Raw genomic sequence first — 57,295 nt, 5'->3', positions numbered from 1 at the left:
GGTGCTCCAGCGGCACCGGTGACAACGAGGGCGGCGCGAACCTCGGCACGTACCAGAACGCCGTCAGCGCGGTGAAGACGTACAACCACTGCGACGTGCGGCTCTTCGACGGAAATGCGAAGAGCGGCGCGGCGACCGGTTTCATCGACCGCGACAACAACCTCGGCAGCTTCAACGACCGGGCGAACTCGTTCGCGATCTCCTGACCGGGAGAGACACCAGGGAAAGAACTGCGGCCCCGCCCCGGGAAGGGGCGGGGCCGCAGGACGTCACTCCCACTCGATGGTGCCCGGCGGCTTGCTCGTCACGTCGAGCACCACGCGGTTGACCTCACGCACCTCGTTGGTGATGCGCGTCGAGATGACCGACAGCACGTCGTACGGCAGGCGCGTCCAGTCCGCCGTCATGGCGTCCTCGGACGAGACCGGGCGCAGCACGATCGGGTGGCCGTAGGTGCGGCCGTCGCCCTGGACGCCCACCGAGCGGACGTCGGCGAGCAGCACCACGGGGCACTGCCAGATCTCGTTGTCCAGGCCGGCCTTCGTCAGTTCCTCGCGGGCGATCGCGTCGGCGCGGCGCAGGATCTCCAGGCGCTCGGCCGTGATCTCGCCGACGATCCGGATGCCCAGGCCCGGCCCGGGGAACGGCTGGCGCGAGACGATCTCCTCGGGCACGCCGAGCTCGCGGCCCACCGCGCGGACCTCGTCCTTGAACAGGGTGCGCAGGGGCTCGACCAGCTCGAAGTCCAGGTCGTCCGGCAGGCCGCCCACGTTGTGGTGGCTCTTGATGTTGGCCGCGCCCTCGCCGCCGCCCGACTCGACGACGTCGGGGTACAGGGTGCCCTGCACCAGGAACTTGACCTCTTCCCCGTGCGCGCCCGCCTCGGCGACGATGTCCCGCTGCGCGTCCTCGAACACGCGGATGAACTCGCGGCCGATGATCTTGCGCTTGGTCTCCGGGTCGCTGACGCCGGCGAGCGCCGTCAGGAAGCGCTCCTTCTCGTCGCGGACGATCAGGCGGACGCCGGTCGAGGCGACGAAGTCGGTCTCGATCTGCTCGACCTCGCCGGCCCGCATGAGGCCGTGGTCCACGTGCACGCAGGTGAGCTGGTCGCCCACGGCCTGCTGCACGAGCGCGGCGGCGACGGCGGAGTCGACGCCGCCGGACAGCGCGCAGATCACTCGGGCGCTGCCGATCTGGGCCTTGATGGCCGCGACCTGGTCGGCGATGACGTTGCCGGGGGTCCAGTCGGGCTTGAGCCCGGCGCCCTCGTAGAGGAAGTGCTCCAGCACGGTCTGGCCGTGCGCGGAGTGCCGCACCTCGGGGTGCCACTGCACGCCGAACAGGCGGCGGCGGGTGTCCTCGAAGGCGGCGACGGGCGAGCCGTCCGACGTCGCGAGCACCTCGAAACCGACCGGCGCGCGGTGCACGGCGTCGCCGTGGCTCATCCAGGCGGTCTGGTGCTCGGGGGTGTCGGCGAGCAGCACGCCCGAGGCGCACACCTCGACCTCAGTGCCGCCGAACTCGCTCAGCCCGGTCTGCGCGACCTCGCCGCCGAGCGCCTGCGCCATGGCCTGGAAGCCGTAGCAGATGCCCATGACGGGCACGCCGGCCTCGAAGAGCTTGGGGTCCACGAACGGGGCGCCGGCCGCGTACACGGAGGAGGGGCCGCCGGACAGGATGATGGCCGCGGGGTCCTTGGCGAGCATCTGCTCGACCGTGAACGTGTGCGGCACGATCTCCGAGTACACCTTGGCCTCGCGCACGCGGCGCGCGATCAGCTGGGCGTACTGCGCGCCGAAGTCGACGACGATGACCGGGCGGGGGGTCTGCGGCTGGTTCTCAGGGGCAGTGGACGACACCCGGCAAGTCTAAGTGCCCGACGGCGGCCCGGCGCCCCACGGCGGAGTTACGTCCCGCACGTCGGGCGCCGGGCTCTCCGGCGTCGGCGCCGGGCCGACCCGCGCTCACCACTCGGCGAACGACCCGTCGTCGTGCCGCCAGACCGGGTTGCGCCAGCGGTGCCCCTCGGCGGCGCGCTCCCGGACGTAGTCCTCGTTCACCTCGATGCCCAGGCCCGGCCCCTGCGGGATGGCGACGGAGCCGTCCTCGTAGGCGAAGACGCCGGGGTCGACGATGTAGTCGAGCAGGTCGTTCGCCTTGTTGTAGTGGATGCCGAGGCTCTGCTCCTGGATCACCGCGTTGTACGCGACGGCGTCGAGCTGCAGGCACGCGGCCAGCGCGATCGGGCCGAGCGGGCAGTGCGGCGCCACGGCGATGTCGTAGGCCTCGGCCATCGCGGCGATCTTGCGCACCTCGGTGATGCCGCCGGCGTGCGACAGGTCGGGCTGGATGATGTCGACCACGCCCGTGGTGATGACGTTCTTGAAGTCCCACCGGGAGTACAGCCGCTCCCCGAGCGCGATGGGCGTGGTCGAGTTCCGCAGCACGTCGGCGATACCGTCGACGTGCTCGGAGAGCACGGGCTCCTCGACGAACATCAGGTGGTACGGCGCCAGGGCGTCGAGCAGCACACGCGCCATCGGGCGGTGCACGCGCCCGTGGAAGTCGACGCCGATCCCGATGTTCGGCCCGACGGCGTCGCGGACCGCCGCCACGTTGGCGACCACCCGCTCGACCTTGTCGCGGGAGTCGACGTACTGCAGCTCCTCCGGACCGTTCATCTTGACCGCCGAGAAGCCGCGCTCGACGGCGGCCCTGGCCTGGGCCGCCGTCTCGGCGGGCCGGTCGCCGCCGATCCACGAGTAGACCTTGATCCGGTCGCGCAGCCGGCCGCCGAGCAGGTCGTGCACCGGTACGCCGAGCGCCTTGCCCTTGATGTCCCACAGCGCCTGGTCGATGCCGGCCAGCGCGCTCATGTGGATGCCGCCGCCGCGGTAGAACCCGGAGCGGTACAGCACGGTCCAGTGCTCCTCGATCCGTCGGGGGTCCTTGCCGATCAGGTAGTCGGACAGCTCCTCGACGGCGGCGGCGACGCTGGCCGCGCGGCCCTCCAGGACGGGCTCGCCCCAGCCGACGATCCCCTCGTCGGTCTCGATCTTGAGGAAGAGCCACCGGGGCGGCAGGACGAATGTCGTCATCGACGTGATCTTCACGGCAGGCCTCTCAGTCGTTGCAGTTCTCGTGCCAGATCCGGGCCAGCTCGGCGGCCCGCGCGCCGACCGTCGCGGGCGCGTCGCCAGGCCGGTACAGCGACGTCCCGATGCCCGCGCCGGCCGCGCCGGCCTGCGCCCAGTCGGCGAGGTTCCCGGCGTCGACGCCGCCCACCGGGACCAGCGCGGTGCCGCTCGGCAGCACGCTCGCCCAGGCCCGCAGACCGCCGATGCCGACCGCTGAGCCGGGGAAGAGCTTGATCGCCCGGGCGCCCGCGTCGAGCGCGGCGAAGGCCTCGGTCGGCGTCGCCGCGCCGGGGTAGCTCTCCAGCCCGAGCCGCACGGTCTCGGCGATCACGTCCGGCCGGGTGTTCGGGGAGACGATGAGCGAGGCCCCGGCATCGGCCGCCCGGCGCACGTCGTCCGGGCTGAGCACGGTGCCCGCCCCGACCCGCCGGTCGGCCGGACCGGCCGCGCGGATGCGGCGGACGGACTCCAGCGGGTCCGGGGAGTTGAGCGGTACCTCGACGGCGTCGAACCCCGCCTCGAAGACAGCCTCCGCGACGGCGACGGCGTCATCGGGCGGCACGCCGCGCAGGATCGCGATCAGGCCGGTGGACCGGGTGTTCATGCGAGCTGCTCCTCAGTGGGGTCGAGCGGGGCGGGGTCGGGGGAGGCAGGGTCAAGCGAGGCTGGGTCGAGCGAGGCAAGGCCGGCGTCGAGGGCGACGCGCCACAGGCCGCGGGCGGCGGCGTCCTCGCCGACGGCGCGGACGGTCACGCCGCTCCGCTCCAGGGCGAGGCGGTAGCGGTGCGTGGTGGATGGCGACCCGCACAGGACGACGACGTCGGCCGGCTCGGCGCGCAGCGCGTGCCGCACCTCGGCGCCGATCAGCAGCCCGGACAGGTAGTCGGCCACGTCCTGGCCCGCGAGGCGGCCGGCCAGCACGAGCGTGCGCGCCGTGAACAGCAGCGTCGGCAGGCCCCGCTCGTCGCCGTGCTCGGCCTCCGCCTCCAGACCCCAGGTGAAGGCGTCCGACGCCTCCGTGCCGGGCTCCCCCTCGGCGAGCCGGCCGAGGATGCTGTCGCGCAGCAGGAGGCCGTAGAGCTCGCCGGTCATGGCGGTGGTGAAGCTCGCGACGCAGTCGCCGTCGAGGCGTACCCACTTGGAGTGCGTGCCGGGCAGGACGACGGTGTGCCGTCGGTCGGGGGTGGCCGGGTGCCCAGCCGGGGTCTGGTGTTCCGTGGCGATCTCGGCCAGCGCGCCCACGAGCTGCACCTCCTCGCCCCGCATGACGTCCGGGAGGGGGCCCGTGGCCCGCAGCCCGGGAACGAGGTGGACCACCGAGTCGCCCGCCGGCACCACCGTCAGCCGGTACGCGAGGCCGCCGAGCTCCGCCGGCACGTCGAGGTACCCGGCGTCGGCCCAGCCGAGGTTCGACCCCGCCATCCCGGAGCACAGCACGGGGATGCCGGGGTGCTCGTTGAGCCAGGGCCGGCACAGCCGGGAGAACGTCGCCTCGAAGGCGGCGGCCCGCGCCCGGGCCGAGTCGGCCCGCTCCGAGAGCGAGAGCGCGCCGTCCGCCGTCCGGACGCCGTCCACGACCGCACCCGTCGCGTCCAGGAGCCAGGCGCGGAACGTCGTCGTGCCCCAGTCGAGGGCCACCAGCGCGGCGTCGCGCCTCGGTGCGTCGTCAGCCATGTTCTGGACGGTAGACCGGAGTCCCGATAGTCCGAACCTCATCCCTATTATCGGGACATCGCGGCGTCTCGGGAGATAGCGTGGCGCGATGGCCACCCCGTCCGACGCCGCCCCGCCCGGAACGCAGACCCTCGCGCGGGGCATCGCCGTCGTGAACGCCGTCGCCCGCGGCTGCACGCGCCTGCGGGACGTCTCGGCGGCGACCGGGGTCGGGCGCAGCACCACCCACCGCCTGCTCCAGCTCCTGCTGGCCACCGGCTACCTGCGCCAGCACGACGACGGCGCCTACGCGCTCGGCCCCGCCCTCATCGAGCTCGGCTACCAGGCGCTGCAGGAGAACCCGGTGACCGGGGTGGGCGCGCCGGTGCTGCGCGCGCTCGCCGAGCGGGTCCACGACACCGTGCACCTCGCCATCGAGGACCGCGGGCAGGTGCTCTACCTCGACAAGATCCCGGGCACGCGCGGGGCGGTGATGCGCTCGCAGATCGGGCACCGCATGCCGCTGACCCGGACCGGGATCGGCAAGGCGCTGCTCCTGGACGAGCCGGGTCGCTGGAGCGAGCAGTTCCTCGCCGAGCGGCCCGCCGGCGCGGAGCACGGCCTGGAGCGGGATGTGCTCACCGCCGAGGCGTTCGTGCAGGTCATGGAGGCTTCGGCGAGCCGGGGCGTGACCTTCGACCTGGAGGAGAACGAGCCGGGGATCCTCTGTGTCGCGGCGCCGGTGCGCGACACGTCGGGCGCGATCGTCGCCGCGATCAGTGTCACGGCGACCCGGCCGTACATGCCCCCGGAACGCCTGGAGACCCTGACCCCGGTGGTCCGCGACGCGGCCGCCCGCATCTCGGCCGCCCTCGGCTGGCGCCCCCGTTGAGTGCTGGCTATTTGCGCTGTTCGCGGCTCGGAAGGCGCAAATACCCAGCACTCAACGGAGGGGTTTATTCGTGCTGCCAGCTGTGCCAGAGGCTGGCGTACTCGCCGTTCGCCGCGACCAGCTCGTCGTGCGGGCCGATCTCCGTGATGCGGCCGCCGTCGAGCACCGCCACCCGGTCGGCGTCGTGCGCCGTGTGCAGGCGGTGCGCGATCGCCACGACCGTGCGCCCGTCGAGCACCGCGTTGAGCGAGCGCTCCAGGTGCCGGGCCGCGCGCGGGTCCAGCAGGGAGGTCGCCTCGTCGAGCACGAGCGTGTGCGGGTCGAGCAGCACCAGCCGCGCGAGCGCGATCTGCTGCGCCTGCGCCGGGGTGAGCTTGTACCCGCCGGAGCCCACCTCGGTGGCCAGGCCCTCGTCGAGCGCCTCCACCCAGCCGTGCGCGTCGACGGCGCGCAGCGCGTCCATCAGCTCGGCGTCGTCGGCCTCGATCTTGGCGAGCCGCAGGTTGTCCGCCAGCGACCCCACGAACACGTGGTGCTCCTGGGTCACGAGCGCGACGTGCTTGCGCAGGTCCTCCAGCGGCAGGTCCACCAGCGGCACGCCGCCGACCTCGACCCGGCCGCCCGTGGGCGGGTGGATGCCGGCCAGCATGCGGCCGAGGGTCGACTTGCCGGAGCCGGACGGCCCCACGATCGCCAGCCGCTCCCCCACCTTCAGGTCGAGGTCGATGCCGTGCAGCACGTCCGTGCCCGCGCGGTAGGCGTAGCGGACGTCGGTGCCGCGCACCTCCTCGTCGTCGGGCTCGGCGTCACCCGCCGTACGGTCCGCCGGAACGAGCCGGACACCGATGATGCGGGACAGGGACGTCGCGGCCACCTGGATCTCGTCCAGCCAGAAGATGAGCTCCCACACGGGACCCTGGAGCTGGTAGGTGTACATGACGATCGTGGCCACCATGCCGATGGTCACCACGTTCTCGGAGGCCAGGTAGACGCCCCACACGAGCACCGCGAGCGGCGCGACCATGAACGCGAAGTCCACGCCCGGGAACAGCACGGTGCGCAGGTTGAGCGTCCCGCGCTCGGCCTGGAAGGCCTCGTGCAGGTCCTCGTCACCCCGGTCGGTGCGCCGGCGTCCGATCTTGAGCGCGTCGATCGTGCGCGCACCCTCGACGGACTCGGTGACGGTGCCGTCGAGCAGCGCGTACGCCGCGGACTCGCGCTGGTAGGCGGGCGCTGCCCGCTTCAGGTACCAGCGGGCGACCGCGACGAGCACCGGCACGCCGACGAACATCGCGATCGCGACCAGGGGCGAGACCACGAGGCTGACCACCGACGTCAGCACGAGCGTCACCACGGCGATGACCAGCCGCGGCACGCCGAACCGCACGGCGTTCTGGATGCGGCTGACGTCGCGGGTGGTGCGCGCGATGAGGTCGCCGGTCCCCGCGGTCTCGACCGTGGACAACGGCAGGGCCGTGACGGTCTCGACGAACTCCTCGCGCATGTCGGCGAACACCGTCTCGCCGAAGACCATGGCGCGGCGCTGGGCGAACCGGGTGATCAGCGACTGCAGCACGACGGCCGCGACGGCGGCGAGCACCAGGTTGCGCGCCACCTCGATCGTGGTGCCGTCGGTGACGGCGTCGACCAGCTTGCCCAGCACGAACGGCCCGGCCAGGCCGGCGATCGCGGCCACCGTGTTGGCCACGGTGATGATGATCAGCGGCCTGCGGTGCCGGCCGAGCAGCGAGCGCGTGTACCGCCAGGTCTCGGCGGCGTCGGCGATCGGCAGGATCTTTCCCGTGCTCATGCCTTGCCTCCTTCCCCTGCGTTGGTGCTGCCTGCGTTCGTGCCGCCCAGCAGCTCGTCGAGCTCGGCGTCCAGGTCGTCGTCCAGCGAGCGGCCGACCACCCGCCGGTAGCGGGCCGCCTCGCGCCCGCCCGGCGCGTTCGTGGGCAGGTCCAGCAGCTCGCGGTGCGTGCCGTGCGTGACCACGCTCCCGTCGTCCAGGAAGACCACGTCGTCCACGTGGTCCAGGACCAGCGGGCTCGCGGTGACGATCAGGGTGGTCCGGCCCCGGCGCCACTCGGTGAGCCGTTGCGCGATCCGCGCCTCGGTGTGGGCGTCGACCGCGGACGTGGGCTCGATGAGCACCAGGACCTCCGGGTCGGTGAGCAGCGCCCGCGCGAGCGCCACGCGCTGCCGCTGGCCGCCCGACAGCGAGCGCCCCTTCTCGGGGATCTCGCCCTCGATGCCGTCCGGCAGGGACTCCAGCACGTCGTGCGCGTCGGCGATGTGCATGGCCCGCAGCAGCGCGTCGGCGTTCGCGGAGTCGCGCACGTCGAGCTCGCCCGCGAGGCGGCCGGAGAACAGTGCCGGGGTCGCGTCCGCGACCACGATCCGCTCCCGCAGCTCCGCCTTGTCGAGGTCGGCCAGCCGGACGCCGCCGAGCGTGACCGGGGTGGTGGTCTCCGCGTCGTCGTCGAACCGGCCCATCCGGATCGCGACCTGCGCCGACTCGTCCGGGTCCGCGCTGACCAGCGCGACGACCCGGCCGGGCCGGAGCGTGACACCCGTGGTCTCGTCGACCAGCGGCACACCGGCGGGCGGCATGTCGGCGGTCGACGCCTCGGCGCCGGTGGCGGGCACGACCTGCAGCACCTTGACCACCTTGCCCGCCGCGACGTGGGCCTTGGTGACCACGTTGACCGACTGCACCAGCAGGTGCACCGGCCACGACAGGAAGGACGCGTACCCGTAGAACGCGACGAGCTGGCCCGTGGAGATGCGCCCCGCGATGGCTTCCGCCGCGCCGAGGTAGACCACCAGCGCGATGAACAGCCCCGGCAGCAGCACCTGCAGGGCGTCGAGGATCGACTGCGTGCCGGCGACCGCGACGCCCGCCTGCCGGACCTTCTGCGACTGGCCCTGGTAGCGGCCGGTGAAGACCTTCTCGCCGCCGATGCCGCGCAGGATGCGCAGGCCGGAGACGGTGTCCGCGCCGAGCGTGGTGAGCCGGCCCTGCGCGTCGCGCTGGTTCTTCTGGTGCTTCTGGAGCGGCTTGACCAGGAGGGCGAGGATCGCCGCCACGACCGGCAGGCCGAGCGCGATGACGAGCCCCAGCTTGAGCGACTGGTTCAGCATCAGCACCACCACGATGCCGTAGGTGGCGACGCTGCCGATGGTCTGCGCGGCGATGCCGAAGACCTCGCCGATGCGCATGGTGTCGTTCGCGACGGAGGACACCACCTCGCCGGTGGGCAGCTCCTTGGTGATGTTGTGCCCCGACCGGGCCACGGTCCGCGTCACGAGCTGTGACGTACGGAACGCGGCGTGCATCCACGCGGTGATATCCCACCGGTGGCCGATCGCGTTCGAGGCGATCCAGACGATGCCGACACCCATCATGACGGCCGCCCACGTCCACGTGGTGCGGTCGAGCCCGGACGCGGAGGCGCTGTCGATGATGCGGCCCAGCAGGAACGGCTGGAAGGCGCTGCAGGTGAACGAGAGCACGCCGAAGAACATCGCCACGAGCAGCACGCGGAGCTGCTTCCGGGCGAGCCACAGGAGCAGGGTGAGCGGACCGCGCAGCGGCGGGGTGCCGGGATCGGCGAAGGGGAGGGGGCGCACGACAACCACCGTACGGAGCACCACTGACATTGATCCACGCTTTATCCACAGGGTGCGGATGGCACCCCCGCGGACGGCATATCCTCGTTGGTTGTGAGCACCCCTCAGACCACTCCCGAGATCTCCGCCGAGGCGGCGGCCACCGCGATCCGCAAGGCCCGCGGCGCGATGTCCCGCTACCGCTTCATGGCTCTGGTCACCGGTGTCATGCTGCTGATCCTCTGCGTCGAGCTGGGCATCAAGTACGGCCTCGGCGCGCTGACCGACGTGGACGGCGTCATGCCGTTCATCGCGTGGGTGCCGTTCGCGCACGGCTGGATCTACGTGGTGTACCTGGTCACGGTCGCCGACCTGTGGTCCAAGATGCGCTGGGGCTTCGGCCGCCTGGTCACGATGGTGATCGCGGGCGTGATCCCGGTGATGTCGTTCGTCCTGGAGAAGAAGGTGCACGCCGAGGCCGAGGCGAAGCTCGCCACGCTCGAGGCGCGCTACCTCTCCTGACCGCGTGGGAGCGTAGAGCCATGGGCCGGAAGATCGTCGTCGCGCTGGGCGTGCTCGTCGTCGTGGTGGGCCTCGGGTTCCTCGCCACGCGCATCTACGCGGGACTGCAGACGGGCGGCGACGTGCCCGCGCCCGCCGTCGGCTCGTCCGCGCCCGCGGCGACCGCGGACCCCGCCGACCTCGACGGCGACTGGACCGTGGCCGACGGCTCCGAGGCCGGGTACCGCGTGAACGAGGTGCTGTCCGGCCAGGACGTCACCGTCGTCGGCCGCACCCCGCAGGTGACGGGCTCCGGCACCGTGGCCGACGGCGAGCTCACCGCCGCGTCCGTCGAGGTCGACCTCGCGAGCATCACCACCGACGAGTCCGCCCGGGACGGCCAGTTCCAGGGCATCCTCGACACCCGCACCTACCCCACGGCGACCTTCGAGCTCACGGACCCCGTGGACATCACGGCGGTGGCCGACGGCGGGACCGTCACCGTCGACGCGCCCGGCACGATGACCATCAAGGGTGTCACCCAGGACGTCACCGCCGGCCTGGAGATCCGGCTGGCGGACGACGGCGGCGACGTCGTCGCCGAGCTCGCCGCGACCGTGCCGGTCACGTTCGCGGACTACGGCGTCGAGGCCCCCGACCTGGGCTTCGTGACGGTGGAGGACGACGGGTTCGTCGAGGCCGAGCTGACGCTCACGCACTGACCGCGGGGCCCCGGCGACCGGCCGCCGGACCGCCCCATTTCGGGCTCTGGTCACCCGGACGACGCGCACGCCGCACCTGCTTCAATGCGAGAGTGAACGCCCACCCCTTCGACGCCCTCACCGCCGACCGCCTCCGGACGAACGGCAGCCTTAAGTGGACGGCCTTTCCCGGCACGATCGGGGCCTGGGTCGCGGAGCTGGACTTCCCGACTGCCCCGCCGATCGCCGCCGCGCTGCACGACGCCGTGGACCGCAGCCTGCTCGGCTACCTCCCGCCCGCGCTGGTCACGGGCATGTCCGAGGCGTACGCGGGCTTCGCCGCCGACCGCTACTCCTGGGCTGTCGACCCGGCGCGGGTGCGACCCGTGTCCGACGTGCTCACCGCGCTGGACGAGGTCATCAAGCACTTCTCCCGGCCCGGCTCACCGGTGATCGTGCCCACGCCGTCGTACATGCCGTTCCACACCCTGCCGGGCGAGCTGGGCCGCAAGGTGCTCCAGGTGCCGATGGCGCGCGACGCCGACGGCCGGTATTCCTACGACCTCGACGCGCTGGACGCCGCGTTCGCCGCGGGCGGGCACCTGATGATCCTGTGCAACCCGCACAACCCGGTCGGCCGGGTCCTCGAACCCGCCGAGATGCTGGCCGTGGCCGAGGTCGTCGAACGGCACGGCGGCCGCGTCTTCGCCGACGAGATCCACGCCCCGCTGGTCCACCCCGGCCGCCGCCACGTCCCGTACGCCTCGCTGAACGAGACCACGGCGGGCCACACCGTCACGGCCACGTCCGCGTCGAAGGCGTGGAACCTGGCGGGCCTCAAGTGCGCGCAGCTCGTCCTGTCCAACGACGCCGACGTACGGCTCTGGGACCAGGTGGGCGAGCGCGCCGAGGAGGGCGCGTCGACCCTCGGCATCCTGGCCAACCAGGTCGCCTACACCGAGGGCCGGGACTGGCTGGACGACGTCCTCGGCTATCTGCAGGGCAATGTCACGCGGCTGGGCGAGCTGCTGGACGGGAGCGGCATCGGCTACCGCGCGCCCGAGGGCACGTACCTGACCTGGCTGGACTGCCGTGGCCTCGACCTGCCGGGCGCGGACCTGCCGGGCGCGCCCGCGAGCGCCGCCGCCTGGTTCCAGGAGCATGCGGGCGTCGTCCTGGTCGACGGCGCGGAGTGCGGCGACGCCGGCCGAGGCTTCGTGCGGTTCAACGCGGGCATGCCGCGCCCGCTCGTCGAAGAGGCGGCCCGGCGGATGCTGAGCGCCCTGAACGGCTGACGCCCCTCCCCTTTGAGGCCCGGGTTTCTTCGCTCTCAGGGGTCTGAAAGCGAAGAAACCCGGGCCTCAAAGGTGACGGGGGGAAGGCCTCACGCCGCCGGCAGACCCGCGATGCCCGTGTCGGCGTCGGTCGGCGCGCCGCCGCGGCGTCCGCCGGCCATCTCGTCGCGCACGAGGCGCACCCAGAGCAGCACGGCGAACCCGCCGAACAGCCACCACTGCAGCGCGTAGAAGATGTTCTGCAGGTTGGCGCCCGAGCCGCCGTCGATCGTGGGGCGCGGCAGGGCGGCCACCCCGCCCTCCTCGGGCGAGCCCGGGCCCGACGTCAGCACGGCGTACCCGGTGTAGATGGGCCCGCCCCACTCGTTGACCAGGGCGCTCAGCGCGATCTGCTCGGTCTGCCCGTCCGTCACGGCGGCGCTGCCCGACGTCGACTCGCCCGCCTGGAGCCAGCCCGTCACCGTGACCTCGCCCTCCGGCAGGGCGAGCGCCGCGGCGTCGCCCGGCGCGGCCACCCAGCCCTGCACGAGAGCGAGGACCGGCGCGCCGGACAGGTCGGCCCAGGACGCGCCGTCGGTCCCGTCGTCAGACACGCGGAAGGGGGTCAGGACGAGGTAGCCGACCCGCCCTTCCAGCACCCGGCCCGGGACGAGCAGCGTGCCGGCCGGCTCGTACTCGCCGGTCACGCGGACCTCGCGCCCGACGAGCTCGCCGGGAAAGCTCTCCTGCGGCGTCAGCAGGTCGCCCAGCCAGGCCGGGCCCGCGGCGGCGGCCTCGGCGGCCTCCTGCTGGGCGGCCAGCTCCGCCCGCTCGTAGGCGCGGTCGAGCTGCCAGGCGCCCAGCCGGCCGCACACCAACGCCGCCAGCACGAACACGAGCAGCAGCCCGATCATCCGGGGCTGCCTGGCCACCTGGAGAAAGGTACGGCGCTCGGTGACGGGTTCGACGTCGATCACCTTCGACGGGGATGTGCTGGGGGCACTGACGGGCATAACCTCAACGGTAGCCGCCGTCGGCGGGTCAGCGGCACAGGTCACCGGGGCGTTCTGTCGGACGCGTCACAGATCACGGGGCCGGGCGGTCGTCTCGCGTGTACGGCGGTTGTGCGTTCGAATGAACGGGCAGCAGACCGGCACCGATCCACACGTAACCCCAGCAGGAGCGTGAGCGATGACGACGACCACAGTCCCCGACTCCCCCGCCACCGGATGGCGCACCTCCGGTGTCGCCGAGCTGGCCCCCGCCGACCTGGAGCGTATCGACGCCTGGTGGCGGGCCGCCAACTTCCTCTCGGTGGGCCAGATCTACCTCCTGGACAACCCGCTCCTGCGCGAGCCCCTGACCGCGGACCACGTGAAGCCGCGCCTGCTGGGCCACTGGGGCACCACGCCGGGGCTGAACTTCCTGTACGCGCACCTGAACCGCGCCATCAAGGAGCGCGAGCAGCAGACGGTCTACGTCACGGGCCCCGGGCACGGCGGCCCGGGGCTAGTCGCCTCCGCGTACCTGGACGGCACCTACTCCGAGGTCTACAGCGACATCACCGAGGACTCGGAGGGGGTCCGGCGCCTGTTCCGGCAGTTCTCCTTCCCGGGCGGCATCCCGAGCCACGTCGCGCCGGAGACGCCGGGATCGATCCACGAGGGCGGCGAGCTCGGGTACGCCCTGAGCCACGCCTACGGCGCGGTCTTCGACAACCCCGACCTGCTCGTGGCGGCGGTGGTGGGCGACGGCGAGGCCGAGACCGGCCCGCTGGCCACCTCCTGGCACTCGAACAAGTTCGTCAACCCGGCCCAGGACGGCGTCGTCCTGCCGATCCTGCACCTCAACGGCTACAAGATCGCCAACCCGACCGTCCTGGCGCGCATCTCGCACCAGGAGCTGAACGACCTCATGGTCGGCTACGGCCACCGGCCGTACTTCTTCGACGGCGGGTACGACGAGAACGAGTCGCCGCTGGACACGCACCGCCGGTTCGCGGCGCTGCTCGACGAGGTGCTCGACGAGATCGCGGCGATCAAGGCCCGCGCGGCGCAGGGCGACCTCAGCCGGCCGATGTGGCCCATGATCGTGTTCCGCACGCCCAAGGGCTGGAGCGGGCCGGCGGAGATCGACGGAAAGAAGACCACGGGGTCGTGGCGCGCGCACCAGGTGCCGCTCGCGAACGCCCGCGACACCGACGCGCACCTCAAGGTCCTGGAGACCTGGCTGCGGTCCTACCGGCCGGAGGAGCTGTTCGACGCCGACGGCCGCGTGCTGCCCGAGATCACCGCGCTCGCCCCGGAGGGCGCGCTGCGGATGAGCGCCAACCCGCACGCCAACGGCGGGCTGCTGCTCAAGGACCTGCGCCTGCCCGACTTCCGCGACTACGCGGTGGACGTCCCGGTGCCCGGCGGGTCGACGTCGGAGGCGCCGCGCGTGCTGGGTCAGTGGCTCACCGACGTGATCCGGCTCAACCCCGACAACTTCCGCATCTTCGGGCCGGACGAGACGGCGTCGAACCGCCTGCAGGCCGTCTACGAGGTGACGGACAAGCAGTGGAACGCCGAGTACATCGGCCCCGAGGTGGACGAGCACATGGCCCGCGCCGGCCGGGTCATGGAGATGCTGAGCGAGCACCAGGTGCAGGGCTGGCTGGAGGGCTACCTCCTGACGGGCCGGCACGGGCTGCTGACCAGCTACGAGGCGTTCATCCACATCGTCGACTCGATGTTCAACCAGCACGCCAAGTGGCTCAAGGTCACCAACCACATCCCGTGGCGGCGGCCCATCGCGTCCCTGAACTACCTGCTGTCCAGCCACGTCTGGCGGCAGGACCACAACGGGTTCAGCCACCAGGACCCCGGGTTCATCGACCACGTGGTCAACAAGAAGGCCGAGATCGTGCGGGTCTACCTCCCGCCGGACGCCAACACCCTGCTGTCCACCTACGACCACTGCCTGCGCAGCCGCCAGTACGTCAACGTGGTGGTCTCCGGCAAGCAGCCGGCGCCGAACTTCCTGGACATGCCCACCGCGATCGAGCACTGCACGCGTGGCCTCGGCATCTGGGAGTGGGCGGGCACGGAGGTGGCGGGCGAGCAGCCCGACGTCGTCCTGGGCTGCGCGGGCGACGTGCCCACGCTGGAGGTGCTCGCGGCGGCCGACATCCTGCGCCAGGAGCTGCCCGACCTCAAGGTGCGCGTGGTCAACGTCGTGGACCTCATGCGGCTGCAGGACGCCAAGGAGCACCCGCACGGCCTCACCGACTCCGAGTTCGACGGCCTGTTCACGGCCGGCCGGCCCGTCGTCTTCGCGTACCACGGCTACCCGTGGCTCATCCACCGCCTCACCTACCGGCGCACGGGCCACGTCAACTGGCACGTGCGCGGGTACAAGGAGGAGGGCACGACGACGACGCCGTTCGACATGGTCATGCTGAACGACCTGGACCGGTACCACCTTGTGATCGATGTCATCGACCGGGTGCCGCAGCTCGGCAGCGCCCAGGCCGGACTGCGCCAGCGGATGCAGGACGCGCGGCTTCGTGCGCGTGCATGGACCCGCGAGCACGGCGACGACCTCCCCGAGGTGCGCGACTGGGTGTGGCCCGACGCCCAGGACCAGTCCGACGCCGGTCAGGTTGACGCTACGCTCGGCACCGGTGGAGACAACGAGTAGCAGCAAATCCCACGAAGTGAACACGGAGCGACACGTGACCGGCGCAACCCGCAGCATCGTCATCGCCAGCCCGGAGGGCGAGAGCGGAAAGTCGACAGTCGCGCTCGGCGTCCTCGACCTGCTGGTCCGCAAGGGCCAGCGGGTCGGCGTCTTCCGGCCCGTCTCGCGCGCGAGCGAGACCGAGGACTCCGCCGGCGAGCGCGACCACGTGCTGGAGCTCCTCCTGGAGCACGACGGCGTCGACATCGGGTACGACGACGCCGTCGGCGTCACCTACGCCGACCTGCACACCGACCCCGAGGACGCGCTCAGCCGCATCGTGGCGCGGTTCCACGAGCTCGCCGCGCGCTGCGACTCGGTGGTGATCCTCGGCACCGACTACACCGACGTCGCCGGGCCCACCGAGCTCTCGTTCAACGCGCGCATCGCCGCGAACCTCGGCGCCCCGGTGCTGCTGGTCGTCTCCGGCCGCGAGCGCACCCCCGAGGAGATCCGGGCGCTGGCCGACGTGAGCCTCGCCGAGCTGGCCGCGCACCACGCGCAGGCGATCGGCCTGGTGGTCAACCGGGCGGACACGCACAGCGCGCGGGAGGTGCGGAGCGTGCTGGCCGAGGCGCAGCCCGACCTGCCCGTGTGGACCATCCCCGAGGAGCCGTTCCTCCAGGCCCCGACCGTGGGCCAGCTCCTGGAGGCCGTGGACGGCACGCTCGTGCTGGGCGACCCGGAGCTGCTGGGCCGCGAGGCGCTGGACGTGCAGGTGGGGGCCATGAGCTTCGAGCACCTGCTGGAGCGGCTGACCGACGGCGGCGTCGTGATCACGCCGGGCGACCGCACCGACCTGCTCATCGGGCTGCTCGCGACGCACATGACGCCGTCGTTCCCCTCGCTGGCCGGGATCATCCTGAACGGCGGGTTCTACCCGCAGGGCCGGCCGGCGCAGCTGCTGGAGGCCATGCGCCCCAAGCTGCCGATCATCACCACCGAGCTCGGCACCTACCGCACGGCCCGCGCGGCCGCGACGACCCGCGGGCGCGTGGACAAGAACTCGGTGCGCAAGGTCGAGACGGCGCGCGCGCTGTTCGAGCGCAACGTCGACTCCGCCGCCCTGGCCGCGCGCCTCGACCTGCCGCGGCCGCAGGTGGTCACGCCACTGATGTTCGAGTATCAGCTCATCGAGCGGGCGCGCGCCGACCGCCGGCACATCGTGCTCCCCGAGGGCGGCGACGACCGGATCCTGCGCGCCGCCTCCACGGTGCTGGCCCGGCAGATCGCGGACCTGACGATCCTGGGCGCCGAGGAGCCGATCCGCGCCCGCGCCGCCGAGCTGGGCCTCGACATCGAGGCCGCGCGCGTCCTGTCGCCGCACGACCCCGAGCACGTCGAGAAGTTCGCCGCCGAGTACGCGCGGCTGCGCGCGCACAAGGGCATGACGGTCGAGCGGGCGCGGGAGATCGTCACCGACGTCTCCTACTTCGGCACGATGATGGTGCACCTGGGCCTCGCCGACGGCATGGTCTCGGGCGCGGCCCACTCGACGGCGCACACCATCCGGCCGTCGTTCGAGATCATCAAGACCAAGCCGGGTACGTCGTCGGTGTCCTCGGTCTTCCTCATGTGCCTGGAGGACCGGGTGCTCGTGTACGGCGACTGCGCCGTCATCCCCGACCCGACGTCGGAGGAGCTCGCCGACATCGCCGTCTCCTCGGCGGCGACCGCCCGCCAGTTCGGCGTGGAGCCGCGCATCGCGATGCTGTCCTACTCCACGGGCGAGTCCGGCACGGGCGCCGACGTCGACAAGGTGCGCACGGCGACCGGGCTCGTCCGCGAGCGCACGCCCGAGCTCGACGTCGAGGGTCCCATCCAGTACGACGCCGCCGTGGACGCCTCGGTCGCGGCGTCCAAGCTGCCCGGGTCGGACGTCGCCGGGCGCGCCACCGTGTTCGTCTTCCCCGACCTGAACACGGGCAACAACACGTACAAGGCGGTGCAGCGCTCCGCGGGCGCGGTCGCCGTCGGGCCGGTGCTGCAGGGCCTGAACAAGCCGGTCAACGACCTGTCGCGCGGGGCGCTGGTGCAGGACATCGTGAACACCGTGGCGATCACCGCCATCCAGGCGCAGGGCAAGGAGTCCGCAGCATGAGCACCGTCCTCGTCCTCAACTCAGGGTCCTCGTCGCTCAAGTACCAGCTCGTCGACCCGGACTCGGGCGAGGCCGTGGCGGGCGGCATCGTCGACCGGATCGGCCAGTCCTCGGGCACGGTCAAGCACGAGCCGGGCGGCGAGAAGGTCGTGCGCGACCTCGACGTGCCCGACCACGGCGAGGCGCTGCGCGTCGTCAAGGACATGTTCGACGAGGTGGGTCCCCAGCTGGCGGACGCCGACGTCATAGCGGTAGGGCACCGGGTGGTGCACGGCGGCGAGATCTTCTCCGCCCCCACCCTGGTGGACGACGACGTCGTGGCCGGCATCCGCGACCTCATCCCCCTCGCGCCGCTGCACAACCCCGCGAACGTGACCGGGATCGAGGTCGCACGCGAGCTGCTGCACGTGCCGCACGTCGCCGTGTTCGACACCGCGTTCTTCGCGTCGCTGCCCGCCGCGGCGTCGACGTACGCGCTGGACCGCAAGGTCGCCGCGGAGCACGGGGTGCGCCGGTACGGCTTCCACGGCACGTCGCACCAGTTCGTGTCGACGGCGGTCGCGGAGCACCCCGCCGTCGTCGCGAAGCTGGAGGCCGAGGGGCGCGGCCCGGAGACGCTGCGGCAGGTGGTGCTGCACCTGGGCAACGGCGCGTCGGCGTCGGCGATCCTGGGCGGACGGCCCCTGGACACCTCGATGGGCCTGACTCCGCTGGAGGGGCTCGTCATGGGCACGCGCTCCGGCGACATCGACCCGGGCGTCGTCTTCCACCTCATGCGGGGCGGACTGTCCGGCGGCGACGTCGACACCCTGCTCAACAAGAAGTCCGGCGTGCTCGGCCTGTCCGGCGTCAGCGACATGCGCGAGCTGCGCAAGCTCGTCGCCGCGGGTGACGCCGACGCGCGCCTGGCGCGCGACGTCTACCTGCACCGGCTGCGCAAGTACGTGGGCGCGTACGCGGCGGTGCTCGGCGGGATCGACGTGCTGACGTTCACCGCGGGCGTGGGCGAGAACGACCACACTATCCGCTCGGGCGTGGTGCGGGACCTGAAGTTCCTGGGCCTCACGATCGACCCGGCGGCCAACGAGGCGGCGTCGGGCGAGGCTCGGGTCATCTCCGCCGGCGCGGGCGCGGAGGCGCCGCTGGTGATGGTGGTGCCGACCAACGAGGAGCTGGCGATCGCGCGGCAGGCGGCTGCGCTGGTCGCGGCGGGCTAGGACCCGGGCGGGCCGGCCGTCGGCGTCTTCGACGCCGGGGCCTTCCCCTCGGGAGTGATCTGGGGCAGGCCGAGGTGCGCGCGCAGCGCCGCGGTGGCCTCGCCGAGGACGTCGAGCTGCTCGTCGGTGAACGCGTCGACGAAGGTCTCCTTGATCGCCTGCAGGTGCGGGACGGTGCTCGCGCGAAACGCGCGCGCCCCCTCCTCGGTGAGCACGACCTGCGACCCGCGGGCGTCCTCGGCGCACGGCTCGCGCCGCACGAGCCCGCGCTTCTCCATCCGGCCCAGATGGCCGGAGAGCCGGCTGCGCTCCCACTCGATGTGCGCGGCCAGGGCGGACGAGCGGAGCGTGTGATCCTCCGCCTCGCTGAGCGCGAGCAGCACCCGGTAGTCGCCGTTGGAGAGCTCCGAGTCCTGGTGCAGCCGCGCCTCGAGGCGGTTGCGGAGGATGTCGTAGGTCTCGATGTAGCCCCGCCAGACCGCGAGCTCACGTCGCGTCGGCATGCTGCGGCGCCTCGACGTCGTCATCGGCCCTCCTCGGTGAGTTGTTGACATGTGAACTATATGGCGAGATGATTCACGTGTCAATCAAATGAGCACCCTGAAGGGGCTGGTCACGGTGGATGTCTCGCAGATCGAGTTCGGTATCGACAGCTTCGGCGACCTGCCGCGCAACGCGGACGGCGACCTCGTCTCGCACGCGGAGGCGATCCGGGCCGTCGTCGCCGAGGCGGTCCTGGCGGACCAGGTGGGCATCGACGTCATCGCGCTGGGCGAGCACCACCGCCCCGAGTACGCGATCTCGACCCCGGAGACGGTCCTCGCGGGCATCGCGACGGCGACGCAGCGCATCAAGCTCGCGTCGGGCGTGACGGTGCTGTCGTCGGACGACCCGGTCCGGGTCTTCCAGCGCTTCGCGACCGTCGACGCGCTCTCCAACGGTCGCGCCGAGGTGATCCTCGGCCGTGGCTCCTTCACCGAGTCGTTCCCGCTGTTCGGCTACGACCTGAAGGACTACGACACGCTGTTCGAGGAGAAGATCGACCTCTTCAGCCACCTCCTCGACGAGAAGCCCGTCACCTGGGAGGGCACGATGCGCGCCTCGCTGCACGAGGCCGACGTCTTCCCGAAGACGGAGTCCGGGCGGCTGAAGACCTGGGTCGGCGTGGGCGGGACGCCGCAGTCGGTGCTCCGCACCGCCTACTACGGCTTCGGGCTCATGCTCGCCATCATCGGCGGCCCGCCCGACCGGTTCGCGCAGTACGTGGAGCTCTACCGCCGGGCGCACGAGAAACTGGGCACCACGCCTGGGCCCGTGGGCATGCACTCGCCGGGCTTCGTCGCCGCCACGGACGAGGAGGCGAAGGAGCTGTTCTACCCCGGCTACCGCGAGATCCGCGACCGCATCGGCGCCCTGCGCGGCTGGCCTCCCCTGCGCCGGGACGAGTTCGAGGCCGACGTCGAGCAGGGCTCGCTGTACGTCGGGTCGGTCGACACGGTGGCGCGCAAGATGGCGCGGGCGATCCGAGTCCTCGACGTCGGCCGGTTCGACATGATCTACTCCTCGGCCGGCGCGGTGTCGGCCGACGCGCGGCTGCGCTCGGTCGAGCTGTACGGCACCCAGGTCATCCCGCGGGTGCGCGAGCTGCTCGCCGAGCAGCCCAGCACCGCCGGGGTAGCACTTTGAGCGCGGCCGGGACGACCCTCGGCATCCTCGGTGCCGGGAAGGTCGGCACCGTCCTGGCCCGGCTGGCCGTCGCCGCCGGCTACCGCGTGCTGATCTCGGGGTCGGGCGATCCGGAGAAGATCGCGCTGACCGTCGAGGTGCTGACCCCCGGCGCGACGGCGGTGTGGCCCGCCGAGGCCGCGTCCGCCGACGTCGTCGTGCTCGCGCTGCCGCTCGGCAAGCACGACGGGCTGCCGGTCGCGGAGCTGACGGGCCGGCTCGTCGTCGACGCCATGAACCACTGGTGGGAGATCGACGGTCCACGCGAGGGAATCCTCCCGGGTGACCTCTCGTCGAGCGAGTTCGTGGCGCGGATGCTGCCCGGCGCGCGGGTCGTGAAGGCCTTCAACCACATGGGCTACCACGACCTGGAGGACGGCTCCCGGCCTGCGGGCGCCGTCGGGCGCAAGGCCATCGCGCTCGCGGGGGACTCCCCCGACGACCTCTCGGTTGTCGCCGACGTGATCGACGCTCTCGGGTTCGACCCGCTCGTGATCGGCGACCTCGAAGCGGGCACCCGGCTCGAGCCCGGCACCCCGGCGTTCGGCGCGAACGTAGGCCTCGACGAACTGCGTACGCTGACCGGGACGCCCGCACCCACGACCGTTCTGGAGGTCTCATGAAGGACAGGACCGGCGAGTCCGTCACCGTCACGCTGAACACGGGCCGCCCGATCGGAGCTTATGCCGTGCACGTCGGCGAGGCCGTGGTGGGGCGGGCCGACTTCGTGGACCCCACGGACGGCGACGTCGACCTCGGCGACGACGGCGGCGTCGACCACGACCGGATCTTCTTCCACACCGAGGTCGACGAGGCGTACGGCGGACGTGGCCTCGCGGGCATCTTGGTGCGCGAGGCCCTGGCCGACAGCATCCGCAGGAACATCGTGGTCGTGCCGGTGTGCCCGGTGTTCTCGGCGCACCTGGAGAAGCACGGCGACGAGTACGTGGCGGCCGGCGGGGCGTACCGCCAGCCGACCAAGGACGACATCGCGCAGGTCACCCGCGCTGTGCGGGAGCACCGCGCGGCGTCGCGGCGGGCGGAGCGGCCGAGCGAGTGAGGTCGCGTGCCCGGTGAGAACGCGTTCGGGACCGCACCCGGCGACCGCGCAGCCCGCCAGGAGCGTTAGCCTCACCCCGTGACCCTCTTCATCGACCCGCCGGCCTGGCCCGCGCACGGGACGCTCTTCTCCCACCTGGTCTCGGACGGGTCGCTGCAGGAGCTGCGCCTCTTCGCCCGGGCGGCCGGCGTCCCCGACCGCGCCCTGGACCTCGACCACTACGACGTCCCCGCCGAACGGTACGACGACCTGGTCGCGGCGGGCGCGGTGCCCGTCGACGGCGGTGACCTGGCCCGACGTCTGGCCGGCTCCGGCCTGCGCGTCTCCGGCGCCGAGCGGAACCGCTCCAAGCGGGCCGCGCTCCTGAGCCGGTGGGACGAGCTGTGGGCGGACCCGAGCCTGGCCCGCGACGCCGGCACCGACCTGGTCGACCGCTGGCGCGAGCCGCACCGGGTCTACCACACGACGTTCCACCTGGCCGCGGCCCTGGACGCGCTCGACGTCGTGGCGGCCGAGAGCGACGTGTCCGAGCGCGACCACTGGCGCGCGCGCCTCGCCCTCTGGTTCCACGACGCGGTGCACGACGGCGTGGCCCAGCAGGACGAGGAGCGGTCCGCCGAGCTCGTGGGCGAGCTGCTCGGCCCGCTCGCCGGGGCCGGCGTCACCACCGAGGACATCGACGAGACCGCACGCCTGGTCCTGGTCACCGCCGACCACGCCCCGGCCGACGACGACGCCGTCGGCGGCCTGGTCAGCGACGCCGACCTCGCCGTGCTGGGCGGCACCTCCGTCGTCTACACGCGGTACACGCACCAGGTCCGCGCCGAGTACTGCGACGTGCCCGACCCGATGTTCCGCGCCGGCCGGTCCGAGGTGCTCCGCACCCTGCTGGCAGGTGGCCCGCTCTTCCGCACCACCCCGGGCACCACCCGCTGGCAGACGGCGGCCGAGTCGAACCTGGCCGCGGAGCTGGCCCTCCTGGCGGGCTAGCCCCCGGCCACCGACCCACCCCGGCACCAGCTCAGGACACGGTACGGTTCCCGACGTGACTCCCCTCAAGGTCTCCGCGATCGTCGCGGGCGTGCTCGCCCTCGCCTTCACCGTCCCCGTCGTCGCAGTTCAGGCCACCGGGAACGCCCGGGTCCGCGGCGACGCGAGCGAGATCGAGAAGGCCGACGCCGTCATCGTGCTCGGGGCGGGGCTCCGCAGCGACGGAACGCCGTCGACCTACCTGCGCCGCCGGGTCGAGGGCGGCGCCGAGCTGTACCGCGCGGGCATCGCGCCCACGGTGATCCTGAGCGGCGACGCGCACGACAACCCCGACGGCACCCGGTACGACGAGCCCGCCTCGATGCGCGCCTGGCTCCTCGACAACGACCTCGGCGTGCCCGACGACGCGATCGTGCTGGACCGCGAGGGCTTCAACACCACGGCCACCTGCCGCCGCGCCCACGATCTGTACGGGGTGCGCACCGCCGTCGTCGTCACGCAGGACTACCACCTGCGCCGCACGCTCTACTCCTGCGTGGAGGCCGGGCTGGACGCCGTGGGTGTCGGCGTCAGTGCCGCGAGCGTCCAGCCGGCGCAGTGGGCCTGGTGGCACGTGCGCGAGCTGCCGGCGAGCTGGAAGGCCGCCGTCCGCTCCCTCGCGAGGCGCCGCCCCCGCTGACTCACTTCTTCTTCGGGGTGACCCACAGGTGGATCGTGCCCTCGACCACCACGGTCCCGTCCGCGAGCACACCGCGCACGCGCACGGGCAGGTCCTTGTCGTCGCCGTCCCACTGCGCCTGGTCGGTCTCGGCCACGCAGGTCACGTCGCCCGTCGACTTGGCGAGGTACGACACCTCCATGCCCTTGGGCAGCCACCGCTTGTCGTCGGGCACGGTGGCCTCGGCGAGGGAGCCCATGGCCATCTCCAGCCCGTTGCAGACCGCGATCGCGTGCACCGTGCCGATGTGGTTGCGGTTGCGCCACCGGTTGGGGACGACCACCTCGCCGTAGTTCGGCCGCATGTCGACCACGCGCGGGGCGATGGTGCCGAAGTACGGGGCCTTGAAGCTGTAGGCCACGCTGAAGATCCGCTTCCCGAGCAGACCGCCGATCACCGGCAGCGAGTTGGCGGACTTCCAGAAGGCGTGGAGCTGCGTCGTCATGCGGGTGAGCGTACTCGCCCCGGTGACGACCGTTCACTCCTTCGACGACCAGTTCGGTCGCCGCCCCGCCCGACGCCCCGACGACAACCCGGATCGCTCAGGACATGCGCAGCTTGCGCATGACCCCCAGCGCCGTGGTGAGCACCCGGCTCGGGGTGTCCCCGCCCAGGCCGTAGAGGTTGTCGAGCGTGGCGCCGACCCGCGCGCCGCGCGACGTCACCACGGTCTGCTGCCGCGTCAGGCCGGCGATCGACGCCGCCCCGTGCCGCCCGCCGAGCCCGGAGGCCTTCCAGCCGCCGAGCGGCGCGGAGACCGAGCCCCAGGTCATCGTGTACCCGTCGTTGATGGCGACCGACCCGGTCTCGATCCGCGCGGCCACCCGGCGCGCCCGGCCGACGTCCTTGGACCAGACGGCGGCGTGCAGCCCGTACTCGGTGTCGTTGATGACGGTGACGGCGTCCTCGTCGCAGTCGACCCGCGTGATCGTGACGACCGGCCCGAACGTCTCCTCGCGGGACACCACGGCCTGCGCCGGCACGTCGTCGAGCACGGTCGGCGCGTAGAAGTACGGCCCGACGTCGGCGCGGTGCACCCCGCCGGCGAGCACCCGGGCGCCCCGGGCCAGCGCGTCGTCCACGTGCGCCGTCACCTTGTCGAGCTGCGCGGCGGAGGTGAGCGAGCCGATGTCGGCGGAGTAGTCGAGGGCCGGGCTGAGCCGCAGGTTCCGCACCGCGCGCACGAACTTGGCGACGAACTCGTCGGCGATCGCCTCGTGCACCACCAGACGTTCGACGGAGACGCACAGCTGGCCGGCGTTCGAGAAGCAGGCCCGAACGATGCCGGGCACCGCCGCGTCGACGTCGACGTCCTCCGCCACGTAGAGCGCGTTCTTGCCGCCCAGCTCCAGCGTGGCGCCGATGAGCCGCTCGCCGGCCCGCGCCGCGACCTTGCGCCCGGTGGCGGTGGACCCGGTGAACGCGACGTGGTCGACGTGCTCGACCAGCGCCTCACCCACGTCGGGGCCGCCGGCGACCACCTGGAACAGGCCCGCCGGCAGACCGGCGTCGTCCAGGGCCTCGGCCGCCCACAGGGCGGTCAGCGTGGTCTGCGGGTCCGGCTTGAGCACGACGGCGTTGCCGGCCAGGAGCGCGGGCAGCGCCTCAGAGAGCGCGAGCACCAGCGGGAAGTTCCAGGGCGCGATGGCGCCGACGACGCCGACCGGCCGGCGGTGCACCTGCACGCCCGTGAGCAGCGGGATCATGCCCCCGGACCGGCGGGACGCGAGGTAGCGCTCGCCGCGCACGGCGTAGTGCCGCGCGACCTGCGCGATGTCCGCGATCTCCTCGAAGGCGGCGCGGCGCGACTTGCCGGTCTCGAGCTGGATCAGGTCGAGCGCCTCGGACTGTCTCTCCAGGACGATGCGGCCGAGCCGCTGGAGCACCCCGGCGCGGTCGCGCACCGACAGGCGCGCCCAGCCGCGCTGCGCGACCCGCGCGCGGACGACGGAAGCGGCCACGTCGTCGGCGGAGGAGATCGGGAAGGTCACGAGCGGAGCACCCGTGAACGGGCACATCGAGCGGTGCGTGCCGGAAGCCTCGGACGTCGCGATCCGAGCCACGAGCGGCGCCATCACGCCGGGCTCGAGGACGAAGGTTCCCTGCGGGTGCTCAGGGTCGAGCACCCCGCCGACGGCACCACTCGCTGCTGCGTCGGCTGCTGTGTCGTCGATCATGGCGGCCACCCTACGCGCAAAACCCTGCACCACGTATTGATAGATGTGTGAAACTGACTTTCATAGCGGTTGTTCGCGACGGCCGCGATCTCGCCTCGGTCCGGGGCAGCGGATCAGTTCGGCTCGACCCAGCGGCCCAGCACGGAGCACTCCTGATCGGCGTACCCGAGCCGCTCGTAGAAGCTGAGCACGGCCGTGTTGGTGGTGCGCACCATGAGCTGGATCTTGCGCGCGCCGTGCGCCACCAGCCACGCCTCGGCGGCCACGACGGCCGCCCGGCCCAGCCCCGTGCCCTGCAGGCCGGGCTCGACGGCCACGTAGTAGAGCCAGCCGCGGTGTCCGTCGTAGCCGGCCATCGCGGACGCCGCCACCCGGCCGTCGACGCGCGCGACGAGGACCGTCGAGCCGGCACCCGCGCGAGCGTCGGCGATGTCCAGGTGCGGGTCGTTCCAGGGCCGGGTCAGCCCGCACTCCCGCCAGAGTTCCACCACCTGGTCGACGTCGGCGTCGGTGATCTCGACGAACTCGCCGTCGGCCGCGGGCGCGGCCGCGAGGACCGGGGCGAGCGGCTCGCCGCTCCGCACCACGCTCATCGGGGCTGGTACGGGGAGACGACGACCTCGACCCGCTGGAACTCCTTGAGGTCGGAGTAGCCGGTCGTGGCCATGGCCCGGCGCAGGGCGCCGACAAGGTTCAGGGTGCCGTCGGCCTGCTTGCCCGGCCCGAAGAGGATCTCCTCCAGCGTGCCGACCGTGCCCACCTCGACGCGCTCGCCGCGCGGGAGCTGCGGGTGGTGCGCCTCGGGGCCCCAGTGGAAGCCCTTCCCCGGCGCCTCGGCGGCCCGCGCGAGCGCGGCACCGAGCATGACGGCGTCCGCGCCGCAGGCCACGGCCTTGACGATGTCGCCGGAGTGGCCCACGCCGCCGTCGGCGATCACGTGCACGTACCGGCCGCCCGACTCGTCGAGGTAGTCGCGGCGGGCCGCTGCGACGTCGGCCACCGACGTGGCCATGGGCGCGTGGATGCCGAGGCTGACCCGCGTGGTGTGGGCGGCGCCGCCGCCGAAGCCGACGAGCACGCCCGCAGCGCCCGTGCGCATCAGGTGCAGCGCAGCGGTGTACGTCGAGGCCCCGCCGACGACGACGGGCACGTCCAGCTCGTAGATGAACCGCTTGAGGTTGAGCGGCTCGGCGTTGCCCGACACGTGCTCGGCCGAGACCGTGGTGCCGCGGATGACGAACAGGTCGACGCCGGCGTCGACCACCGTCTTGTAGAACTCCTGCGTGCGCTGCGGGGTGAGCGCGCCGGCGACCGTGACGCCCGCGGACCGGATCTCCTTGAGGCGCTGCGTGATCAGCTCCGGCTTGATCGGCTCGGAGTAGATCGCCTGCATCCGGTGCGTCGCCTCGTCGGCCGGCAGCTCGGCGATCTCGGCCAGCAGCGGCTCGGGCGACTCGTACCGGGTCCACAGGCCCTCGAGGTCGAGCACGCCCAGACCGCCGAACCGGCCCAGCGCGACGGCGCTGTCCGGCGTCATCACGGAGTCCATCGGGGCCGCGACGATCGGCAGGTCGAAGTGGTACGCGTCGATCTGCCAGCCGACCGAGACGTCCTTCGGGTCGCGTGTGCGCCGGGACGGCACCACCGCGATGTCGTCGAAGGAGTAGGCGCGCCGCCCACGCTTTCCGCGTCCGATCTCGATCTCGTTGCTCACCCGCCAAGCCTACCCATCGCTGCTGACCCGGCGCGCAGTGTCTCGTGATGAGCGGGGTGGCACGAACCACAGTGTCAGTGACCGGTGGCAGGGTTCTCCCTGGACGCACCGGGAAACCCGGACGAGCAGGGAGGACACCATGAACGAGACCTGGATCCACAGGCCGCTGCTGGGCTTCGACACCGAGACCACAGGGGTGGACGTCACGGGCGACCGCATCGTCACGGCAGCCCTCGTGCTGCGCACCCCCGGAGCGGGCACGGAGGTCCGCACCTGGCTGATGGACCCGGGCGTGGAGATACCGGAGGAGGCCGCGGCGATCCACGGCATCTCCACCGAGCACGCGCGCGCCCACGGCGTCGCGCCCCTGGAGGCGCTGGAGGAGATCGCCGCCGAGCTCGCCACGCACCTGGCCGACGGCGTCCCCGTGGTCGCCTACAACGCGGCCTTCGACCTCTCGCTGCTCGACGCCGAGCTGCAGCGCCACGGGCTCAAGACCCTGCCCCAGCGCCTGGGCCGCGCGGTCGAGCCCGTCGTGGACCCGCTGGTCATCGACCGCTGGCTGGACCGCTACCGCCCCGGCAAGCGCCGCCTCGGCGACCTGACCCAGTGGTACGGCGTCACCTCCGACGGCGACCTGCACACCGCCGAGGTGGACGTGCTCGCCACGCTCGACGTGCTGGAGGCGCTGGCCCGCCGGTTCCCGCAGCTCGCCCGCATGCCCCTGGCCGACCTGCACCAGCAGCAGATCGGCGCACACCGCCAGTGGGCGGTGAGCTTCAACGAGTGGCGCCGCGAGCAGGGCCTGACCGGACCTGACGCGTCGGGCGCCTGGCCGGTGCAGCACTCGACGATCGGCTGACCGGCACAGCAGGCGCAGCGGGCGGCCGCGCCCCGGCAGAACCGGGGCGCAGCCCCGGTCAGCGCGGGTACACCGCGTCGACCTCGACCTCGACGAGCCAGCCGTCGACCGGGAGGTTCTCGACCTCCAGCGCGAACCGCGACGGCCGGGCCTCGTTGACGACCATCGGTTCGGTCGTGGCCGACCCGAGCTGCACGTCGAGCACCTCGCCGCTGGCCAGGTTCGTGTTGGCGAAGAACTGGCGGTAGGCCCGGTTCCACCCGGCGAAGTCCATCTTCTCCGCGCCCGCCGGGTTCTGCAGGAACACACGCATCGAGACGACGTCGTCGTAGGACAGCCCGGCCTTCTCCAGGTTCTCGCCGATCCGCATCAGGGCGTTGATGCCCTGCGCCTCCGTGAGGGTGACGCCGGCGGGCAGCTCACCGCCGGGGAAGACGTCGGTGGGGATGTACCTCTGCTCGGCGGTCACCCCGGGCGTCGTGTTGCGGGCAGCCGGGCCGAGGCCGGAGGACTTGTACCAGGAGACGTTCTTGCCGATGGCCACGCCGTCGGCGATGAGCGGGGTGTCCCCCGTGACGAACGAGTGGGCTCGCGTGGGATCAGGGCGGAAGACATGGGCGGCGGCGAAGGCGGTCCCGGGGACCGCGATCGCGGCGGTGAGAACGGTCGCGGTGATCAGCGCGGCACGGTTCTTCATGGTGCTCCTCCATCTGGCCGGGTCGGGCGCAACGGCGGCGCCCGGTCGTGGTGGCCCGGCGGACGGCACCGGGTGGCGCGGACGCTAGCCACGGGGAGTTTCGGCGGGATGTCCGCTTCGGGTCGGATCGGGAACGCCTTCGGCCCGCTGGTCGAATCGTTCCTGCGGAAACGCTGACCTGGGGCGAGACCCGGAAACAACATGGTTACTAGGCGCAACTGCGCAGAAACGACGAGGACTCGCAGCGGTGACCTGCGCTCCCTAGCGTCCGGCACGGCGCTGACGGCGGCGCCTGGCTCCCCCACCAGAGCAAGCCGCCCGTCAGGCCTGTCAACACGAGGGGTAGGGACCATGGTCACCGAGAAGAGCACCTCCGGCGTCTCCCGCCGCAACTTCCTGCAGGCCGTCGGCGCGGGGTCCAGCGCCGGCGTCATGTTCGCGACGATGGGCGCGATGGGGCTGGCCCCCACCGCGGCCGCCCAGCCCAGGGCCGAGTCCTGGGAACCCCCGCGGGGCAGCGACTTCTCGCTGACCGGCCGGTCCGCCAAGAAGGTCGTCGTCGTCGGGGCCGGCCCAGCCGGCCTCGCCACCGCCTACGAGCTCCAGAAGGCCGGCTACCGGGTGACCGTGCTCGAGGCACGGCACCGCCCCGGCGGGCGCACCCTGACCATCCGCGGCGGGGACAGCGAGACCGACATCAACGGTGTGCGGCAGACCGCGCGGTTCCCCGACGGCATCTACATGAACGCCGGCGCGGGCCGCATCGCCCAGTGGATGGTCACCATGGACTACATCCGCGAGCTGGGCGTGCCGTACGAGGTGTTCACCAACGCGAACGCCGACGCCTACCTCTACAACGAGCGGTCCGGCGCGACGCCGGGCAACCCCGTGCGGTACCGCACGGCCAAGGCCGACGTCTTCGGCTACACCTCGGAGCTGCTGCACCACGCCACCGACCAGGGCGCCCTGGACCAGAAGCTGACCGCCGCGGACAAGGACAACCTGCGCACCTTCCTGCGGAGCTGGGGCTCGCTCAAGTCCGACGGCACCTACGCCGGCGGGAGCAACCGCGGCTTCGACGTCTACCCGTCGGCCTGGAACGAGCACGGCACTCCCCTGCCGGGGCCAGGCACGATGTCCGAGGTGCTGGCCTCGAAGGTGGGCCAGTACTTCCCGTTCGAGATCAACTGGGAACAGTCGATGCTCATGTTCCAGCCCAAGGGCGGCATGGACACGACCTACCAGTACCTGGTGCGGGCGATCGGCTCCCACAACGTGGAGTTCGAGTCGCCCGTCACCGGCGTCGAGAACACCGGCCGCGGGGTCAGGGTCACGTACACGCCCCGGAACGGAAGGGCGCGGCAGATCGAGGCCGACTTCGCCGTCGTCGCGGCGCCGGCGGGCCTCATGCGCCGGTGGGACACCAACTGGGGCACGGAGATCGACGCGGCGCTCGGCGAGTTCGCCGTCGGCTCCCCCGCGGGCAAGATCGGCCTGCAGTACAAGTCGCGGTTCTGGGAGGACGACCACCGGATCTTCGGCGGGATCACCGAGACCGACATGGACCTGGCCCACGTCTGGTACCCGTCCTACGGGTACGGCGAGCGCAAGGGACTGGTCGTGGGCTACTACAACACCGGCACCAACGCCCGCACCTACGCGGACCTGACGCCGAAGCAGCGCGAGCTGCGCGCCGTCGAGCAGGGCGTGAAGATCCACGGCGAGAAGTACCGCAGCGAGCTCGAGAGCTCGTTCTCCATCGCCTGGCACAAGGTGCCGTACGTCGAGGGTGCGTGGGCCTACCCGAACACGTCATCGGCGGGCTTCCGTCTGCTGCAGCAGGGGGCGGGCAACGTGTACTTCGCGGGCGACTGGATGTCCGAGGTGTCGGCGTGGCAGCACGGCGCCTTCTGGTCCGCCCGCTACGCGGTGCAGGCCCTGCACGCGCGCGTCATGTCGAGCTGACCTGCCCCGACGAGGTCAGCCCCACAACGTGTCAGACCCACAGGTCACCCGAGGGACCTGTGGGTCTGACACGTCGTGCGGGTCGGACAGGTGCGGCTCAGAAGCCGCTGTAGTTCGGCGCCTCGACCGTCATCTGCACGTCGTGCGGGTGGCTCTCCTTGAGCGACGCCGACGTGATGCGGACGAACCGGCCCTCGGCCTGCAGCTCCGGGACGGTGCGCGCACCGGTGTAGAACATCGTCTGGTGCAGACCGCCGATGAGCTGGTGCGCCACGGTGGCCAGCGGCCCCTTGTACGCGACCTGGCCCTCGATGCCCTCGGGCACGATCTTGTCGTCGCTGGTGACCTCGGCCTGGAAGTACCGGTCCTTGGAGTAGGACTTCTTGCCGCGCGAGGACATGGCGCCCATCGAGCCCATGCCGCGGTAGGTCTTGAACTGCTTGCCGTTGACGAGCACCAGGTCGCCCGGGGTCTCCTCGCAGCCCGCGAACAGCGAGCCCAGCATCACGGACTCGGCGCCGGCCACGATGGCCTTGCCGATCTCGCCGGAGTGCTTGAGGCCGCCGTCGGCGATGACGGGCACGCCCGCCGGCTTGCAGGCGAGCGACGCCTCGTAGACGGCGGTGATCTGCGGTACGCCCACGCCGGTCACGACGCGGGTGGTGCAGATGGAGCCCGGTCCCACGCCCACCTTCACGGCGTCGGCCCCCGCGTCGACGAACGCCTGCGCGCCCTGGCGCGTGGCGACGTTCCCGCCGATGACCTGGACGTCCTTGGTGGCCGGGTCGGTCTTGAGCCGCTTGACCATGTCGATCAGCATCCGCACGTTGCCGTGCGCGGTGTCGGCCACGAGCACGTCCACGCCGGCGTCGATCAGGGCGGTGGCCCGCTGCCACGCGTCACCGAAGTAGCCGATCGCGGCGCCGACCATGAGGCGGCCCTGGCCGTCCTTGGACGAGTTCGGGAACTGCTCGGACTTCACGAAGTCCTTGACGGTGATCAGCCCCGTGATGCGGCCGTCCGGGTCGATCAGCGGCAGGCGCTCCAGCTTGTGCTTGCGCAGCAGCAGCGTGGCGTCGTCCCGCGAGATGCCGGCCGGGCCGGTGATCAGCGGCTGCGGCGTCATCACCTCGTCCACCTTGGTGGTGGCCCACTCGGCGACGGGCGTGAAGCGCAGGTCGCGGTTGGTGACCATGCCGATGAGCTTGTTCTCGGCGTCGACCACCGGGAAGCCGGAGATCCGGAACTGGCCCGCGAGGGTGTCGAGCTCCTCGAGCGTGGCGTCCGGGCCGATCGTGACGGGGTTCGTGATGATGCCGGTCTGCGTCCGCTTCACGAGGTCCACCTGGGTGGCCTGGTCCTCGATGGAGAGGTTGCGGTGCAGCACGCCGAGGCCACCCTGACGCGCCATGGCGATCGCCATGGCCGACTCGGTGACCGTGTCCATCGCCGCTGAGATCAGCGGGATCTTGAGCGAGATCTCGCGCGTGAGGCGAGACGTCGTGTCGATGTCCGACGGCGCCAGGTCGGAGTAACCCGGCAGCAGCAGGACGTCGTCATAGGTGAGCCCGAGGAAACCGAACGGGTCGCCCGGCGAGGTCTGGTCCGTCATGGAGCAAGTCTACGGCCGCAGCGACCGCAGATCTCGGCCGGGCCGTGGTACCGGCCCGAGGCGTGCGTCACCTCGCCTTGATGACGGCGAGCACCTCGTGCAGCAGCCCCGTGAACGAGCGCACCCGCTGCACCGTGGGCCCGAACGGCAGCTCCGTCGCCGCCGCGTCGGCCCGCAGGCCCACGAAGATCGGCAGCTCCGGGTAGCTCTCGTTCACCGCGTGCACGACGTCGAGGTCCGGCTTGTTCTGCGTCGTCGCCAGCACCACCGCCGTCGGGCGGACCATGGTGACCAGCTCGACCGAGCGATGCGTGCTCGCGGGTCCCGTGACGATGCGCGCCATCGAACCCTGCGCCGCGAGCGCGGCGGCGAGGGCGTGCGCCGAGAGCGGCACCACCTCGTCGGGGGCGGCGAACACCAGCACGATCTTGCGCATCCGGCTCGGGTGGTTGGCCGGCGGGCCGCCCGCCTCGACCATGACCCGCTCGAACTCCTCGATGTAGTTGCGCAGCGCGCGCAGCGCGGCCGTCGCGAGCACCACCTCGGGCATCTCGCCGGGGCCGGCCAGGACCGTCCGCTCCGAGAGCCGGAGCCAGGCGGGCTCGACGAGCTCGGTCCACCAGGTGGCCGGGTCGCCGTCCGGGCCGAGCACGAGGAGGTTGTCGCAGGCGGTCCGGCTGTACGCCAGGGCGGCGTCGACCAGGGCGGACACCCGGCCCGACGTCGGCGCCGGGGAGGCGGCGGACCGCGGCCCCCCGGCCGGCGCCGGGGCTCCGCCACCGGTCGCGCCACCGGGCAGGGCCCGCAGCCGCGCACGGCCGCGAGGCTCCTCGGACCGCTCGCCGCCGGATGCCGGGGCGGGGTCGTCAGCCTCGTCGTCGGATGTGGCCAGGGGCTCGTCAGCCTCCTCGACGACCTCGTCGTCCGGGTCGCCCGGGGCCTCGACGGTGCCGACGAACTGCTCCGCGAAGTCGTGCTCGTCGGCGTCCGCCCCGCCCTCGACCTGGACCGCGGGCAGCGCCGGGGCGGTGCGGGTGGCGACCTCGAGCTCGGCGTCCCCCGCCTCGACGGCGGCACGCGCGGCATCCACCGGCGCCACGCCCTCCAGGGTCAGCCGGCGCATCACCAGGAGCCGGGCGACGTCGTCCGGCGTGTAGCGACGATGCGATCCGGCGGTGCGGCCCGATGGTCCGAGGCCGTATCGGCGGTCCCACGTGCGGAGGGTCGCGGGAGCGACCCCGAGGCGGCGGGCAACGGCGGCGACAGCCAGTCCGGGGCTGGATGTACGTGACCCGCCCGAGTTCTGGGCGGGTCGCGAAGAAGTCATGGACTCGATTCTGCCGACCCGGCCCTCTCCGCGCCACTGCGAAACCCGGCGTGCCGCCGATCTCGGTGGATTTCGGTTCACAATCATACAAATCCGGTCAGTGTCGACCCGCTTCTCACTGGCCCGATTCGAACCCGATGGCGCGAAATTGCCTCTTGAACAACTTCTGCACAACTTGTAAGTTGTTCGCCATGACGGAGATCTCGAGGCTTCCCGGTCCGGTGATGGAACTGTGGGAATGGCAGTACCAGGGCGCGTGCCGCGACGCGGACGACACCCTCTTCTTCCACCCCGAGGGTGAGCGCGGATCGACCCGCCGCAGGCGTGCCGAGGCCGCCAAGGCGATCTGCCGCTCCTGCCCCGTGATGATGCAGTGCCGCGAGCAGTCGCTCCGCGTGCGCGAGCCGTACGGCGTGTGGGGCGGGCTCAGCGAGGACGAGCGGTCGGCGATCCTCGCCGGCAAGTCCGTCTCCGCCTGACCCAGGGTGCACAACTTCTGACGCTCGAGGCGTGACGCGCTTCTGCCGCACGCCCGCTTCTGATGCACGCCCGCTCGCTACGCACGCCCGCTGTGAACGCACGCCTGCTTCGACGCCGAAGCAGCACCAGCCACGACGGTCTCCGGACAGGACGAAGGCCCCGCACCGATCCGGTGCGGGGCCTTCGTCTGTCTGGCGCGGGCTGGACTCAGCCCACGACCACCGCGAGGACGTCGCGGGTCGAGAGCACCAGGTACTCCTCACCCGCGTACTTGACCTCGGTGCCGCCGTACTTGGAGTAGATCACCTTGTCACCGACGGCGACGTCCAGCGGCACACGGTTGCCGTTGTCGTCGATACGGCCCTGGCCCACGGCCAGAACCTCGCCCTCCTGGGGCTTCTCCTTGGCGGTGTCCGGGATGACCAGGCCGGAAGCGGTCGTGGTCTCGGCTTCGAGAGCCTTGACGACGATCCGGTCCTCGAGCGGCTTGATGGGGACCGACACGTCGGACCTCCCTCTTTCGTGAGCGGATCGAGTGATCAGCTGCGTGGTTGACTTCAGGGGCTCGAACGTTCGACGGTCCGCCGTCGTCGCGGGTGCCGGCGGGCACGAACGTCTGGGTCCTCCGCCGAGGGCCCCGACTACCGGGATCCGCGGCGATGAACAACCCCAAATCTAGGTCGGCGCTAGCACTCGGTCAAGGCGAGTGCCAATCGCGTGGAGCACCTCACACGCCCGGCGCACGACGCGCCGTCCGCACTTCGAGATCTGGCCATCTCCACGAAAAGGTTGCGTGCAGCCACTCGTCATGACCTGGACAAACGTGGAAAGATCTTCCCATGGATGCGGCGATTCTGAGCAAACTCCTCAGCCCTGACGGCTGGGCCCTGCTTGCGGCTCTTCCGCCGTACGACGAGCGCGACGCGATGAAGACCGTGACCACCCTGCGCTCCCAGGGCGTCGCGGCGGACCTCGCGGCCGCCGTGGTCACCCAGTCCCGGCTGCGCGCCCGGGCACGGACCAAGTTCGGTGACTTCGCCGACGGGATGCTGTTCACCGCGGACGGTCTGGAGCAGGCCACGCGGCTCGTCGTCGCGGCGCTGCACGCCCGACGGTACCTCGACGCGGGCGTGGCCACGCTCGCCGACCTCACCTGCGGCATCGGCGCCGACTCCCTCGCCTTCGCCGGTACGGGGCTGCGCGTCGTCGCGACCGACCTCGACGAGTGCACGGCCGCGATCGCGCGGTGGAACCTGCGCCACTTCCCCGAGGCGGAGGTGCGGCACGCCGACGGCCTGACGCTCGACCTGCGCGCCGAGGGGATCGACGCCGTCTACGCCGACCCCGCCCGGCGCGTGCGCGGCGGCCGGGGCGGCCGCAGCAGCCGCATCTTCGACCCGCGCGCCTACGAGCCCCCGCTCGACGCCGTCTGGGCGCTGCGGGAGTCGGTGCCGGCCGTCGGCATCAAGGTGGGTCCGGGCATCGCGCACGAGGGGCTGCCCGACGACGCCGAGACCCAGTGGGTCTCGGTCAACGGCGACGTGGTCGAGGCCGGGCTCTGGTTCGGCCCGCTCGCGCCCGACGGTCCTGGCCGCTCGGCGCTCGTGCTGCGTTCGTTCACCGACGACGACGGCAAGGAGCACACCCTCAGCCGCACCCTGCGCGGCGACGGCACGGAGCCGGACGTCGGCGCCGTCGGACAGTATCTCTACGAGCCCGACGGCGCGGTCATCCGGGCCGGGCTCGTGGGCGAGGCGGCCGCCGAGCTGGGCGGACGCCTCGTCGACCCGACGATCGCGTACGTCACCACGGACGACCCCGCCGCGCTGCCGTCGGCCCGGCCCGCCGACGCGGCCGGCGCGCAGGCGCCGATCGCGACCGGATACCGGGTGCTCGACACCATGCCGTTCGGCCTGAAGCGGCTCAAGTCCTACCTCCGCGACCGGAACGTCGGCCGCATCACGATCAAGAAGCGGGGCACCGCGGTGGTGCCCGAACAACTTCGCAAGCAGCTCGTACTCACCGGAACCGAGGAGGCGACGATCGTGCTCACCCGTGTGGCAGGCAACCAACAGGTACTCCTCGTCGAACCGCTGGGAGCCGTATGAGCTCGCCGATACAGCTCGGCTTCGGCGAATCCCCACGGTCGACGGTGGGCATCGAGTGGGAGATCGGGCTCGTCGAGCCCGGTACCGCAGACCTGTGCCAGGCAGGCCCGGAGGTGCTCGAGGCGCTCGGGCGCGACGGCGGCAACCAGCGGCAGGGCCCCGAGGGCTACACCGCGCACGTCACCGGCGAGTTCATGAAGAACACGATCGAGCTGGTCTCCGGGGTCGGCCGGACCGTGGCCGACGCCGGGGCGGACCTCAGCCGCACGCTCGACCGCGTGCGGACGGTCACGGACCCGATGGGCCTGGAGCTCATGGGCGGCGGCACGCACCCGTTCGCGAAGGGGACCGACCAGGAGATCGGCGAGAAGGAGCGCTACGCCCGCATCCGCGAGCGCACGGGCGTGTGGGGCGCGCAGCTCATCATCTGGGGGCTGCACGTCCACGTCGGGATCGAGCACCGGGACAAGGCGCTGCCGCTGATGCGCGGGATGCTCAAGTACTTTCCGCACCTGCAGGCGCTGTCCGCCGGGTCGCCGTACTGGGCCGGCGAGCACTCGGGGTACGCCTCGAACCGGTCGCTGCTGTTCCAGCAGATCCCGAGCTCGGGCCTGCCGGTCGCGTTCAGGACCTGGCAGGAGCTCGAGGCGTACGCGGGCGACATGCTGCACATCGGCGCCGTCGAGGCGTTCAACGAGGTGCACTGGGACATCCGCCCGTCGCCGACGTTCGGCACGCTGGAGGTCCGGGTGTGCGACGGCCCGACCAACCTCACGGAGGCCCTCACGCTGGCCGCGCTGGTGCACTGCCTGGTGGAGCACCTGTCCACGCAGCTCGACCAGGGCAGGGCCCTGGTCGAGCTGCCGCCCTGGTACGTGGCGGAGAACAAGTTCCGTTCGGCCCGCTACGGCCTGGACGCCACCGTGATCCTGGACGCCGAGGGCAACCAGGGGGCGCTCGTCGACGCGATCGGCAAGCTCCTGGTCGAGCTGGAGCCCGTGGCGCACCGGCTGGGCTGCGCGGCGGAGCTGGCCGGGGTGCGGGACATCCTCCGCACCGGGCCGTCGTACCGGCGGCAGGAGCAGGTCGCCGCCGCGCACGACGGCGACCTGGTGCCGGTGGTACGCGCGATGCTGGAGGAGATGCGGACCGGCCGGCCGCTGCCCGCCTGACGCCGGCGCGCCGGGGGCCGGACGACGCGCGGGGTCGGACGACGCGCGGGGTCAGATGACCTGCGCGGCGTCGTCGAAGCTCAGGCGCGGGGCGCGGGGGCGGGTGGTGTCGGCGCCGTCGGCCGCGCTGACGTTGACGACGAGGAGGCCCTTCCAGCCGTTCTCGGCGAAGAACTCGGCGTCGATCTGGTCGTAGATCCCGTGCATCGGGCCGACGGCGAGGCCGGCGGCGCGCAGGCCGACGATCAGGTAGCCGGCCTGGATGAGGGCGCTGGTGCGCGCCATCTCGGCGCGCGCCCCGGCGTCGCCGGCGAACATGTCGCGCGCGCCCGGCATGTGCGGGATCAGCCGGTCGAGGTGCTCGTGGAAGTCGGTGTCGTACGCGAGCACGAGGGTGACGGGCGCGTTCCGGACGCGCTCCTGGTTGCCCTCGGGCACGCGGGCGACGAGGCGCTCCCGGGCCTCCGGCGTGCGGACGACGAGCATGCGCAGCGGGCTCGTGTTCATGGCCGTCGGGCCCCACTTGACGAGGTCGTAGACGGCGGCGAGCTGCTCGTCGGTCACCTCGGACTCGGCGAAGGTCGTGACGGTCCGCGCGGTGCGGAACAGGCGGTCGGCGGTCGCGTCGTCGATGGCGAGGCCCTGGGCCTCAAGAACGGTGTCGGTCATACGCGCGACAACAAGTTGCTTCAAGCGATAGTTCCAGATTCAACCGTGACGTCCCGCACGTCCGCGCGTCACATACCGCTCGGTTCCCCGCTCACCGGCCCCGGGGAACTAGGCTGGAGCACATGGCAGATCCACTGGTGCTCGGTATCGAGACCTCCTGCGACGAGACCGGCGTCGCGCTGGTCCGCGGAAACGACCTGCTGGTCGACGCGGTGGCCAGCTCGATGGAGGAGCACGCTCGCTACGGCGGCATCATCCCCGAGGTAGCCAGCAGGGCCCACCTCGAGGCGATGATCCCCACGATCCAGAAGGCCCTCGGCGAGGCCGACGTCGACCTGTCCGAGGTCGACGCCATCGCGGTCACCGCCGGGCCCGGGCTCGTCGGGCCGCTCACGATCGGCGCGTCCGCCGCGAAGGCCCTCGCCATCGGGCTGAACAAGCCGCTGTACGGCGTGAACCACGTGATCGGCCACGCGTGCGTGGACCAGCTCGTGGACGGCCCCCTGCCGGAGCGGGCGATGGCGCTCGTGGTGAGCGGCGGGCACAGCTCGCTGCTGCTGGTGGACGACATCGCCACGAACGTCACCGAGCTCGGCTCCACGCTCGACGACGCCGCGGGTGAGGCCTTCGACAAGGTCGGCCGCCTGCTCGGCCTGCCCTACCCCGGCGGCCCGCACATCGACCGCCTCGCGCGCGAGGGCGACCCCACCGCCATTCGGTTCCCGCGCGGCCTCACGGCCGCGAAGGACCAGGCCAAGCACGCCTACGACTTCTCGTTCTCCGGCCTCAAGACGGCGGTGGCCCGCTGGGTCGAGGCCCGCACGGACGCCGGCCAGGAGATCCCGGTGCACGACGTCGCGGCGTCGTTCGCCGAGGCCGTCGCCGACGTGCTCACGGCCAAGACGATCGCCGCCTGCCACCGGCACGGCGTGGACACGCTCGTGGTCGGCGGAGGGTTCTCCGCCAACAGCCAGCTCCGCGACATGGCGGCCAAGCGCTGTGCCGAGGCCGGCATCGACCTGCGCATCCCGCCGATCCGCTACTGCACGGACAACGGCGCGATGATCGCGGCGCTCGGCTCCGCCGTGGTGCGCGCCGGGGTGGCCCCGAGCAACCTCGACATCCCGGTGGACTCGTCGATGCCGCTCACCACGATCACCGTCTGAACCGCGGGCTCGGACGGCAGACAACACCGTCTGAACCTGTCCGGGTAACCGGGCGCTAGATCCAGCCGCGCCTCGCTGCCTCGGCGCCGGCGCGGAACCTGCTGGTCGCCCCGAGCGCGTCCATCAGGTCGCGCAGGCGGCGCCCGAGCGTCCGGACCGAGATGCCCAGCTCGCGGGCGATGACGTCGTCCTTGACCTCCGCCGTCAGCAGGGCGAGCAGCTCCCGCTCCTCCGCCGTCGGCCCGCGGTCGCTCCGCGAGCGCCCCGACACCGGCCGCGGCTCGGGCGCGCCCTCGGAACGCCACTGGCGCAGCGGCTGGGCGCCCTCCCAGTAGCTCTCGAACATCAGGCACAGCGCCTCCACGAGGGGCGGCGACGCCGTGACCAGGGCCTCGGGGGTCTCCTCGGACAGGTTGAGCGACACCAGGGCGAGGCGCCGGTCGATGATCGCGAGCTTGACCGGAACCGTCGCGGTCACCCGGGCCCGCTCCCCCATCGCGACGTCGCGGCGCACCCGGTCCAGCCGGCCCGGCAGGTCGAACGACGCCGCTCCGTAGACGGACCGCCACACCACGCCCCGCGAGATCGCCAGGTCCTCCAGCGAGTCGGTGGGCGTGACCACGTACGGCGGCCGGTCGAAAGCCAGGAACTCCCCCTCCACCTCGTGCCCGAGGCGCCCGTACCAGTCCGCGATGTCGCTGTGCCCGGACACCAGGCGGGTCAGGGTGGGCGCGTCGGAGCCGCGGCGCGCGTCCTCGAACACCGTGGCGAGCTCCGGGATGTGCTCGCGCAACCGGTTGAGGTGCATGGTGTGGCCGTCGGTCAGGGCGCGGAGCGCGCTGCGGGGGTCGACGGCGGCGAAGCCGGCCGTGCCGTCGACGGGCAGCACCAGCCCCAGGTTCTCCAGGCGGTCCAGCCAGGCCGCGGCGACGGGCTGGTCCACCTCCATGGCCGCGGCGAGCTGCGCCACGCTGGCCGATCCGACCGACAGGAGGTGCCGGTAGGCGAGCTCCTGCGCCGGTTCGAGGCCCAGCACGGCGAACAACCCGGAGGCAGTGTTGGCCCGACGTACCATTGCGCGCGCTCCTCGTCCGCGACCGCGCACTCTCGCACGGGCGGTCGCCGATTCTATCAACGTGCATGAAGTTGGCGGGAGGACGTCCGCGCGGTTTCACCCCGGGCGTGGCCCGGACGACGCCCCGCCGCCGGGGGCTCTGGCCCTACGCTGCGTCCCGTGTGGGTCAGAACACTGGAGAAGCTCGAGCCCGTCCCGGTCATCGACACGGCGCGGCGGCTGCGCGACCGCATCGGCGCGCGGTTCCCCGACCGCGGCATCCACCTCGTGGCCCAGGAGCTCGTGGCCCTGACCGAGCAGGTGGCGGACACCTCTGCCGGTACTCGCCGCCGCAGCCGGCTGGTCCAGGCCGGGTCGCGCGTCTTGATCGCCCTCGTGGTGCTGGTGGCGCTGGTCGCGTTCGGCTTCGCCGTCGAGGCCGCGGGCACCGAGGCGCCGGACAACGGCCTGGACTGGCTGCCGCTCATCGAGAGCGCGGTGAACGACATCGTGTTCGTCGCGGTCGCCGTCGTGGTGCTGCACTCGGTGCCGCAGCGGGTGCAGCGCTCCGATCTGCTGGCCAAGCTGCACCGGCTGCGTTCCCTGGCGCACATCATCGACATGCACCAGCTCACCAAGGAGCCGGAGATCCTGCGGGACGCCTTCGCGGGCGAGTCGGAGCACAACGACGTCGACCTGACCCCGGAGCAGATCGAGTACTACCTGGAGTACTGCACCGAGCTGCTGTCGATCGTGGGCAAGGCGGCGGCGCTGTGCGCCGAGGAGTCGCAGGACGACATCGTGCTGAACACGGTCTCGACCATCGAGTCGCTGACGCTCGGCATGGCCCGCAAGGTGTGGCAGAAGATCCTGGTACTCAACGAGGTCAGCCCCACGCCCTGACCTTGCCGGGCCGGGCCGGGCCGGCGTCGCGCCGGACTCAGCCCACCGCGACGGGCCGCGACGGGTCGTTCGACCACTGCGACCACGAGCCCGGGTACAGGGCGGCGTCCACGCCGACGATCGCGAGGGCCGCCACCTCGTGCGACGCCGTGACGCCCGACCCGCAGTAGACGCCGACGGTCCCGCCGTCCGCGACCCCCAGCTCGCCGAAGCGCCGCTTCAGGTCCCCGGTCGGCAGGAACCGGCCGTCCGGCCCCAGGTTCTCGCTGGTCGGTGCGCTGACGGCGCCCGGCACGTGCCCGGCCTGCGGGTCCACGGGCTCCACCTCGCCGCGGTACCGCTCGGCGGCCCGGGCGTCCAGAAGCAGGCCCGCGCCGTCCGCCAGCTCGGCGGCAGCGTCGGCGTCGAGCACGGGCATCCCGCCCGGCTGCACGACGACGTCGCCCGGCTCGGGCGTGACGTCACCCGGTTCGAGGGCGCGGCCCGCTGCCGTCCAGGCGGCGAGGCCGCCGTCGAGGATGCGGACGTCCTCGACGCCGAAGTACCGCAGGAGCCACCAGGCGCGGGCCGCCGACGTGCCGCCCACGGAGTCGTAGACGACGACGCGCGAGCCGGCCGACACGCCCCAGCGACGCGCGGCCTGCTGGAACGCCGACGCCGAGGGCAGCGGGTGCCGCCCGTCGGTGGGCGCCCCGTGCGCGGCCAGCTCGGTGTCCAGGTCCACGTACACGGCGCCCGGGACGTGGGCGGCGCGGTACTGGTCGTGGCCGTCGGTCATGCCGAGCGCCCAGCGGACGTCGAGCACGACGGGCCGCCCCTCGACCGGGTCCGGGGCCGCACTGACCTGCAGGTCGGCGGCCAGCGTGGCGGCGTCGACCAGAACTCGTTCCCTCATGCGGCGTCTCCTGCGGCGTCGTCGGGAGTGTCGGTCGGAGCGTCGACCGGCGACTCCACCGGCGCGTCCGCCGTCGGGTGCTCCACCTCGGACAGGTCCAGGCGCATCGTGTACGCGTCGACGTCCTCGGGCTGGTAGTAGCGCTTGCGCACGCCGAGAATCTGGAAGCCGAAGTCCCGGTACATCTCGATGGCGGGCTGGTTGTCGACCCGCACCTCCAGCAGCACCGCCTCGGCCTTGACCTTGCGGGACCGCTCGATGAGCGCGTCCATGAGCTGCCGCCCCACGCCGTGGCGCTGGACGTCGGGGTCCACGCCGATGGTCATGATCTGCGTGACGTCGCCGTCGAACCACAGCCCCGCGTAGCCGACGACGGGCTGCTCGCCCGCGCGGTCGAGCCGCTCCGGCTCGGCCACGATGTACCAGCGGCCCAGGCCGGCGAGCTCGTCGGCGAGCATGCCGTAGGTCCAGGCGCCCCGGCCGAAGAGCTGCCGTTCGAGCTGCAGCACGCGGTCGAAGTCGGCGTTGCGCAGCGGGCGCAGCCGCACCTCGGTGATCACGCGGCACCGCCCGTGGCGGCGGTGGCCGTGCCGGTCCCGGAGCCGGCGCCCGTGCCGGTCGGAGACCCCGGCTCGTGGACGTCCGGACGCCGCAGGTACAGCGGCTCGGTCGGCAGCTCCTCGCCGGCGGCGCGGCGGACGAGCGCCAGGCGGGCGAGCACGGTCGCGTCGGGGACGAGCGGGGCGTCGTCTGCCACGGGGAGGAACTCGGGGTAGAGCATCGCGCCCTCGCCGACCACGACGGGCAGCGGGGTGTCGCCGCCGTCCGGCGTCGGGAGCTGACCCTGGGCCACGAAGCCGGCCCGGTCGACGTCGGGCCCGGCGGTCCGCTCCACGACGGGAACGCCGTGCGGCCCCTCGTGCGCGACCACGCGGTAGCGCGCCCAGTAGACCTCCTTGCGGCGGGCGTCGGAGGTGGCCAGGATCTCCTGACCCGCGCGCAGCCCGAGGTCGCTGACCGCCTGGACGGCGAGCGCGTCGAGGCTGGGTACGCCCAGCACCGGGATGCCGAGGGAGAGCGCGAGCGTGCGGGCGGTCACCAGCCCGACGCGCAGCCCCGTGAACGGGGCCGGCCCCGTACCGGCGACGACGGCAGTCAGGTCGGCACGCTCGATCCCCGCCTCGTCGAGGACCTCGGAGATCAGGGGCGCGAGCGACTCGGCGTGCCTGCGCCGCTCGTCGGAGGAGCGGGACGCCAGACGCGCGCCTTCCTCGTCGACGAGCGAGACGGCGACGGCTGCTGAGGTATCGAGAGCTAGAACGGCCACGTGACCAGGGTATTACTGACCGACGGCGATGGCGGGAGCCTGTCCGTGTGCACCCTGCCACGATCATTGTCAGAGCGGGCACAGGGAGATCTGGGACCGCGGCCCAATCGGTGGTCAGTTCACGAGGCAGGAGGGCGAGCAGGCGCTCGCGACCTGCAAGCGTCAAGTATGACGCCCGGCCAAGCAGTCGTTCTGACCGCTCGCGTCACACATGCCGGCCGCTGAAGTACCCGCGAGAGCCGATATAAAAACACATCAAAAGGCCTCACCAAAAACCATCAGAAAACCCATTAGCCCGCTCAAGACCGACAGCCAATAGCCACCCCGTCACTGCCATCCGCTAGATTCAGCCGATCAGCCTGCGGTTCACAATTAATGTTGAACAGGTCTCGATTTTAACCGGACATCACGTTAGGCACAAATCCATTGAGGCCTCAGATGCACCAACTAAAATGCAAGTAACGTCACGAACCACCCGACGGCGCGCAGCGCAGCGCACTTTCAGCCCGTGAAAGCAGCTCGCCGAAAGAAAGACGCCGTCCCGCTACGTCTGAAATCAGCCGCTCACGCTGCACCACGCTCATGCGTTGACCAACCATTCGCTCCGCCTGACTAAACGCAGACGCTTGGACCCTACCGACCCGCTCCTCCCACCGAATGTCGGCTAACGATGCGCCCGCCGGATCATGCATCAACTTCGTCCAGCTATTCCCGATCACGGACCGCTCAGCAGGAAACCAAGTCGAGACCCTGCCGAAGAAGTCCGATCCACGCGAACGTAGGGCCTGAATTAGCTCGAACTCACTAGCGACAGCTTTTCTCTTATCTCCATCGCCAGAGACAGCCACCTGCACCCGCCCTTTGGCCATGCGTTCAAGGTCCACCTGGACCGGTTGGTCCGGGAATCTGAAGGAACCTGCACCCGTCGCCCGTAGCCTAGATACGGCATCCGCTAGATAAGCCCACAACGGGTACACGTAGTCCCAGAGTCGAACATCTATGAGCACGCAATCGTCGATAACAATCTCTATCGCGCCTTCAATCAGGTCAGCCTCTTTAGAGTGAGCTTGTCCCGACTCGAAAGAAACGAACACGCCGGGACCTGTCATCAGGTAGCTCTCGACGACAATCATCAGTTAGTAGTTGGGGTAGAACTGGCCGATTTTTCCATTGGTAATTCCCATCGTGTAACTATATCCCCTATAGACGCCTTGCACCTGATATGTTTCATAAATTCCTCGGCTCGAAATCAGTCCGCGATTCTGTTGAGTGACACTACTAATCGCGTCCTCGACGTCTTGGATCGATACGTTCCTCTTGAAGTTCGTCTGGTCTTCCTTATCGGCGCCCTTGCGGTACGACGGGTGGTGACGCTCCAGTATATGTTGCATCCGCTCTTTGGTTAGGCGTAGCTGCTGGCTACCCATCTGGAAGTAGTGCGTTCGCCAACCCTTTAGGGCGCCACCAACACCACCACAGTTCCCGTTGTGAACGAGTGCCGACGCTTCACCGGCCAACACATAGTACGTATGGTCGCCGCGAATGGTGAGGTTGTAGACGACCTCATACTGTCGCGAAACCGCGACGGAGGTGACTTGAACACGGGCTCCAGCACTGGTCCGAAGCCAGTCTCCACTCCGCAGGTCAACCGCATCCACCCAAGCGGACTCGGCAGGAATCCAGAACGGATGCCCATCGGTGGCCACTAGTTCGCTGATCTGCCCGCCACTACCTGAAATCGAGATGGTCACAAGGTTCTTGGCGCCGTCTCCTGAGATCAGTGCAGTCACGTCTCGCGGCCCTACGGCGTTTCCAGTCTCCTCGTCGGCCGCCAGGACCTTGTCGCCAAGCTCGATCTCCTCAATCGGTTTCTTGGATCCGTCTGCCAGCAGAACCAACGTGCCAGGCGCGAAGCTGTTTCCAATCGAGCACGTTTGGGGCGCCCCGCCGATGATCTGCTTGGCCTTCGTGCCGACGCGCGACATGATGCCCCGCGCCCACTTCACGGTCTTGTAGAAGTCGATAGCTCCGTCGATGACCTTGTAGAGGGCCTTAACGGCCTTCAAACCCTTGCCTACGGGCAAAATGCCGATGGCGAGCGAGGCGCAGGAGAGAACATCAGCCCCCAGGCAGCCCATCAGGTCGTTCCACCCGATGAATTCCTTCAGTGCCTCCCATCCCAGCTCCATGGCCACGGCGGTCACGGAGCTGTTCAGGATCCGCTGAGCACGCGCCTGCTCGTCCTCTGTTGGCCCATCGGTCGGGTCACCCGGGTCGTTGACGCGGGGTGGCACAGGCCCCTCACCCGGGCTGTCACCTGGCGTGAACGAGTCGGCCCCGCCCCCTTCATAACCAGTATTTACCGGACCAACCTGCGACCACCCGTCGCCGAAGTCGCAGTAAGCACCCTCAAGCATTGGGCTACCACTCGGGCAGAGTCCCGTGGGGTCGGACAGCGTTGCCGGGTTGTTGTTCGCGTACGAGTACCCGTGAACCTGCTGGGGATCAGACAGATCCATGACCGGGTCGAGGCTGATGAACCTGCCCAGAGCCGGGTCGTACTCGCGCGCGCCCAGCGACACGAGTCCAGTGGTCTCCGTGTCGTCGTACCCGCCGACGAACCCTCGGGAGCCGGCCCATTCCGTCGGCGCGGTCCCACGCACCTCACCGAAGGGCGTGGTCCGGCGCTGCGTGATCGACATGTCAGATGCCTTCACGCTCAGCTGCCCGGTGCCGTGATGGTCGGCCAGGTTGAAGGTAACTGCGCCGGTGTCGTCGATGATGGCCATGTGCCCGCCACCGAGATCCACGTAGCGGGTCGCCTTGGCGATCGTGGGTTCCGCGGACGTGACCGTGATCTCGGTGTGGCCGAGGTACAGCGTCGTGCTGGTGCTGCCATCTGCGCTGGTGTTGCGGGCGAGCAGCCGGTTCCCGTCGGCGTCGTACACGTACTCGGCACCCGAGGCATCCGCGTTCTCGACCGACTCGACGCGGCTCTCAGGGGACCACGTCAGGTTCTGGGTGTCGCCTCCGATCTGCCGCGAAGTGGTGCGTCCGACCGCGTCATACGTGTAGTTCTCCACCGAGTCGACGTTCGAGCCGGGGGCAGTGGTCGTCTGGTTGACCGTCGTGGTCGTGTGCGGCTGCGTGGCGGAGTACCCGTAGGTGCGGGTCACCGACTCGCCACCACCAATGCTGTTCTGAACCTCGGTCTGCCGCGAGCCGACCAGGTCGTAGGTGTACTCGTGCCAGTACGGCGCGACTCCCCCAACAGCGCCCGCGTCCGATGCAGCCTGACCGGTCGCGGCGCACTCGCCGCTCCCCTGGGTCCAGGCATCCACCATGCGCGCCAGGTAGTCGTAGTCGAAGCACTGCACGTCGGTCCCGGTCCGGGACACGTCCGCCAGCGACAGGACATTCCCGGCCTCGTCGTACGTGTAGGTCTCCGAGCGATCGATCCCGGGCTGCATCAGGCGGTCGGCCTGGTATTCGATGAGCCGACCAGTTCCGCGCTCATAGGTGTTCACCGCGTGCAGCGAACCTGAGACGCCGGCGACCATGTCGAGCTGCGTGAGCTTGCCGACATAGTCGTACGTCGCGTCCGCACGCAGCCCGTTCGGTCCCGTCGTGGCCGTGACCCAGCCAGTGTCGGGGTCGGCCTCGAAGCCCACCGTCTGGCCAGGCAACGAACCGGCGGCCGGCATGCCCATGGCCTGAACGCTGCCGTCGACGGCATAGCTGGTCGTCGTGAGGTAGGTCCCCTGCAACTTGCCCTCGGAGCTCGGGATCGTCACCGCGGTCCGCGTGGGTCGATACAGCCGGTCATAGCCGGCCACCTGGGTGACATAGCTGCCGCCCGCTTCGAAACGCGTCGTCTTCGCGAGCTGTCCCTTGCCTCCGGTGACCGTGTCGTAGGTCCACGACGCACGCAGCGTGCCCGTCGACGATCCTTCGCGCAGCTCGGTCTTGCGGCCCAGGCCGTCGTAGGAATAGGCGAGCGTCTCGTTCTCGGCGTTCGTCGTGGTGCGGAGCTGACCGAAGTCGTCGTAGGTGCTGGTCGTGGTCCCGGCGTCGGGATCGCTCGCGGCCGTCTGACGCCCGCGCTGGTCGAACGTGTAGGACCACGTGTTCCCGGCAGGGTCGACGACGGTCTTGAGCTCGCCGCGGCCCGTGTACGTGTAGCGGGTGCGGTCGAACCCTGTCGTGGCGTTCGGATCCACGTTGGTGCGGGAGTGGTGCTGCCGCAGCTCAGTGCTCTGCCCGCGTGCGTCAGTCAGCGTCGTGGTCGGAGTCGCTCCTACCGCCGGGATCACCGTCGTGCGGTCGCCGCCGTAGATCGTCCGTGTCGTGGACAGTACGGGCTGACCGTCGTCATCCCCCACCATCAGCTTGGATTGGGTCGGTCGTCCAAGGCCGTCGTACTCGGTACGGACCTGGGAATCGACGACCGACTCGCTCCAGGCGTCGAACAACGTCCCCGGGTTCGCGCTCGTCGAGTAGTACGGGTTGTAGGCCGTGTGCACCAGTCCGCGACCGTCGTAGAACGTGTCGGTCAGGATCGTCCCGCCCGAGACGCCAGGTTCCTGGGTCTGGATCGGCCGGAGCAGGCCGTCATAGAAGGTGTACGACGTGCGCACGTCCCCGTCGTCGTTCAGGGTTGCGGTGCCCACACGAACCGGCAAGCCCTCCGTGATCCGGTACGTGAACTCGGTGGATGGTGTCTGCGTGCTGACCCGGTCTGCCAACCAGATCTTGCTCGTCCGCCCGAGCGCGTCGTACGCCACCTTGGTGGAGTAGTCGTTCGCGTCCTTGACGATGGTCGGCACACCGCGCACGGGATCCAACGTGGTGGTCGTCGACAGCGCGGACGAGGCCGTCCCGGCCGTGGCCGGCGGCGTCTTCTCGGTCATCGTCGTGGCGAAACCTGTGGCAGGTGTGTAGGTCGTCGTGGTCGTCGACGCCTCCGACCGTGCAGTACGCGTCAGAGCACCAGCCGAAGTTTCCAGTACGTCTGCTGCCACCTCGGTGACGGTCAGGACGCGCCCGTACGTGTCGTACGTCGTACCCGTCTCGATCCGCTTGGCCGTCGTTCCGTTGTATCCAGCCAGGTCCGCCACCCGAGTGGGGCGACCGATAGTCGGGGCTGTGGCGTAGTCACCGCCGTCATAGGCGTATCGCACGTCGGAGATCACGTCGCCGGCAGCACGGTTGGGCGTGACCGCGCAACCGACGGCCCACGTCTGCTGCCGTGCGTGCAGACCAAGAATGTTCTTGGTCGTGTTCGTCGCGTAGTCCGTCGTGACGCATCGGTCATCAGCGGTGGTAGCAGTGTTGCCCTTGTCGCTCAGCTGAGTGACACGGCCCGCGACCTGGTCGTAGGTGTTGGACTGCTCGGTCGTGCGCCAGGACGAACCTGCGCCGTTGTCGAGGCTGGTCCAGGTCTTGGTGCTCGCCGCGCGGGAGAAGCCGGCGCGGATCGTTCCCCATTCGCGCTGGCTGACCGCAGTCTGGTACCACCAGGGACGGTTCACCGTCTTGGACAGCACCTTCCCGCCGGGGCCGGAGAACGTCGCCGACTTGTACGAGAAGCCCGCGTGCTGCGCGGAGTCGGTGATCGGGTCGCCCTCGCCGCTGCCGAGCGTCACCGACACCGACTTGGTAGCAGTCCCTTCCCGGTTGCTGCGGTCGCCGTTCATGCCCCGAAGGAACCACTGCTCGGACTGACTCTTCGGCTCGTTCGGAGCACCAGTCGTCACCCGCACGTGACCGTAGCCACGCCAGTCGGACCAGGTCTTCTCCTCGTCCGGAACCATGCCGGTCGACTCGTCCCAGTGCCAGGCAGCACCGTCGAGGTACTCGTAGCTCGTCACCGCGTCCGGCGCGCTGTGCTCGCCACCGGTGCGGTCAGTCGTGGTCACGCTCTCGACCACGTACTTGTTGAACCAGTCGGTGACCGCGGGCAGTACCTCACCCATGGACCGGACCTGAGGAAAGCACCGGGTCGTGTTGTCGTTCGCCGACGGCAACGAGCCCTCGACGCACGCCGGGGCCGAGTACTTCACATCGACCTGACCACCGGTCTCGTCGACGATCGTGGCGAGACGTTCTTTGATGAACGGGGCCTGGCCGTCGCCGGTCTTGTCCAGCCGGTTCGGCCGCTGGGCGTATTCGAACCGCACCGCGGGCAGGCTGATCGAAGCCGCGCCCTCGGGCCCGGTGTTGCCCGTGCGCGTGATGGCGGCCAGCTCGAGCTGGTAGTCGGTGTCGGCGGTACCCCACTTGTGGGTGAGGGCCCAGGAGTCAACGCTCTTCCATGCCGCATCGACAAAGACACTCGTCGCGATTCCGGTCATGCGGTTGCGCGTCCAGAACGACGGGGACGTCCGACCCTGGTCACAGGTCGAACCGCTGACACAGTTCAAGTCCCAAGGCGTGTCGTACCACCCCGACGGCTGAGTGTTGATATCCGTGCACTGAGCCCCGCCCGGCGTGTCCGTGAGGCAGCGCTGTCCGTAGGTGAATGCCACACGCCCCAATGGCTGCGCAGCGCCGGCACCGACCAGATCGTCACCGCGGAGCCCGTAGTCGATCCTGGCCAGAGTCCCGCCACGCGTGTAACCCGTCGCGGAGGCGGGGTTACCCAGGCGACCGTAATAGTTGGTCTCCTTGGTGTAGTGGTAGGTGATCACATTTCCGGCGGCATCAATGGCGTAGTCGAGGTTCCATCGCCACGCCTGGGTGCACCACTTGCCGGCGTTGGTGTTGCAGGGATCGCCGGTGTTGTCGCCCACCACCGGTGCCGTCCACGCCGAGTTCGTGACCGGGTCTCCGGTCTCCCACCCCGGCAGTCGCTGGTAGCCGAAGTAGTACTTCGTGCCGTTCGGGGTAGTCACCTCCCAGTACTCGCCGTCTGCGTCGCCGTTGGATCGCGCGGTGTCCTTCAGCCGCTTGATCTTCGTGCCGTCATCCGTGGACAGACGCCATGTGTCAGTCCCGGCGGGGACCAGCTCGCCGGCGGCACCATTGAACGAGATGAACGCGTTGTCGTAGTCCCAGCAGAGGTCACCGATCGGGTTTCCGGCGTCATTCTTCACATCGTCCAGCGCACACGACTTGTACTTGCGCTCGATGTATCCAGGCCACAGGTCGAAGCCGTCGCCGACCAGAGACGCCTGGTTGTTCGTGCCCCCGGTGCGACCGTCGATCCCGCCGGACGAGTACGACAGGCCCAGGCTAGGAACGAGGCTCCCCGGTACGTCAGGGGTGTTGATCGGGTAGGACCAGGAGAATGCGCCGGACCGGAGGTCGGTGGACCACGTGTTCGACGGAGAAAGGGGGCTCGCGCCGAAGTTGCCCGAGTCCGAGGACACATCCGCAGTGACCATCAGCACCGTCGCACTGCCGTCCCCGGGCACCGCGATATCCCGAGCAACGAGGGTGTCCGTGGCGGTCTCGTTGGTAGCAGCGACCGGCGTGGTCCGCAGGCATTCAGCCTTCTCGGGCGCCGTCAGGGCGCAGCCCGGAACCTGGACCAGCGTCAGCCGGTCGTCGTACGAACCGCCAAAGGCGCCGGCGAACTGCGAGTAGTCGATCTCGACGTCGACGACCGACGGCTTGGTGACGGCGGCGCCCGCAACCCGTTGCCCCAGTGTGGAACGGATACCGTCCGCTGTGGACAGCCCGAGGAGAAGGCTGCGGTTCACACCCGCCGAGTTCTCCGCTGCCTGGGGCTCCACCTGGACGACCACCTCGTCGACCGAGGTGTCCTCGGCCTGCGCGATCGTCACCGGCAGGCTTCCCACCGAGGTCCGCTTCTCGTCAGCGTCCGCATCGACCACCGGAACCGTGGCGCTGCCGCTCTCGGGCCACGTCACGTCCGGGATCTCCGGGTTTGCAGCAGGCTTGATCGGATCGGCCTTCGACCCTGCCGCGTCCGCACCCTTGACGTCGACGCCGAGCTCGGGAGCAGCGATCTCGCTGTCCACGGCGGCAGCTGAGCTACCTACCGCCACGAGCGGCCCGGCGACCAGGGCGCCCGCCAACAAGAACGCGGCCCCCTGCCACACCGTTCGCGCCCGACGCGTCATTCCCTGCATGATCGCTCCACCCTGGATGCTGTTCCCTGCGGTCTGCTCGCCCTGTGCCCGTCCGCGGATCATCGAAGTGCTCCTGGAACCTCGGTCGACAGTCCCGAGGTGGCCGTCGACAGCTGATCGATCTGGCTCTCGCTCAGCGCTCCGCGGAACACCCATGCGTCGTCGATCAAGCCTGGCCAGTAGTTCTCCCACACGCCGTCGCTCAGTCCGCGACCCACGTTGAACCGGCGCACCGACTCGAACGAGGCCGTACCCGTCGACCGGTTCTCGTCCGCAGCGGCACCGCCGACATAGAGCGTCGCTGTACGAGTCGGAGCGTCGTAGACCACTGCCAGATGCGTCCAGTCAGTCCCGAACGGCTGGTTCTCATTGCGGACGATCACCCGGGGCGAGGAGACTGTGTTGCCCTCTCGGACGACCAACTCCCAGCGGACCACGTCTTCTTGCTCGGGCGACTTGTAGCCCACGGCCCGAACCTGGATCGCTTCCTCCACCGAGCCGGTCCAGCTGAGGGCCGTCGCGGAACCGCCCTCCGGGAGAACACCCGCGGTCCGCACAAAAGCGCTCAAAGTGAAGCTGTCGGTCGGCTTCAGCGAGCTCAGAGCATCCAGGCCGGTAGCGCCGTACCCGCCCTGACCGTCCAGCTTCAACCCAAAGGTGTCGACGTTCGCCTCGAGCGACTGTTCGGCCCCGGTGGCTGGCAGCGTCAGGACCAACGGGTCACCCTCGGCAGCTGTCTTCGTCGTCGCCACATTGTCGAACCCGACCGTCGGGTCGAACTGTGCGTCCTCAAAGTTCCAACGAGCGACGACGGCCGGCGGAATGTACGAGAGCTTGGCCGCCTCGGTCTCCGTGACGACCCGGTCGTAGGTACGCACCTGATCGATCTGGCCGTCGAAGTTGCTGAGTGCATCAGGCCCGTACTTCCCCGCGCCGATGTAGACATCGCCGGTGGCATTCCACGGGCTGCCCCAGTCCGCCTCGGACTTGATGCCGTTCACGTAAAGGATCAGCTTGTCCCTGTAGGCGTCGTAAACACCCAGGAGATGGGTCCACTTGCCGGCCTGGTACGGCTGGTTGGACGTGACCCTCACGTTCGCGCCACTGGCCGTGTCAGTCTCGTGAGTTCCGAAGTTCCATCCGCCCTGAGCGGCGGAGTAGTAGAGCATGAAACCTTGCTTGAGCGCTCCTGCCTGAGCGGCCACCATCTGCACACCGGTCGGAGTGCTAGAGCGCGGTTTGACCCACGCCTCAACGGCGAAGTGCGTGGACGTATTCACCCGACCGGTAGTCGAAAACGCATAGTCGCCATCACCGTCGACCTGGAGCAATGAATCCTGGAGGCTGGCGTCCGACCCCGGATCGGTCACTGATGCATTGCCACCAGTCGTGTAGCTGGTGGGAACTGGTTCACCCTCGACCGGCTCGTCGAAGGTCCAGTTGCCGACTTGATCACGCCCGGGTGCGACCCAGAATGTATATGTTGTCTGCGCATCGTTGTTTGCCCCGTCAATCGCCTTCGCGACCAGCTGATGGGGACCGGACTCGAGGGGCAGATAAGCGATCTTGAGGGTGGAACCCTCGACCGTCTTGTACGGGTCGTCATTGAAGTGATACTGGTAACGGACCACATCATGGCTCGGCGATTCAACAGTGAACCACCCGTACTCCCCCACTCCGTCGTTGGGCATGGCATTCGGGTCGCTCGGATCTGGCTCCGGATATTCCGGTGCCGTGATCACGGGTGGGGCAGGCATGGAAGTGTCGTAGACAAACTGGCACCGCTCCGACCAGGCAGAGTACCGGTGGCCGTCGTACACGCGGACCGACCACTGGATCCGCGCGTTCTGCGGCATGTTGGTCGGCATCGAGAGCGCGAAGGGCGACTGCTTCACCTTCTCGACCGTCGTCCCGGTCCAGAACTGGGTCCCGTCGGCCCGCTCAAGCCGGTACTGCAAGGTGATTCGCTCCGACGGGTCCGGGTCGGTGGCGTACGCCACCCGCATCAGCCCCAGCTTGCCTGTTCGCAACGGGGTATCGATCGAGGACCCGCTGCACGACCCGCCGAACGTCAGAGCCATGTGACCGAGCTTCACCACGTTCGGCGTGCTGTTGTAGGTCACCCGAAGAAATCCCATCTGGGAGAACTTCTTCCAGTAGTCCTTGTCCGTCTCCGAACCAGCCCGCATGCCGAACGCGACCGACTTGCTCGTCCCGTTGTCGGCCACCCGCTGCATGTAGGACGTCAGCCCGAACTCCGCATCGGCGGCCGGTTTGCACCCGCTCTGGGACCCGCCATAGCTGAAGGTCGCCGAGCCGACCTCCTCCGTCCAGAAGCCTGAGGCCGTCTGGGTGTTCCACGTCGTGGCGCTGTTGATCGCCTTGGTACGCCACAGGTCCACCCGATGGTCCTCACAGACCGCCGAATGCGTGTTCCGAACCACGAACTCCGCGTCGAGGATCTCCTTGCCCAGGAAGGCGGCGGTATCGAACTGGTAGATCAACCGGTAGGTCGACCCGTCGGGGCAGTTCGCCCAGCCCGCGCATGTCCCGAGGCCGGCCGTCGAGTCGCCCTTGAACAACCAGTACGACTGGGTGGGCCAGACCTTGTTCGGGCTTGTCCAACCACCTGCTCGCGGCGTCTTGACCTGAGGGTCGATCACGACAGGGAACGTCGTGTCGGGCGACGACAGCATTTCTTGGTCCGGCGTCAGCGTCAGCGCGTTCCCATCCGGAGACACGGTGACGCCCACGGGCGCGACATCGGCCGCCGGCGCATCGTCGGTCTCCGTGGCAGCCAGAGCAGTGCGAGAGGCACTTCCCTTGGCGCCCGCGTCCGCCACGGGAACGGTCGACCACATCGATGCCGGAGCGGCCTCGAACACCAAGGCGTCCGACGCGGTGTCCCGGACCTCCAGGACACTGTTCTCCGTCACGTCGACCTCGAGTCCCTGCGTCTCCATCTCGAAGGTCACGGCGTCAAGCTCGGGCGATGCTGCCGCTTCCGCGGTCTTGACGACCAGGGACGACGAGAAGCCGTCCGGGACCGCCGTCATCCGCAGGTCCACCCCGGCGAGCACTTCGCCATAGGTCGCCGTGTCGCCATCGAGCACCGGCTCCGGCAGCGGCGCCGGCCACGTCCATTCCAGCACCCGCCCGGCACGGGTCATCTGGACCAGCGGATCGTCGCCGCCGCCAGAGAACTCGACGTCGACGGTCGAGGCCACGGGCGCGACCACACCGCTCGGTGCCTCGACGAGGTCGAGGTCCAGCTCGGCCCATCCGTCCTCGGTACGAGTCCACTTGGGAGAGACGAACTCGCGAGCCTCGATCGACCCGTCGGGCAGAGCCCAGAACTCACGAGTCTCACCCCGCTTGGCAACGACCTCGACCGGTGCGCCCGTCTGCGCTGCCTCAGCAAGTGCCTCGGCCTCCGCCGACGTGGCCTCCTCCAGCGGTTCGGTGCCCTCCAGGCCGCTGCCCGACTCGATGATCGCGTCCGCAGGCACGTCGTCGTCGACCGCGGCAACTGCACTCGCGGTCGCACCCTCGTCGAGAGCTGACGCCACCGAAACCGGTACCGAGTAACCACCTGCCAACGACAGCAGAGCCGTCGTGCTGACGAGCACCCGCGCCAGCGGCGCTCCCGGCGCACCAAGCCACCTCAAGGCCGACACCATCACGTTCCCTCCCTGGTAGACGCCGTGGTCAGCGACTACCGAGAGGTGAACTTAGACGAAAAAACGTGCCCAAGGTAACGTTTTGTACCGAAATAGCGGGTGATATTTACAAGTAGTGGGTGATATTTGACCCACCGGGTGCGTCAGCCCAGCAACGCCCCGAGGTCCACACCGACCCACCGCGGGCCGATCGCGCGGATCGTTACCTTGCGCGTCCCCGCCTCCGGGTCCTCGGCCGGCTCCACGCCCGGGTCGAACGCCGGTGCAGCGCCCCGCGGCCGCTCCAGGTCGATCTCCAGGCGGTCGTCGGCGAGCGTCTCGGCCAGGCCGCGCCCCCACTCCACGACCGTCACGGAGTCCTCCAGGGAGGAGTCAAGGTCGAGCGCGTCGAGCTCGCCCAGCCCGCCGAGGCGGTAGGCGTCGACGTGCACCAGTCCGGGGCCGCGCGTGCCGTCCTCGCGCGGCAGGGGCGGGTGCTCGCGCGCCACGATGAAGGTGGGCGACGCCACCTGCCCGCGCACGTTCAGCGCCGCTCCGATGCCCTGGGTCAGGGTCGTCTTGCCCGCGCCGAGGTCGCCGGTGAGGATCACCAGGTCCCCGGAGCGCAGCACCCCGGCGAGCGCTGCCCCGAAGGCGCGCGTCGTATCGGCGTCGGGCAGCTCGATGACCACCGCCTCCGACGTCGAGATGTCGCCCGGTCCGTTCACTGCCCCGCTCACGCGGTCTCCCTTCCTGCCGTGCCCGCGTACACGCGGGGCACACGCGCGCCGAGGCGCGTCACGATCTCGTAGCTGATGGTGCCGGCGGCCTGAGCCCAGTCCTCGGCATTGGGCGCTCCGGCACGGGCCAGCCCGTCCGACGCCCCGAACAATGTGACCACGTCGCCGGCCTGCTCCGACGCGTACGGGCCGAGGTCGAGCATGATCTGGTCCATGCAGACCCGGCCCGCGACGCGCAGCACGCGGGCGGTGCCGAGGCCGGTCGCGGGTGCGGCGACGTCGTCCACACCACCGCCCACCAGGACCGGACCGCCCGGGCCGAGCGAACCGCCGGAAGCGTGCCGCGGGATCCCGTCCGAGTAGCCCAGCGGCACGACGCCGAGCACCGTGTCCTGCGGCGTGACGTAGAAGTGCCCGTAGGAGACGCCGTGGCCGGCCGGCACGCGCTTGACCGTGGCGAGCCGCGCCTCCAGCGTCATCGCCGGCCGCAGGCCGTAGTCGCCCGGCACGCCGAGCTGCGGCACCGGCGAGAGGCCGTAGACGGCGATCCCCGGGCGCACCAGGTCGTAGTGCGACGCCGGGTTGGTCAGGGTCGCCGCGGAGTTGGCGATGTGCCGCACCTCGAGGTCGATCCCGGCCGCCTCGACGGTTCGGACCGCCTCGTCGAAGACGTGGGTCTGCATCTTCACCGACGGGTCGTCGGGCTCGTCCGCGAGCGCGAAGTGCGACATGACGCCGACGACGGCGAGCGCGCCCTCCGCCTGCAGCGCCTGCGCGCGGTCGAGGACGGCCGGCAGGTCGTCGGGCATGATCCCGTTGCGGCCCAGCCCGGTGTCGACCTTGAGGTGCACGCGGGCGGTGCGGCCCGCGACGCGGGCGCCGTCGGCCACCTCGTCGAGAGCCCAGGCCGCGGCCACGGCGACGTCGATGTCGTCGCGGACCAGGTCGGCCAGGGGGGCGCCGGGCGCGTAGAGCCAGGTCAGGATGCGCGGGTCGGGTCCGACGGCGGCGCGGATCGCGAGCGCCTCCGTGCTCTGCGCCGCCCCCAGCCAGGTCGCGCCGCCCGCGAGCGCCGCCCGGGCCGCGGGGGCCAGGCCGTGCCCGTACGCGTCGGCCTTGACGACGGCCATGACCTGGGCGGTCGGGGCAGTCGTCCGCAGGGCGCGCACGTTGTCGCGGATCGCGTCGAGGTCGACGACCGCGCGGGCGGGATAGTCGGGGGCGGTACTCATCGCACCGATTCTTGCACCTGTCAGATCCTGGCGGACGTGGGGGAGGGGGGGGGGTCCCCCGGGAGCCCGAAAACCGCCAACATCCCAGGGGTCGCGGAGGGCACGCCCCCTTACCCCCCAAGACGAGCGAGAAAAA

General features: G+C 70.8%; 46 protein-coding genes (1 of these 46 cut by a window edge). 20 read left to right on the top strand and 26 right to left on the bottom strand.

The features are described 5' to 3' along the window. A protein-coding gene (locus tag ACFV9Q_RS17885) for a hypothetical protein (RefSeq protein WP_377235481.1) crosses the window boundary here: on the top strand, positions 1 to 206 show its final stretch. 340 nt of this gene lie to the left of the window's left edge; only the last 206 of its 546 coding nucleotides appear in the window; the start codon falls outside the window, past its left edge; it ends in the stop codon at positions 204 to 206. 63 nt (positions 207 to 269) lie between these two features. Here ACFV9Q_RS17885 and guaA read toward each other — a convergent pair whose 3' ends face one another. The 4 genes from guaA to ACFV9Q_RS17865 form a co-directional block, all read right to left on the bottom strand. Beyond that, positions 270 to 1,862 carry a glutamine-hydrolyzing GMP synthase gene (guaA, locus tag ACFV9Q_RS17880; protein ID WP_377235480.1) on the bottom strand — a complete coding sequence of 531 codons (1,593 nt, stop codon included), beginning with the start codon at positions 1,860 to 1,862 and terminating at the stop codon, positions 270 to 272. A 105-nt stretch (positions 1,863 to 1,967) separates the two neighbouring features. Beyond that, entirely contained in the window at positions 1,968 to 3,116 is a 1,149-nt protein-coding gene (gene dgoD / locus ACFV9Q_RS17875) for a galactonate dehydratase (RefSeq protein ID WP_377235479.1), read from the bottom strand. Positions 3,117 to 3,126: 10 nt separating this feature from the next. After that, entirely contained in the window at positions 3,127 to 3,744 is a 618-nt protein-coding gene (locus tag ACFV9Q_RS17870) for a 2-dehydro-3-deoxy-6-phosphogalactonate aldolase (protein ID WP_377235478.1), read from the bottom strand. After that, entirely contained in the window at positions 3,741 to 4,814 is a 1,074-nt protein-coding gene (locus ACFV9Q_RS17865) for a 2-dehydro-3-deoxygalactonokinase (RefSeq protein WP_377235477.1), read from the bottom strand. The genes ACFV9Q_RS17870 and ACFV9Q_RS17865 overlap by 4 nt, the downstream gene beginning before the upstream one ends. Positions 4,815 to 4,902: 88 nt before the next feature. Between ACFV9Q_RS17865 and ACFV9Q_RS17860 the strand changes: the two genes are divergently transcribed. Continuing rightward, on the top strand, positions 4,903 to 5,685 hold the full coding sequence (locus ACFV9Q_RS17860; protein ID WP_377235476.1) for an IclR family transcriptional regulator: 783 nt from the start codon (positions 4,903 to 4,905) through the stop codon (positions 5,683 to 5,685). A gap of 64 nt (positions 5,686 to 5,749) precedes the next feature. On the opposite strand, the gene ACFV9Q_RS17855 is transcribed toward ACFV9Q_RS17860, so the two are convergent. Further along, positions 5,750 to 7,495 carry an ABC transporter ATP-binding protein gene (locus ACFV9Q_RS17855; RefSeq protein ID WP_377232104.1) on the bottom strand — a complete coding sequence of 582 codons (1,746 nt, stop codon included), beginning with the start codon at positions 7,493 to 7,495 and terminating at the stop codon, positions 5,750 to 5,752. Then, the gene (locus tag ACFV9Q_RS17850; protein WP_377235475.1) at positions 7,492 to 9,348 is read right to left on the bottom strand and encodes an ABC transporter ATP-binding protein; all 1,857 of its coding nucleotides are present in this window, start codon (positions 9,346 to 9,348) and stop codon (positions 7,492 to 7,494) included. The genes ACFV9Q_RS17855 and ACFV9Q_RS17850 overlap by 4 nt, the downstream gene beginning before the upstream one ends. A 63-nt stretch (positions 9,349 to 9,411) precedes the next feature. Between ACFV9Q_RS17850 and ACFV9Q_RS17845 the strand changes: the two genes are divergently transcribed. From ACFV9Q_RS17845 to ACFV9Q_RS17835, 3 genes are all read left to right on the top strand, one after another. Continuing rightward, positions 9,412 to 9,819, top strand: coding sequence for a DUF3817 domain-containing protein (locus tag ACFV9Q_RS17845; RefSeq protein ID WP_357481381.1), 408 nt, complete (start codon positions 9,412 to 9,414; stop codon positions 9,817 to 9,819). Between the two features lie 20 nt (positions 9,820 to 9,839). Further along, positions 9,840 to 10,520, top strand: coding sequence for a YceI family protein (locus tag ACFV9Q_RS17840; RefSeq protein WP_377235474.1), 681 nt, complete (start codon positions 9,840 to 9,842; stop codon positions 10,518 to 10,520). A 92-nt stretch (positions 10,521 to 10,612) separates the two neighbouring features. Beyond that, positions 10,613 to 11,794 carry a MalY/PatB family protein gene (locus ACFV9Q_RS17835; RefSeq protein WP_377235473.1) on the top strand — a complete coding sequence of 394 codons (1,182 nt, stop codon included), beginning with the start codon at positions 10,613 to 10,615 and terminating at the stop codon, positions 11,792 to 11,794. A gap of 89 nt (positions 11,795 to 11,883) precedes the next feature. Here ACFV9Q_RS17835 and ACFV9Q_RS17830 read toward each other — a convergent pair whose 3' ends face one another. Next, a complete protein-coding gene (locus ACFV9Q_RS17830; protein WP_377235472.1) occupies positions 11,884 to 12,786 on the bottom strand; it encodes an SURF1 family protein in 903 nt (300 codons plus the stop codon). A 178-nt stretch (positions 12,787 to 12,964) separates the two neighbouring features. Here ACFV9Q_RS17830 and ACFV9Q_RS17825 point away from each other — a divergent pair, with 178 nt between their 5' ends. From ACFV9Q_RS17825 to ACFV9Q_RS17815, 3 genes are read left to right on the top strand one after another with little or no spacing between them, the layout of a single operon-like run. Continuing rightward, positions 12,965 to 15,454, top strand: a complete 2,490-nt coding sequence (locus tag ACFV9Q_RS17825) for a phosphoketolase (RefSeq protein WP_377235471.1) — start codon at positions 12,965 to 12,967, stop codon at positions 15,452 to 15,454. A 34-nt stretch (positions 15,455 to 15,488) separates the two neighbouring features. Continuing rightward, positions 15,489 to 17,594: a phosphate acetyltransferase gene (pta, locus tag ACFV9Q_RS17820; RefSeq protein ID WP_377235470.1), complete on the top strand. Its 2,106-nt coding sequence runs from the start codon at positions 15,489 to 15,491 to the stop codon at positions 17,592 to 17,594. Further along, positions 17,591 to 18,811: an acetate/propionate family kinase gene (locus ACFV9Q_RS17815; RefSeq protein ID WP_377235469.1), complete on the top strand. Its 1,221-nt coding sequence runs from the start codon at positions 17,591 to 17,593 to the stop codon at positions 18,809 to 18,811. The genes pta and ACFV9Q_RS17815 overlap by 4 nt, the downstream gene beginning before the upstream one ends. On the opposite strand, the gene ACFV9Q_RS17810 is transcribed toward ACFV9Q_RS17815, so the two are convergent. Beyond that, the gene (locus ACFV9Q_RS17810; protein WP_377235468.1) at positions 18,808 to 19,338 is read right to left on the bottom strand and encodes a MarR family winged helix-turn-helix transcriptional regulator; all 531 of its coding nucleotides are present in this window, start codon (positions 19,336 to 19,338) and stop codon (positions 18,808 to 18,810) included. The two genes, ACFV9Q_RS17815 and ACFV9Q_RS17810, sit on opposite strands and share 4 nt — an antisense overlap. A 64-nt stretch (positions 19,339 to 19,402) precedes the next feature. Here ACFV9Q_RS17810 and ACFV9Q_RS17805 point away from each other — a divergent pair, with 64 nt between their 5' ends. From ACFV9Q_RS17805 to ACFV9Q_RS17785, 5 genes are all read left to right on the top strand, one after another. Further along, positions 19,403 to 20,497 (top strand): LLM class flavin-dependent oxidoreductase, encoded by a 1,095-nt coding sequence (locus tag ACFV9Q_RS17805; protein WP_377235467.1) that lies wholly within the window; start codon positions 19,403 to 19,405, stop codon positions 20,495 to 20,497. Beyond that, a complete protein-coding gene (locus ACFV9Q_RS17800) occupies positions 20,494 to 21,159 on the top strand; it encodes an NADPH-dependent F420 reductase (RefSeq protein ID WP_377235466.1) in 666 nt (221 codons plus the stop codon). The genes ACFV9Q_RS17805 and ACFV9Q_RS17800 overlap by 4 nt, the downstream gene beginning before the upstream one ends. Beyond that, positions 21,156 to 21,596, top strand: coding sequence for a GNAT family N-acetyltransferase (locus ACFV9Q_RS17795; protein ID WP_377235465.1), 441 nt, complete (start codon positions 21,156 to 21,158; stop codon positions 21,594 to 21,596). Before ACFV9Q_RS17800 ends, ACFV9Q_RS17795 begins: the two co-directional genes overlap by 4 nt. Before the next feature lie 78 nt (positions 21,597 to 21,674). After that, entirely contained in the window at positions 21,675 to 22,586 is a 912-nt protein-coding gene (locus ACFV9Q_RS17790) for a DUF4031 domain-containing protein (RefSeq protein ID WP_377235464.1), read from the top strand. A gap of 55 nt (positions 22,587 to 22,641) precedes the next feature. Further along, on the top strand, positions 22,642 to 23,265 hold the full coding sequence (locus ACFV9Q_RS17785; protein WP_377235463.1) for a vancomycin high temperature exclusion protein: 624 nt from the start codon (positions 22,642 to 22,644) through the stop codon (positions 23,263 to 23,265). A 1-nt stretch (position 23,266) separates the two neighbouring features. On the opposite strand, the gene ACFV9Q_RS17780 is transcribed toward ACFV9Q_RS17785, so the two are convergent. The 4 genes from ACFV9Q_RS17780 to ACFV9Q_RS17765 all read right to left on the bottom strand — a co-directional run bounded on the left by ACFV9Q_RS17780 (position 23,267) and on the right by ACFV9Q_RS17765 (position 27,195). Beyond that, entirely contained in the window at positions 23,267 to 23,749 is a 483-nt protein-coding gene (locus ACFV9Q_RS17780) for a hotdog fold domain-containing protein (RefSeq protein WP_357481418.1), read from the bottom strand. 97 nt (positions 23,750 to 23,846) lie between these two features. Continuing rightward, positions 23,847 to 25,481, bottom strand: a complete 1,635-nt coding sequence (locus ACFV9Q_RS17775) for a succinic semialdehyde dehydrogenase (RefSeq protein WP_377229316.1) — start codon at positions 25,479 to 25,481, stop codon at positions 23,847 to 23,849. 113 nt (positions 25,482 to 25,594) lie between these two features. Then, positions 25,595 to 26,074 carry a GNAT family acetyltransferase gene (locus ACFV9Q_RS17770; RefSeq protein ID WP_377235462.1) on the bottom strand — a complete coding sequence of 160 codons (480 nt, stop codon included), beginning with the start codon at positions 26,072 to 26,074 and terminating at the stop codon, positions 25,595 to 25,597. After that, complete coding sequence (locus tag ACFV9Q_RS17765; protein ID WP_285101083.1) at positions 26,071 to 27,195, bottom strand: GuaB3 family IMP dehydrogenase-related protein; 1,125 nt, start codon at positions 27,193 to 27,195, stop codon at positions 26,071 to 26,073. Before ACFV9Q_RS17765 ends, ACFV9Q_RS17770 begins: the two co-directional genes overlap by 4 nt. A gap of 139 nt (positions 27,196 to 27,334) precedes the next feature. Between ACFV9Q_RS17765 and ACFV9Q_RS17760 the strand changes: the two genes are divergently transcribed. After that, positions 27,335 to 28,057, top strand: a complete 723-nt coding sequence (locus ACFV9Q_RS17760) for an exonuclease domain-containing protein (RefSeq protein WP_377229314.1) — start codon at positions 27,335 to 27,337, stop codon at positions 28,055 to 28,057. A gap of 58 nt (positions 28,058 to 28,115) precedes the next feature. Here ACFV9Q_RS17760 and ACFV9Q_RS17755 read toward each other — a convergent pair whose 3' ends face one another. Continuing rightward, entirely contained in the window at positions 28,116 to 28,754 is a 639-nt protein-coding gene (locus ACFV9Q_RS17755; RefSeq protein ID WP_377235461.1) for a Rid family hydrolase, read from the bottom strand. Between the two features lie 351 nt (positions 28,755 to 29,105). Here ACFV9Q_RS17755 and ACFV9Q_RS17750 point away from each other — a divergent pair, with 351 nt between their 5' ends. Then, the gene (locus ACFV9Q_RS17750) at positions 29,106 to 30,719 is read left to right on the top strand and encodes an FAD-dependent oxidoreductase (RefSeq protein WP_377235460.1); all 1,614 of its coding nucleotides are present in this window, start codon (positions 29,106 to 29,108) and stop codon (positions 30,717 to 30,719) included. A gap of 97 nt (positions 30,720 to 30,816) precedes the next feature. On the opposite strand, the gene guaB is transcribed toward ACFV9Q_RS17750, so the two are convergent. Continuing rightward, positions 30,817 to 32,331, bottom strand: a complete 1,515-nt coding sequence (gene guaB, locus ACFV9Q_RS17745; protein ID WP_377229311.1) for an IMP dehydrogenase — start codon at positions 32,329 to 32,331, stop codon at positions 30,817 to 30,819. A gap of 67 nt (positions 32,332 to 32,398) precedes the next feature. Beyond that, positions 32,399 to 33,658, bottom strand: a complete 1,260-nt coding sequence (locus tag ACFV9Q_RS17740) for a MerR family transcriptional regulator (protein ID WP_377235459.1) — start codon at positions 33,656 to 33,658, stop codon at positions 32,399 to 32,401. Positions 33,659 to 33,849: 191 nt separating this feature from the next. Here ACFV9Q_RS17740 and ACFV9Q_RS17735 point away from each other — a divergent pair, with 191 nt between their 5' ends. Beyond that, the gene (locus tag ACFV9Q_RS17735) at positions 33,850 to 34,137 is read left to right on the top strand and encodes a WhiB family transcriptional regulator (protein WP_020016179.1); all 288 of its coding nucleotides are present in this window, start codon (positions 33,850 to 33,852) and stop codon (positions 34,135 to 34,137) included. A 208-nt stretch (positions 34,138 to 34,345) separates the two neighbouring features. Here ACFV9Q_RS17735 and groES read toward each other — a convergent pair whose 3' ends face one another. Beyond that, entirely contained in the window at positions 34,346 to 34,642 is a 297-nt protein-coding gene (groES, locus tag ACFV9Q_RS17730) for a co-chaperone GroES (RefSeq protein WP_020016178.1), read from the bottom strand. A 335-nt stretch (positions 34,643 to 34,977) separates the two neighbouring features. On the opposite strand from groES, the gene ACFV9Q_RS17725 reads away from it, so the two are divergent. Then, positions 34,978 to 36,246, top strand: a complete 1,269-nt coding sequence (locus tag ACFV9Q_RS17725; RefSeq protein WP_377235458.1) for an SAM-dependent methyltransferase — start codon at positions 34,978 to 34,980, stop codon at positions 36,244 to 36,246. Further along, positions 36,243 to 37,418 carry a glutamate--cysteine ligase gene (locus ACFV9Q_RS17720; RefSeq protein WP_377235457.1) on the top strand — a complete coding sequence of 392 codons (1,176 nt, stop codon included), beginning with the start codon at positions 36,243 to 36,245 and terminating at the stop codon, positions 37,416 to 37,418. The genes ACFV9Q_RS17725 and ACFV9Q_RS17720 overlap by 4 nt, the downstream gene beginning before the upstream one ends. A gap of 51 nt (positions 37,419 to 37,469) precedes the next feature. Here the strand turns inward: ACFV9Q_RS17720 and ACFV9Q_RS17715 are convergent, their stop codons facing one another. Next, a complete protein-coding gene (locus ACFV9Q_RS17715) occupies positions 37,470 to 38,087 on the bottom strand; it encodes a malonic semialdehyde reductase (protein WP_377230365.1) in 618 nt (205 codons plus the stop codon). Positions 38,088 to 38,209: 122 nt separating this feature from the next. On the opposite strand from ACFV9Q_RS17715, the gene tsaD reads away from it, so the two are divergent. Beyond that, a complete protein-coding gene (gene tsaD, locus ACFV9Q_RS17710) occupies positions 38,210 to 39,253 on the top strand; it encodes a tRNA (adenosine(37)-N6)-threonylcarbamoyltransferase complex transferase subunit TsaD (RefSeq protein ID WP_377235456.1) in 1,044 nt (347 codons plus the stop codon). 55 nt (positions 39,254 to 39,308) lie between these two features. Here the strand turns inward: tsaD and ACFV9Q_RS17705 are convergent, their stop codons facing one another. Beyond that, positions 39,309 to 40,328 carry a hypothetical protein gene (locus tag ACFV9Q_RS17705; RefSeq protein ID WP_377235455.1) on the bottom strand — a complete coding sequence of 340 codons (1,020 nt, stop codon included), beginning with the start codon at positions 40,326 to 40,328 and terminating at the stop codon, positions 39,309 to 39,311. 159 nt (positions 40,329 to 40,487) lie between these two features. On the opposite strand from ACFV9Q_RS17705, the gene ACFV9Q_RS17700 reads away from it, so the two are divergent. Further along, positions 40,488 to 41,210, top strand: coding sequence for a hypothetical protein (locus ACFV9Q_RS17700; RefSeq protein ID WP_377235454.1), 723 nt, complete (start codon positions 40,488 to 40,490; stop codon positions 41,208 to 41,210). A 37-nt stretch (positions 41,211 to 41,247) separates the two neighbouring features. Here ACFV9Q_RS17700 and ACFV9Q_RS17695 read toward each other — a convergent pair whose 3' ends face one another. From ACFV9Q_RS17695 to alr, 8 genes are all read right to left on the bottom strand, one after another. After that, positions 41,248 to 42,105, bottom strand: a complete 858-nt coding sequence (locus ACFV9Q_RS17695) for a sulfurtransferase (RefSeq protein ID WP_377230369.1) — start codon at positions 42,103 to 42,105, stop codon at positions 41,248 to 41,250. Beyond that, positions 42,102 to 42,665 carry a ribosomal protein S18-alanine N-acetyltransferase gene (rimI, locus tag ACFV9Q_RS17690; RefSeq protein ID WP_377235453.1) on the bottom strand — a complete coding sequence of 188 codons (564 nt, stop codon included), beginning with the start codon at positions 42,663 to 42,665 and terminating at the stop codon, positions 42,102 to 42,104. The genes ACFV9Q_RS17695 and rimI overlap by 4 nt, the downstream gene beginning before the upstream one ends. Next, positions 42,662 to 43,432: a tRNA (adenosine(37)-N6)-threonylcarbamoyltransferase complex dimerization subunit type 1 TsaB gene (gene tsaB, locus ACFV9Q_RS17685; protein ID WP_377235452.1), complete on the bottom strand. Its 771-nt coding sequence runs from the start codon at positions 43,430 to 43,432 to the stop codon at positions 42,662 to 42,664. Before tsaB ends, rimI begins: the two co-directional genes overlap by 4 nt. Positions 43,433 to 43,896: 464 nt before the next feature. After that, the gene (locus ACFV9Q_RS17680; protein ID WP_377235451.1) at positions 43,897 to 44,565 is read right to left on the bottom strand and encodes a hypothetical protein; all 669 of its coding nucleotides are present in this window, start codon (positions 44,563 to 44,565) and stop codon (positions 43,897 to 43,899) included. A 3-nt stretch (positions 44,566 to 44,568) separates the two neighbouring features. Further along, positions 44,569 to 51,591: a polymorphic toxin-type HINT domain-containing protein gene (locus ACFV9Q_RS17675; RefSeq protein ID WP_377235450.1), complete on the bottom strand. Its 7,023-nt coding sequence runs from the start codon at positions 51,589 to 51,591 to the stop codon at positions 44,569 to 44,571. Continuing rightward, a complete protein-coding gene (locus tag ACFV9Q_RS17670) occupies positions 51,588 to 55,208 on the bottom strand; it encodes a LamG domain-containing protein (RefSeq protein ID WP_377235523.1) in 3,621 nt (1,206 codons plus the stop codon). The genes ACFV9Q_RS17675 and ACFV9Q_RS17670 overlap by 4 nt, the downstream gene beginning before the upstream one ends. Positions 55,209 to 55,351: 143 nt before the next feature. Beyond that, positions 55,352 to 55,927 (bottom strand): tRNA (adenosine(37)-N6)-threonylcarbamoyltransferase complex ATPase subunit type 1 TsaE, encoded by a 576-nt coding sequence (gene tsaE / locus ACFV9Q_RS17665; protein WP_377235449.1) that lies wholly within the window; start codon positions 55,925 to 55,927, stop codon positions 55,352 to 55,354. Then, the gene (gene alr, locus ACFV9Q_RS17660; RefSeq protein ID WP_377235448.1) at positions 55,924 to 57,159 is read right to left on the bottom strand and encodes an alanine racemase; all 1,236 of its coding nucleotides are present in this window, start codon (positions 57,157 to 57,159) and stop codon (positions 55,924 to 55,926) included. Before alr ends, tsaE begins: the two co-directional genes overlap by 4 nt. Positions 57,160 to 57,295 lie beyond the last annotated feature (136 nt).

The organism is Promicromonospora sp. NPDC059942 (assembly GCF_042731755.1).
Classification (GTDB): Bacteria; Actinomycetota; Actinomycetes; order Actinomycetales; family Cellulomonadaceae; genus Promicromonospora.
The sequence above is the reverse complement of the archived record's forward strand: the minus strand, read 5'-3'. Positions and strand labels throughout refer to the sequence as shown.

What these genes read in the sequence shown, in the direction of transcription:
- ACFV9Q_RS17870 (WP_377235478.1), bottom strand. Translation starts at nt 3,744, where the DNA reads ATGAACACCCGGTCCACCGGCCTGATCGCGATCCTGCGCGGCGTGCCG.
- ACFV9Q_RS17865 (WP_377235477.1), bottom strand. Translation starts at nt 4,814, where the DNA reads ATGGCTGACGACGCACCGAGGCGCGACGCCGCGCTGGTGGCCCTCGAC.
- ACFV9Q_RS17860 (WP_377235476.1), top strand. Translation starts at nt 4,903, where the DNA reads ATGGCCACCCCGTCCGACGCCGCCCCGCCCGGAACGCAGACCCTCGCG.
- ACFV9Q_RS17855 (WP_377232104.1), bottom strand. Translation starts at nt 7,495, where the DNA reads ATGAGCACGGGAAAGATCCTGCCGATCGCCGACGCCGCCGAGACCTGG.
- ACFV9Q_RS17850 (WP_377235475.1), bottom strand. Translation starts at nt 9,348, where the DNA reads ATGTCAGTGGTGCTCCGTACGGTGGTTGTCGTGCGCCCCCTCCCCTTC.
- ACFV9Q_RS17840 (WP_377235474.1), top strand. Translation starts at nt 9,840, where the DNA reads ATGGGCCGGAAGATCGTCGTCGCGCTGGGCGTGCTCGTCGTCGTGGTG.
- ACFV9Q_RS17830 (WP_377235472.1), bottom strand. Translation starts at nt 12,786, where the DNA reads ATGCCCGTCAGTGCCCCCAGCACATCCCCGTCGAAGGTGATCGACGTC.
- ACFV9Q_RS17825 (WP_377235471.1), top strand. Translation starts at nt 12,965, where the DNA reads ATGACGACGACCACAGTCCCCGACTCCCCCGCCACCGGATGGCGCACC.
- ACFV9Q_RS17815 (WP_377235469.1), top strand. Translation starts at nt 17,591, where the DNA reads ATGAGCACCGTCCTCGTCCTCAACTCAGGGTCCTCGTCGCTCAAGTAC.
- ACFV9Q_RS17810 (WP_377235468.1), bottom strand. Translation starts at nt 19,338, where the DNA reads ATGACGACGTCGAGGCGCCGCAGCATGCCGACGCGACGTGAGCTCGCG.
- ACFV9Q_RS17805 (WP_377235467.1), top strand. Translation starts at nt 19,403, where the DNA reads ATGAGCACCCTGAAGGGGCTGGTCACGGTGGATGTCTCGCAGATCGAG.
- ACFV9Q_RS17795 (WP_377235465.1), top strand. Translation starts at nt 21,156, where the DNA reads ATGAAGGACAGGACCGGCGAGTCCGTCACCGTCACGCTGAACACGGGC.
- ACFV9Q_RS17780 (WP_357481418.1), bottom strand. Translation starts at nt 23,749, where the DNA reads ATGACGACGCAGCTCCACGCCTTCTGGAAGTCCGCCAACTCGCTGCCG.
- ACFV9Q_RS17775 (WP_377229316.1), bottom strand. Translation starts at nt 25,481, where the DNA reads ATGATCGACGACACAGCAGCCGACGCAGCAGCGAGTGGTGCCGTCGGC.
- ACFV9Q_RS17770 (WP_377235462.1), bottom strand. Translation starts at nt 26,074, where the DNA reads ATGAGCGTGGTGCGGAGCGGCGAGCCGCTCGCCCCGGTCCTCGCGGCC.
- ACFV9Q_RS17760 (WP_377229314.1), top strand. Translation starts at nt 27,335, where the DNA reads ATGAACGAGACCTGGATCCACAGGCCGCTGCTGGGCTTCGACACCGAG.
- ACFV9Q_RS17755 (WP_377235461.1), bottom strand. Translation starts at nt 28,754, where the DNA reads ATGAAGAACCGTGCCGCGCTGATCACCGCGACCGTTCTCACCGCCGCG.
- ACFV9Q_RS17750 (WP_377235460.1), top strand. Translation starts at nt 29,106, where the DNA reads ATGGTCACCGAGAAGAGCACCTCCGGCGTCTCCCGCCGCAACTTCCTG.
- guaB (WP_377229311.1), bottom strand. Translation starts at nt 32,331, where the DNA reads ATGACGGACCAGACCTCGCCGGGCGACCCGTTCGGTTTCCTCGGGCTC.
- ACFV9Q_RS17740 (WP_377235459.1), bottom strand. Translation starts at nt 33,658, where the DNA reads ATGACTTCTTCGCGACCCGCCCAGAACTCGGGCGGGTCACGTACATCC.
- ACFV9Q_RS17735 (WP_020016179.1), top strand. Translation starts at nt 33,850, where the DNA reads ATGACGGAGATCTCGAGGCTTCCCGGTCCGGTGATGGAACTGTGGGAA.
- ACFV9Q_RS17725 (WP_377235458.1), top strand. Translation starts at nt 34,978, where the DNA reads ATGGATGCGGCGATTCTGAGCAAACTCCTCAGCCCTGACGGCTGGGCC.
- ACFV9Q_RS17720 (WP_377235457.1), top strand. Translation starts at nt 36,243, where the DNA reads ATGAGCTCGCCGATACAGCTCGGCTTCGGCGAATCCCCACGGTCGACG.
- ACFV9Q_RS17715 (WP_377230365.1), bottom strand. Translation starts at nt 38,087, where the DNA reads ATGACCGACACCGTTCTTGAGGCCCAGGGCCTCGCCATCGACGACGCG.
- tsaD (WP_377235456.1), top strand. Translation starts at nt 38,210, where the DNA reads ATGGCAGATCCACTGGTGCTCGGTATCGAGACCTCCTGCGACGAGACC.
- ACFV9Q_RS17705 (WP_377235455.1), bottom strand. Translation starts at nt 40,328, where the DNA reads ATGGTACGTCGGGCCAACACTGCCTCCGGGTTGTTCGCCGTGCTGGGC.
- ACFV9Q_RS17695 (WP_377230369.1), bottom strand. Translation starts at nt 42,105, where the DNA reads ATGAGGGAACGAGTTCTGGTCGACGCCGCCACGCTGGCCGCCGACCTG.
- ACFV9Q_RS17680 (WP_377235451.1), bottom strand. Translation starts at nt 44,565, where the DNA reads ATGATTGTCGTCGAGAGCTACCTGATGACAGGTCCCGGCGTGTTCGTT.
- ACFV9Q_RS17675 (WP_377235450.1), bottom strand. Translation starts at nt 51,591, where the DNA reads ATGATCCGCGGACGGGCACAGGGCGAGCAGACCGCAGGGAACAGCATC.
- ACFV9Q_RS17670 (WP_377235523.1), bottom strand. Translation starts at nt 55,208, where the DNA reads ATGGTGTCGGCCTTGAGGTGGCTTGGTGCGCCGGGAGCGCCGCTGGCG.
- alr (WP_377235448.1), bottom strand. Translation starts at nt 57,159, where the DNA reads ATGAGTACCGCCCCCGACTATCCCGCCCGCGCGGTCGTCGACCTCGAC.